We start from the raw sequence: 56,626 nt of genomic DNA, 5'->3' as shown, positions 1-56,626 counted from the left end.
ACGAGACCGCTCTCCAGGGTTTCGAGCGCACGGCCGACGCAATTCTCGCCGAAGTGCTCTCGAATTTTTCGAGCGGCGATGTGGATGCCAGCGGCCTCGCCGCCTATCGGCTGGCCATGGATCAGGTCGGGCGCGCCGTGGCCGAGCGCAGACAGACTCTGCTCGACGCCCAGGACGCGCCAGCGAAGTGATCGGGCGGTCGTGAGTGGGGGGACGGCGAACAGGGCACTTGCCTTTGATTTGGTAATTTCCTAAATAACAAAAATGAACCTGGTCTTCAAAGCGCTTTCCGACCCGACCCGCCGCGAAATCCTGCGGCTTCTGCGCGAACGGGACATGACGGCCGGAGAGATCGCCGCCCGTTTCAACCTCGCCAAACCCACCTTGTCCGGCCATTTCGCCGTCTTGCGCGAGGCGGACCTGATCCAGAGCGACAAGCTCGGCACCACCATCACCTACCGCCTGAACCTGTCCGTGCTCGAAGAGGCAATGTGCCTGTTCCTCGACCATTTCGGGCTCGCTCTCGAACCGAGGCCTCGCGCGGCCAAACCGAAGGACGCTCAATCATGATCCGCTCCACCATGACCCTGAGCCTTGCCGTCCTCGGCAGCATGCTGGTCGCTTCGACCTTTGCGTTGATGCACGTGTCGCCCGATGCCCGGATCGCCATTCATTTCGGGATCGATGGCCAGCCAGATGGCTTCGCCGGGCCTTGGGTGGCGTTCTTCAGCCTGCCCGCCATCGCGGCGGCCGTCACCGCACTGTTTGCTCTGCTTCCACGCCTGGAGCCCCGCGCCAGCAATCTTGTCCGCTCCGGCAAGGCCTATACCGCAACATGGAACGCCGCAGTGCTGATGCTTGCTGCGTGCCACGCGCTTCTGTTGGCCCACGCGCTCGGGTATGCGGCCGATGTTCCGCGCCTGGTGACCGCGATGCTCGGCCTCTTCCTTATCGCCACCGGCAATGTCGCAGCCAAGACCCGTTCGATGCTGCTATTTGGTGTCCGGACGCCGTGGACGCTTGCAGACGAACGGGTCTGGCAGAGGACCCACAGGCTCTATGGCTGGGGCTCCGTCTGCCTCGGCCTTGCGCTTGTCGGCCTCTCTCTTGGCGCCGCAGCGCCTCTCGTCCTGGCCACGGCGGCACTGCTCGGGCTTGCCATCCTGATGACCGGAACCTTGAGCTATTCCTATTGGGTCTGGCGGCAATTGCAGACCACCGCCCGCTGAGATTCACGCGTCAACGCTGCCCCTGTTGCCGGGCGGCTATCGATCAAGGTTGCCGAAACGCCCTCCAGCGTTTATGTGCAGCGCAACGAATTCCAGAACCCCATACGAAAGTGAACTGCGCCGGCCGGGCTTTCCGCGCCGGCTCGCGGTCCTGAAAAGGTACCCCACGCATGTCCATGCGCAATATCGCCATCATCGCCCACGTCGATCATGGCAAGACGACTCTGGTCGACAAGCTGCTCCAGCAGTCGGGTACCTATCGCGAAAACCAGCGCGTGATCGAGCGCGTGATGGATTCCAACGAGCTCGAGAAGGAACGCGGCATCACCATCCTGGCCAAGGCCACCTCGGTGGTCTGGAAGGATACGCGGATCAACATCGTCGACACTCCGGGCCACGCCGATTTCGGCGGCGAGGTCGAGCGCATCCTGAATATGGTCGACTCCGCCATCGTGCTGGTCGATGCGGCCGAAGGTCCGATGCCGCAGACCAAGTTCGTCGTCTCCAAGGCGCTGAAGCTCGGCCTGCGTCCGATCGTGGCGATCAACAAGGTCGATAAGCCAGACGCCCGCGTCCAGGAAGTCATCAACGAGGTCTTCGATCTCTTCGCCGCGCTCGACGCCAATGACGAGCAGCTCGATTTCCCGATCCTCTACGGTTCGGGCAAGCAGGGCTGGATGGCGCATGATCCGGCCGGTCCGCAGGACCAGGGCCTGGCCCCGATGTACGACCTGATCCTCAGCCATGTGCCCGAGCCGCGCATCGAGGAAGGTCCGTTCCGGATGCTCGGCACGCTGCTCGAGGCCAACCCCTATCTCGGCCGCATCATCACCGGCCGCGTCGTCTCCGGCACGGCCAAGCCGAACCAGACCATCAAGGTGCTGTCCGGCGACGGCTCCGTCGTCGAGACCGGCCGCATCAGCAAGATTCTGGCCTTCCGCGGCCTCGAGCGCACGCCGATCGAGGAAGCCATTCCCGGCGACATCGTCTCGATCGCCGGCCTGGTGAAGGGTTCTGTCGCCGACACCTTCTGCGACCCGTCGGTCGAGACCGCGATCAAGGCGCAGCCGATCGATCCGCCGACCGTGTCGATGACCTTCATGGTCAACGATTCCCCGCTGGCTGGTACCGAGGGCGACAAGGTCACAACCCGCGTCATCCGCGACCGGCTCCTGAAGGAAGCCGAGGGCAATGTCGCGCTCAAGGTCGAGGAAGCCGCCGACAAGGACAGCTACATCGTCTCCGGCCGCGGCGAATTGCAGCTTGCCATCCTGATCGAGCAGATGCGGCGCGAGGGCTTCGAGCTCGGCGTCTCGCGCCCCCGTGTTGTGCTGAAGCGCGGTGAGGACGGCCAGCTGCTCGAGCCGATCGAAGAGGTCGTGATCGACGTCGACGAGGAGCATTCCGGCGTCGTCGTGCAGAAGATGTCCGAGCGCAAGGCCGACATGCTGGAGATGCGGCCTTCGGGCGGCAACCGCCTGCGCCTGGTCTTCCATGCTCCGACCCGCGGCCTGATCGGCTACCAGGGCGAGCTGCTCACCGACACGCGCGGCACCGCCATCATGAACCGATTGTTTCATGCCTACCTGCCCTACAAGGGCGAGATCGGCGGGCGGCGCAATGGCGTGCTGATCGCGATGGAGACCGGCGAGGCCGTGGCCTATGCGCTCTGGAATCTCGAGGATCGCGGCCCGATGATGATCGAGCCCGGCTGGAAGGTTTATCAGGGCATGATCGTTGGCGAGCACACCCGCGAGAACGATCTCGAGGTGAACGTGCTCAAGGGCAAGAAGCTCACCAACATCCGCACCACCTCGAAGGACGAGGCCGTGCGCCTGACGCCGCCGATCCGGATGACGCTGGAGCGTTCGCTCGCCTGGATCGACGATGACGAGCTGGTCGAAGTGACGCCGAAGTCGATCCGCCTGCGCAAGGGCGTGCTCGACCCCAACGAGCGCAAGCGCTCGCAGAAGCAAAAGGAAGCGGTGGCGTAACGGCTACTGCAGGATGGCCGGGCCCCTCGCCCGGCCATTTTTCTTTGTGAACGACCCGACATTCGCGGGTATCCGCGAACCTGCGCCTCGCGCAGCCCGCGAATGACGATAGCGGCGATTGCCACGTCGCCTTGGCTCTGATCCTCTGCCGCCCTCTCTGGGAGGATCATATCATGCTTACCCGCAATCTCGGCCGTACCGGCCTGCGCGTTTCGCTCGTCGGCCTCGGCTGCAACAATTTCGGCGGCCGGATCGATCTCGAGGCGGCCCGCAAGGTCGTCGACAAGGCGATCGAGAGCGGCATCACCCTGTTCGACACCGCCGACATCTATGGCGCGCGCGGCGGCTCGGAGACGGCTCTCGGCGAACTCCTGGGCGCACGCCGCAAGGACATCGTGCTGGCGACCAAATTCGGCATGGACATGGACGCCGAGGGCATCAAGAAGGGCGGCTCGCGGCGCTATATCGTGGAGGCCGTCGAGGCTTCGCTGAAGCGGCTGAAGACGGACTGGATCGACCTCTACCAGATCCACCGGCCGGACCCGCTGACCCCCATCGAGGAAACGCTGCGCACGCTCGAGGACCTGATCCGGCAGGGCAAGGTGCGCTATATCGGCTGCTCGAACCTGCCGAGCTGGCAGGTCGCGGATGCCTACTGGACAGCGCGCAACCATGGCATCGAAGGCTTTGCCTCCTGCCAGGACGAGTACAGCCTGCTGGTGCGCGGCGCCGAAAAGGAGCTGATTCCGGCTGCCCGCCATTTTGGCATGGGACTTCTGCCGTATTTCCCGCTCGCGAACGGCCTGCTCACCGGCAAGTACAAGCGTAATCAGCCGATGCCGGACGGCGCGCGCATGACGCGTGAGGCCCAGCGCGCCAACGAGGTCCTGACCGAGGCGAACTGGCAGAAGACCGAGAAGCTCTCCGCCTTCTGCGAGAAGCACGGCAAGACGATGGTCGAGCTGGCCTTCTCCTGGCTGGCGGCTCAGCCGGTCGTCTCCAGCGTCATCGCGGGCGCCACCAGGCCCGAGCAGATCGAAGCCAATGTGAAGGCTGCAAGCTGGACGCTCAACGCCGATGAGCTGGCTGAGATCGACGCAATCACCGCGTAAGCCGGCGAGGCCCCTGAGCCCAGATAAGGTCCGTCATGGTCAGGTCCGCCCCGACCATGCGCGTCCTCGCCAGGCGAGGCTCGTCTTCAGGACCTCGATGCTCGCCGCAACGGCGAGCATCGAGGTCCGACGCCCTCAAAGGAAACTTGCGATCTCCTCCAGCGGCTTCTTGCCGATCGCGGGAACGACGCAATCCTCAGCGGGATAGCCGACGACGAGCAGGATCAGGGCCTTCTCGTTGTCCGGCCGCCCGCAGATCTCGTTCAGGAAATTCATCGGCGCCGGCGTATGGGTCAGGGTCGCGAGCCCGGCATCGTGCAGCACCGCAATCAGGAAGCCGGTCGCGATGCCGACCGATTCCGGCACGTAATAGTGCTTCACCTTGCGGCCCTGCGCATCATAACCCCAGCGTTGCGCAAAGATCGCGATCAGCCAGGGCGCCCTTTCGAGGAAGGGCTTATTGTCGTCGGTGCCGAGATGGGCAAGCGCACCGAGCCATTCCTCGCCGGCTCGACCGGCATAGAAGGCACGCTCCTCCTCTTCCGCCCCGTCACGGATCAGCTTCTTGCGCTCCGGATCGGAGATGCAGACGAAGGTCCATGGCTGTTGGTTCGCACCGGACGGAGCGGTTCCGGCGGCCCGAACCGCGGTCTCGATCAGTTCGCGCGGAACCGGCCGCTGCGAATAGTCGCGCACCGTGCGGCGCTTGCGCATGCGGGCAAGGAAGGCCTCCGCGCGCCCCTGCATCTGATCCTCGGGAACACCCTCGAAAACCAGAGGCATGGTGACGTAGGGACTCATGACGTGTCGCTCCTGACGAGTTTTGGCGCAGCTTGCTGCGAATCGCGCCCCGGATGCAATGGACCCGGCCGCGCCGCCCGCATAAGGTCCGCGCCATGAGCACGACCGCACCAGACCTCAAGCCCGGCGATCATCTCTTTCTCGTCGACGGCTCGAACTTCATCTTCCGCGCCTATTTCCAGTCGATCAATCAGGATCGAAAGTATCTTTCGCGCTCGGATGGGCTGCCCTCCGGCGCAGTCAGGCTGTTTGCGACCAAGCTCTTCCAGTTCGTGCGAGAAGGCGTACTCGGCGTGAAGCCGACCCACCTCGCCATCGTCTTCGACAAGACCGAGAACTCATTCCGCAAGGCGCTTTATCCGGCCTATAAGGGCAATCGCTCCGAGCCCCCGGCCGACCTGATTCCGCAGTTCCCGCTGATGCGCGAGGCGGTCCGTGCCTTCGGCCTGATTCCGGTGGAGCAGGATGTCTACGAGGCCGACGACCTGATCGCGACCTATGCCAGGCAGGCGCGCGAGGCTGGAGCCGACGTGCTGATCGTCTCGGCCGACAAGGACCTGATGCAACTCGTGCGACCGGGCGTCGCCATGTACGACCCTGCCTCCGGCGACGCATCGAAGGGCAAGGGCTTTCGCGCCGAGCGCAAGATCGGCGAGCCCGAGGTGGTCGAGTATTTCGGCGTGACGCCCGACAAGGTCGTCGATGTGCAGGCGCTTGCCGGCGACGCGACCGACAATGTGCCGGGCGCCCCCGGCATCGGCATCAAGACCGCCGCCCAGCTCATCGGCGAGTTCGGCGATCTGGAGACGCTGCTGGCGCGCGCCGGCGAGATCAAGCAGCCGAAGCGCCGGGAAACGCTGACCAACCCCGAGGTGGTCGAGAAGATCCGCATCTCGCACAAGCTCGTCACCCTGGTCGACGATGTCGCGGTCGAGACACCGCTTGCGGACCTGACCCTGAGCCCGCCCGATCCCGCCAGGCTCGTCGCCTTCCTCAAGGCGATGGAGTTCACCACCATCACCAAGCGCGTTGCCGAGGCCTACGAGGTCGATGTCGCAGCGGTCGACCCGGACCCGGCGCTCGCCCCCGGCGGATCGCGTGCAGCCGAGCTCAAGGCGCTCTACGCCGGCACGGACGTACTGGCCGGTGAGGCGATCGCCGCCACCGCCGGCGTGACAGTCGCTGCTCCGGGCTCGGCGCAGGCGCCCATTGCGGCAGCATCCGACAGAGATGGCTGGATGAAGCCGGCCGATCTCGTGGCGCAGCGGCGCGACGAGGTCGCGAAGCTGCCGATCGACCGCTCGACCTATGAATGCGTGCGCACGCTCGCCGATCTCCAGCGCTGGATCGCGTGGTCCTATGAGGCCGGCCAGGTCGCGCTCGATACCGAGACGAACTCGCTCGATGCAATGCAGGCCGATCTCGTCGGCATCTCGCTCGCCGTCGCGCCGGGCCGCGCCTGCTATGTCCCGTTGCAGCATCGCGGCGGTACCGACCTGTTCGGCGGCGGCATGCTGGAGGGTCAAATTCCCCTCACCGAGGCGGTCGCGGCACTGAAACCGCTGCTTGCCGATGCCGGCGTGCTGAAGATCGGTCAGAACCTGAAATACGACCTGCTCATCCTGCAGCGTCACGGGCTCACCGTGTCCCCGATCGAGGACACGATGCTGATCTCCTATGCGCTGGATGCCGGCAATAACAGCCACGGCATGGACAAGCTCTCGGAGCTGCATCTTGGCCACGAGACCATCCCCTATTCGCAGGTCGCGGGCACCGGCAAGGCACAGGTGACCTTCGACAAGATCGATCTGGAAAAGGCGACCGCCTATGCGGCGGAGGATGCCGACGTCACCTTGCGGCTCTGGCGCGCGCTGAAGCCCCGGCTGGCGGCCGAAAGCAAGACTACCGTCTATGAGACGCTCGAGCGGCCCCTGATCGCCGTTCTCGCGCGCATGGAAAGCCGCGGCATCGCCATCGACCGGCAGATCCTGTCGCGGCTCTCGGGCGACTTCGCGCAGGGGCTCGCGCGGCTCGAGGATGAGATCTACGAGATCGCCGGCGAGAAGTTCACGATCGGCAGTCCGAAGCAGCTCGGTGACATCCTGTTCGGCAAGATGGGACTCGCTGGCGCCAAGAAGACCGCGACCGGACAATGGGCGACGGGAGCCGGCGTGCTGGAAGATCTCGCAGAGCAGGGCCACCCGCTGCCGTCGAAGATCCTGGAATGGCGCCAGCTCGCCAAGCTGAAATCGACCTATACCGATTCACTGCCAGCCTATGTGAACGCGACCACCAACCGGGTGCACACCTCCTATGCCCTGGCCGCGACGACGACGGGGCGGCTCTCGTCCTCTGAGCCCAATCTCCAGAACATCCCGATCCGCACCGAGGCGGGCCGCAAGATCCGCACAGCCTTCATTCCGGAGAAGGGTCACAAACTGATCTCGGCCGACTACAGCCAGATCGAACTGCGCCTTCTCGCGCATATCGCGGACATACCGCAGCTCCGGCAGGCCTTTGCCGACGGTATCGACATCCACGCCATGACCGCGTCGGAAATGTTTGGCGTGCCGGTCGCGGGCATGCCGAGCGAGGTGCGCCGCCGTGCCAAGGCCATCAATTTCGGCATCATCTACGGGATCTCGGCCTTCGGGCTCGCCAATCAGCTCGGCATCGGGCGCGAGGAAGCGGGCGCCTATATCCGCAAGTATTTCGAGCGCTTCCCCGGCATCCGCGACTATATGGATCAGACCAAGACGGCTGTCAGGGCGAACGGCCATGTCACCACGATCTTCGGCAGAGTCTGCCATTTCCCGGCCGTCGCCTCGAAGAACCCGTCCGAGCGCGCCTTTGTCGAGCGGCAGGCGATCAACGCTCCGATCCAGGGCTCGGCTGCCGACATCATCCGCCGTGCCATGATCCGGATGGAGGGAGCGCTGACTGGGGCCAGGCTCGATGCCCGCATGCTGCTGCAGGTGCATGACGAACTCGTTTTCGAAGTGCCGGACGCCCAGGTCGAGGCGACGCTGCCGGTGATCACCAAGGTGATGGTCGAGGCACCGCACCCGGCGGTGCAGTTGCGGGTGCCGCTCCAGGTCGATGCACGCGCGGCCGGCAACTGGGACGAAGCACACTGAACGCGGGCAAGACCGGTCGGGAACCAGAGCGGCCGCACTGACGTTATCATTCCGTCGTGCCTCGGGGGCGCGCCGGGGGAAACGCACCATGCTCAGCACGTCGGCCTGGAGGCCTTTTCCGCGCTACATGGCTGAGCCTGAGGTCGTTGAGGAAGAGAGCGACAACACCGTCACGCCCTACGAGCATGACGTCATCCTGCGTTACGCCATCGTCGGCATCTTCGTGATCCTGGCCACCGCGGCACTCTCCATCACCAAGGTCATTGCCCTGCCTGTCACCGCGGGGGTGATCTTCGGCCTGGTGCTCGGCCCGGTCGTCGACTGGCTCGTCCGGCATGGGGTGCCGCAGCTCTTGGCTGCCTTCATCATGGTCCTTGTCGGCGTGGTGCTTCTGATCGGTTCTCTGACGGTGCTGGCGGTACCGATCGCAAGCTGGAGCGACCAGTTCCCGGCTATGCTGGCCGCGCTGCGCTCGAAACTGGCCGGCATCCTTGTCTTCATGGACGAATTCAAGAAGATGGCAGCCGGCCTCTCCGGCAAGAGCGGCGTGGAACTGAACGTCTCGCAAGGCAACCCGCTCTTCGATATCGCGCTCGGCTCCTCCACTGCCGCTGGCGGGCTGCTGATCTTCGTGGCGACGGTATATTTCTGGCTGGCGACCCGCCGAACGTTCAAGGCGCGCGTCCTCAGGCTCTGCCTCGGCCATGGCGCACGCCGGTCGGCGGGTTCCTTCTTCGAGGAAATCGAAGTGCGGGTCGCACGCTATTTCGGCCTCGTCACGCTGATCAATCTCGGCATGGGCCTGGCCGCGATGGCGATCGCCTGGCTCGCGGGACTTCCTTTCCCGGTGTTCTGGGGGGCACTCGCCTTCCTCCTCAACTATCTCGCCTTCATTGGCCCGATCATCGTCACGGTGATGTTGTTTGCCGGCGCCCTGCTCGATGCGCCTTCGCTCCTCAGTGCGGCCTGGCCGGCAGCTACCTATTTCACCCTCCATCTTCTCGAGGGGAACGCGATCACCCCGATCTTCGTTGGCCGCAAGCTGACGGTGTCGCCCTTCCTGGTCTTCATCGGCTTCATCTTCTGGCTCTGGCTCTGGGGGCCGGTCGGCGCGGTGCTCTCGACACCGATCCTCCTCGTTGCCATGGTGGCGCAAGAGGAGCTCGCGCGGTATCGCAAGACGCAGCTTGACGACGCTGGTGAGGAGACCAAACCGGCTTACCGACCGGGCTGATCACTGCGCCATTCGCGGAACCGGAGCGATGATGGCGCGTTACCACCATGACGCGCCGATTTCTCGACGGAACCGGCTTTCCAGACATAGGGAACGACAGACATGGCCAAGACCGCCACTTCCGCGAAGCGTCAGGCGGAGACCTCCGTCAAGAGCGCCGGGGACGAGATCGCAGCCGGCGCCGACGACATCGCCAAGCGCGCGGCGACCGCCGGGCGCCGCGTCCGCGGCGAAACCGAGAATGTCGAGGAGAGCCTGTCGCGCAGCGCCGAGGATCTTGCGGCAACGGTGAGCGACAAGCTCAAGGCCGTCGGGGTCGATACCGATAAGATGGTCGACGTCGCCAAGGAGCAGGCGACCGAATTGCAGCGCCTGATCGTCGCTGAAATTCAGGAGCGCCCGTTGCGCGCGCTTGGCGTGGCCGCAGCTGTCGGTCTGTTCGTCGGCTTCCTTTCGGCACGCTGAGACCATGATGGGGGGGCTGGGAGCACTTCTGGCGTCGGAAATCCGCGGCAGGGTGAAGCGCAATATCGTCGTCTACAGCCTGTACGGGTTGGCGGCTCTGCTGATGCTCTGCGCTGTCGGCTTCGCGCTCGGCGCCCTGCATGCGGTGCTGGAGCTGCATTACGGCAAAGTCCAGGCGAGCCTGATCATCGCTGGCGGACTGGTTATTGCCGGCCTGCTGGTCTTCGCGATCGCGGCCTTCATCAACAGCCGCCGCCGGCCGCCCCCGCCCTTCGCTGCAACCGCCCTGGCCGCCGCTCCGATCGCAGCCTCACTGCTGAGCTCTCGCAAGAAGTGGAGCACCGTGCTCGTCGGCGGCGTGGTGATCCTGGGCGCGATCCTCGGACGTCAGCTCTTCAAGGGGGATGGTGGCGCCGAGGGGGAGAGCTGAGGACCTCTCTGCGACGGCCGGTCGCGACGCCCTCCTAGGCTACGCCCCCCAGAGCATGGACGAATCCTGTCTTTTTACATAGGGATTGTGACTTCGGTCGGCTATCACGGTGCCCATGTCCGCCCAAGCAAGGCCGCAAGGCCCGATCTTTTTATCGCCATTGCCGACGCTGGCCCGGCGGCTGCGCTCCGCGACCACGACCATTGCTGCCATCACCGTCGTCGGCGTGGCGATCATCCTCGCCGCCTGGATCAATTCGCAAGCGATAGAAACCTCGCGCGAGGTGGCTCATTCGGTCGAGATTCGCGAACAGGCGGAGCGCCTTCTCGGGCACATGCGCGATGCTGAAACCGGGCAGCGCGGCTATCTGCTGACGGGTACGGCGGCCTACCTTGCCCCCTATACCTCGGGGCGCGCTGCCGCTCCGTCCGACCTTGAGGCGCTGGAGCGCCTGGTCGCCGACAACAAGCAGCAGAGTGAGCGAGTGGCCCTGGTGCGCGCCCAGATGGCCCGCAAATTCGAGGAACTCGAGGCATCGGTCGCGCTTGCACGCGAAGGCCGGCAGGCTGAAGCGCTGGCCCAAATTCGCGATGGGCATGGCATTGCGGCGATGGATGAGCTGCGTGGGACAATCCAGCAGATTCAGCTCGCCGAGAACATCAAGCTCGTTGCTTTGAGCAGCCGCGAGGAACGCCGCCGGCTCTGGGCCAGCGTCGGAATCGTGGTGGCGCTGGCGGGGCTCGCATTCGCGGCATGGCTGCAGGTCCGTACGCGCCAACGCCGCTCTGCAGCGCTCGCGATGACCAATGCGGAACTCGAACAGATCGTTGGTGAGCGCACGCAACAGCTCGAAGGGGAGCGATTGCGCATCGAGGCGCTGCTGCGCGACGTCAACCACCGGGTCGGCAATAACCTCGCCATGGTCTCCGCACTGCTCAACGTACAGAGCCGGCAGACGAGGGAACCAGCGGTCAAGACGGCCCTCGCCCAGGCGCAATCGCGCATCCAGGCGATCGCCGCCGGACAGCGCCGTTTGCGGCTCGACATCGAGACCGACGAGATCGACGCCCGCCCCTATATGGAAGACCTGCTGGATGAGATCGGCAAGGCGGCAGAGGGCCGACCGATCTCGATCGACCTCGATATGGATTCGATCCGCCTGCCCGGACGCGACGCAGTCTCCTTCGTGGTGATCGTCAACGAACTCGTCACCAACGCAATCAAACATGCTTTTCCCGGGAACATGACCGGCCGGGTCGTCATTCGCTTCGGCAGAGGTGATGACACCGAAGCCCCGACACTCGTTCTGACGATCGAAGATGACGGTGTCGGGATGCCGCCCCAGGCCGAAGCCAAGGGGTTGGGGCAAACGGTGATTGCGAGCCTGTTGCGCAGTATGCGGGCAACCATGGATGTCGCCGCCCGCGCCCCGGGCACAGAGCGCCCTGGAACACGGGTCACGCTGATATTCCCGAAGAGAGACTGAGCGCCGAGTGAACTGAGCCGGCCGCGGAAGCTGCCTTGGACGGAGCTGCAGGGCGCGGTCAGTTCGCCTTCAATGCCCGTGATACGAAGCTGGCGATCTCACGCGTCGAGAACGGCTTGCGCAGAAAGCGCACCTGGCGCAGCGCGTCCGGCACATCGCCCGGTGTCGCACCGGACACAAACGCGATCGGCGTCCCCTTGCTGAGCAAACTCTTGGCAACGTCGTATGTCTTGCCACCAACAACGTCGATGTCCAGCAACGCGCAGGAAACCGGCGAACCGATGGCGCGTCGAGCCTCCTCGACGGAACCGACAATGATGAGCTCGGCATCCTCCCCGAGCTTGTCCATCACGGCATACTCGATATCCATCGCGATGAACGGGTCGTCCTCGACGATAAGGATGCGGATCTGGCTCATCAATCCCGCGTCCTTTCTCGACCTGCCATGGAACTTTCGCCTATGTCCTAAAGAACGCGGCGAAGCATGGCGTTGTTCCGGCACGCGGGACGCACCGCGACGGGAAGCTCCAAATTGAGCTAAACATGCGGCAAGAAGGTTATCGAAGCGTAACCCTTTGCAGAAGCCTCTCCGTCTTGAGCACGTTGTGAGACGTCAGCGCCGCCCACGCGGCGACGAAGAAGACGACGGCGCGAGCGAAAGCTCGAGACCGGTAACACCGACAGCGACATTGAAGCCACGCTGGTATTGCAGCGCGCGAGGCTGCAGCATGACGTCCTTCTCGACGCCGCCGATGAGCATGTTCGTCGACCCCCCGGTTCCGGCCGAAGCGCTGGCACTCGCGCCGACATAGCTGCCCACCAAGGCTCCCAGAGGAGCTCGCGCATAAGGACCAAAGACGCGCCAGGCCATGCTGCTGCGCTTGAATGCCCCGACATCAAGCCCGAAACTGCGCACAACGCCCGAATAACGCTGCACCGGCCCGCGGCGCGGCGTGAAGCGGCACTCCATTGGCGTCTGCGATGTCACGATAAGGCTGAGCTTGCTGCCGACATGGCAACTCAGCCGACCTGCGGGAGCCCCGCTCTGTGCGTTTGCGGCCGTCGTTGAAAGAGCACTCAGGACGGCAACGCAGAACGCGGTTGCGGCGACAATTTTGGCAGGCCGATGGATCATGACGAATCTCCTGACAATATGGTTACCAAAAAATGCCGCAATAGCTCCACAGTTCCCGATCACTCTGGAACCTAGGCAGGAGCGTTGCGTTCCAATTCCGCCCCTGGACGGAAACGTAAGATGTTCACTCGTATTGGCCCTCCTCTGCAAGCGACGCTGATCCCGACAGGCAGCGAGCCGGACCGGCTCCCTCCCTTTTGGGAACTTGAGGATTTGATTGCGTCGGGGTTCGACCGGAGCACAGCGCTCGATATTCTTGCGCTCCGCCGCGCGCAGGCCGAGACCTGCCGCCTTCCGGTAGCTCTGTTTCGCCCGAGCGATCCTTGGCGGCACCCCCGTGTCGAGCGCGACGAAATCTCCGACCACGTCGCGTGAGCGACCCCGTACACTGTCACTGGCAGAAGCGGGACGCGGCTGAGCGGCGCGGCTGGATATCAACATGAAGATGATTGGCATGGGCCGTGTCAGAGCCAGGGCCTAGGCTCGTCGCGAAAGCCCCACAAGCCGATTGCCTCACCGACTTCAAGAATCGATCCTGAACCAATCCGGCCGGCTTCTCGACGACGACACGAGAACCGCCCGAACGCTCGTCGCCAACGACAAAGGCAAAGATATCGAGCGCCTGCCCTGTCGCATGCTCACTAACCGGGCCAGCCGTCGAGCGGTTGCGCCGACGACACTCATAGCCACCCCCGACCTGAAGACGTGAGAGTTCCCGCCCAAAATGCCCGCGGGCAAGGGGCTGGACGGTGTCATCAAGCCACTGCGAAACCGTCGTCGCCATGGCACAGCTGATCGTGACCGGCGGCGCGAAGACGACCACTCCCGGCCCGTCGCCCGCGCGGTAGGCAAGTGCCTCCACGACGACAGGCTCCTGCACCCGACAGGCCGGGTCCGTTGTCGGGTATTGCTTCGCGTCGGGCTGGCGAATGCGATTGCCCGCAATGGCTCCCAGTGACCGCATGCAGGCGCCTTCTCCCGGCGCAGTGGAGACGGGCGAATGTGATTCGATCGACTTCGCCGGCCGCTGCTCTGCGGGAGCCGGCACGGGCAGCGCAGGCGAAGGTGCAGCCAAATTCTGAGGGCGCGGTGGCGGCAAGCCGACTGGCGCAGGGCGCATCGCCGATCGCGCTCGTGGGGCCGCCTCGACCGTGGAAAGCGCGCCAAGGGAGACTATCGCGGCCACCGCGCCAATGCAGCACACCCGCACCATCGGCCTCATGCCCCTGGACGTCATCGCAGCATTCCCTCCTTCGTTCAGGGCCCCTCGTCTCGGTTTCAAAGGGGGCGAAAGTGGCGCATCGACGGAGGGATGGTCAGGGAGACCTACGCGCTGGTTTCCACGTAACTGCCAAATACATTGGGCGCGTCCGTCGCACTCGAAAGGCTACCGAGCAGCATCAATCTTGTCGTTCTCAGCGTTCTTCAATTTTCAGAACGCGCCTGGGACAACGCTTAGTATGTAAGACTTGTTCCCTTCAGCATACGTCTGTCCCGCACCTCCGAGTCGGAACTTTTGCAGCCGCAGAACCGTTGCTTCAACGATGCATGTTGATTTCTGAGGTTTCTCGATGTCCGGGTGGGCCGTGACATTCCTGGTCGCAGCGCTTGTTGCAGCAATGCTGGCTTTTGGCGGCGTGCCAGGGCTGGCGACGATGGCCGCAAGGATCGTTTTCTTCGCTTCGTTCGTGGCAGCAGTGGTCACCGGCCTGATTGCAATGTCCAAGGGGCGGCGGTCCTGAGCCGGCCACGCGCCAGGAGAGATGTCATGAAATGGATAGCGCCGATGATCGTCGCCTTGCCGTTTCCGGCACTTCTGATCGTCTATTTTCTGGGCTGGTAAGACGCACGAAAAGGGCCCGTTGCGCCACGGCGCCACGGGCCCGGTTGTCATACCGAACTCTATTAGGCGGCCTTGCGACCTGCGCGCCGATCAAAGAACAGCGCCTGACTGATGGCCGCCTTCACCGCTTCCGGCTGGAACGGCTTGGTAATCAGGAAGGCAGGTTCGGGTCGGTCCCCGGTCAGGAGGCGTTCCGGGTAGGCCGTGATGAAGATCACCGGGACGTCGATCGCACTCAGAATCTCATTGACGGCTTCGAGACCGGAACTGCCGTCAGCAAGCTGGATGTCGGCCAGCACCAGGCCCGGCCGCTTCTTCGCGACAGATGCGATCGCCTCGCGATGGGTCCGGGCGACGCCGGTCACGGTATGACCGAGCTCTTCGACCATCGTTTCGATATCGAGCGCGATGATCGGCTCGTCTTCGATGATCAGCACGTCAGTGGCGACCTGATCGGCAATTTCCTGCCCAGCGACCTGGACGAGATTTGCCACCTCCGCCGCGGAGACCTCCATGATCGCAGCGACCTCGTCGAGCGAAAAGCCCTCGACGGTGCGCAGCAGGAAAGCCTGCCTCGGACGCGGGGTCAGCGCGCTGAGATTGCGCTCGGCCGATGAGCGCTCCACACCACCCGACGACTGGTTGTTGATGCCGACCGAAGACCAGAGCTTCAGGAAGGTCCTGTACAGCCCGGTGCGGGCATCGACGTCGCGCGGAAAGGAATTCGGATCGACGACGAGCGCTTCGAGCATTTCAACGACATAGGCATCGCCACTCGCCTGAGTGCCGTTCAGAGCTCGCGCGAAGCGGCGCAGATAGGGCAGATGCGGGGCAATTTCCTTCGCAATCGACATTGATAGGTCCTTCTTCAACTTGCCGAAAGTGAGCACCCGCAACGTGTTTCTGACAAGCAATTTATTTTACGATTTGCCCGGAACTTTTCTGGAACTGGACCGTTATCTGGCAGCATACGTGTCAATGATATTCCCGGCGGATCATGATCGGCTGGGAATTGAAAGTCGGTTGAACAGGGCAATCCGGCCGCCCCTGCAGCAAGAGCGGAGCGGCGTCGGCGCGAGGGTATGATGAGTGGTATGAAGATCGAGATGCCAGAGCCGAACGGAGGCGACGAGACGGATTTCGAAGCCATTCTGGATCCCAGGGTTCAGGAATCGATTGGCCGTTCGCTGAAGGCCCATTACGACGATCTGATCAACGCACCCATCCCAGACAAATTCCTGGTTCTGCTGGCGCAGCTGGAAGCCAAGGAAAGCCGTTCATCCGCTGAGGAAGCAAGTGATGAGCGCCCCTGAGTTCAAGGACGGCCTGATCAAGGAAATCCCGAACCTGCGTGCCTTTGCAGCGTCGCTTTCGGGGTCGATGCAGCTCGCTGACGATCTGGTGCAAGATACTTTGCTCAAGGCCTGGGGCAATTCGGACAAGTTCGAACCAGGCACCAGCCTGCGCGCCTGGCTCTTTACCATCCTGCGCAACACCTACTACTCGCTCTATCGCAAGCGCGGTCGCGAGGTGCAGGATAGCGAAGGCACCTATGCCGAGCGCATGGCGGTGCATGGCAATCAAGAGAGCCATCTCGATCTCGCCGATTTCCGCAAGGCCTTGGCCAAGCTTCCGGAAGAGCAGCGAGAAGTGCTGATCATGGTCGGCGCGACAGGCCTTTCCTATGAGGAGGCTGCTGAAATCTGCGGCGTCGCGATTGGCACCATCAAGAGCCGCGTCAACAGGGCGCGCACCAAGCTTGCTGAGCTGCTGTCCATCAAAGGTCTCGATGATCTCGGGCCCGATCGTCAGAGCGCGGCGGCCGTTCACAGGACCAGCTCCGAACCCATCCGACCCTAATGCGACTGGCGCGGTTCAAGACCGTCCGCGGCAGGCTGCTTGCCCTGCTGGTCGCAATCGCATTGCCGATCGCCTGCTTGTCGGCGATCGCCGCGATCACGACTTATCGTACTGTCATCGCCTCAATTCAGACCTTCCAGATCCGCACGGCGGACGATTATGCCGTGCGAGCCCGCGTCTGGTATCGCGGTGCTCTGCGCTCGTTGCTGACGGCCGCCGCAGTCAAGGGCACGGCGGGCAATAGTGATTGCGATGCGGCAGCCCGGGAGATTCTGAGGCGGGTAACCGGCTTCAGCGCGTTGCACTTCAAGATGCGCAACGGCGAAATCTGCTCGGTCTCGCTCGCCCCCCAGATTACGCCAGCCAAACTTGCCGCGACCGCGGAGCGATTGAGCGCCCAACCACCGGTCCGCATCTGGGCGGGCACGGAACTGGCGAGCGTGCGCTATGATGACTTGACCCTCGACCAGCAGCGCTATCTCGCAGTCTATGCGCATAGCAATGACCCCGCACAGCCCGTTCAGGAATCTCTGCTGCTCGCCGACCCCGACCTTCTCAACAACGTCTTCGATCTCGGCGAGAGCGATGAGAACCTTGCGGTCGCACTGATCCATCGGGGCAGCGGAATCGTGACCAGCCGGGGCGCGGAGGAAGGCGACGAGTCCTGGCTGCCGGCTCAGGAAGTGGTGCCCGAGGTCAAGGTGCGCTGGGAGGCGGCAAGCAGGGCCGGCCCCAAGCGCGCCTATGCCGCGCGCATGGTCGCCGAGCCGGACCTCTATGTGATCGCGAGTTTCGACAACGCAGCCGAACGTGCGGCCCAGACGCAGTTCCTCATTCTGCTGCTGACCCCGCTCCTCACGCTCGCCTTGCTCTGCTTCGTCTACCTACGCGCGATCGACCGGCATTGCGTGCGCTGGCTGCGCGGCATCGAGGTCGCAGCCAGGACGCGTGCGAAATTGTCGAGTGCCCGGGCCCCGGTCGCGGAAGACATGCCGAGCGACATGCGCAGCGTGGCGGAGGCCTTCAACGCCATGGTCGAGGAGGAGGAGGTGCGACAACGCAAGCTCTCGAACGCCCTCGACGACAATCGCTTCCTGGTTCGCGAGCTGCATCACCGGGTGAAGAACAGCCTCCAGGTCGTGCAGAGCTATATCGGGCTGACCAAGCGCGATTCCCGCGGCGAAGCCAGGCTTGCGCTCGCCGACGCCGAATGTCGCGTCCACGTCCTCTCCGCAGCTTATCGCTTCACACTCGCCGACGGTGAAATGCAGCCTGTCCGCGTCGATCTGTTCCTCGACGACGTCATGACGATGATCTCGAACCTCATCCGCCGTCGGGACCAGGGCCTGGTGAGCCGGATCGAGACGATGTCATCCCTTTCCGTCGACCGGATCATTCCGCTCGGATTCCTGATCGTCGATGTGGTGGGGCGCGCCTTGCGGCATGGCCCCGGCCTCACGGTGACCGTCACAGCAGCCGATATCGATCCAGAGAACATCGAGATCAGCATCGCGGCGGATCGCGAAATCGACCATGCCGAACCACCCAAGCTCTTTGCCGGTCTGCTGACACAGATCGCCGCGACCGAGGTCTCCGCGCCGGGCGGGCGCTCACTGGGCTCGTGGCGTATCGTGCATCGTGACTGAGGCTGCTCAGCAGGAGCTCGTCTCGACGGGTTCGATGCTGACCCCAACGTTCAAGCCGAGAAAGGCGCCGGCGAGCCCGGTATAGCTGCCGGAGACTGGCGAGGCGTCCTCCGGAACGCGGGCGACAGCGATACGCAGCAATTGGCGATCGGCCACGAGATCATTGGTCGGATCGAACTCGACCCAGCCGTCGAAGGGGATGAAGACATCAGCCCAGGCATGCGTCAAGCCGACCGGTGAGACGAGGCCTCCGCTTTCCAGGGTGCGCTCGTGAATATAGCCGGTCACAAAACGGGCGGCGAAGCCTAGGCGGCGCGCCAGCTCGATGAAGAGCCACGCATAGTCGCGGCAGGAGCCGCAGCCCAGCTGAAGCGTGTCGAGTGGGTGTTGCGTGCCTTCGTCATAGCGAATGGCGTAGGTCAGGGTGTCATTGATGGCATGGGCGAGATCCCGCAAGAGGTGCCCGGTGCCGGCGCCGCTCCGCGCGCGAAAGCTAAGAAGCCATTGGTCGAGAGCACCATCCGGATCCGCACTTGCCAGAGCCAGATAGGGCTGTAGCGCCGCGCGTTCGGAGGGAGTGTAGACAACCCCCGTCATAGCCGCGTCCGACGCGAGCACCGGGCTTGGAAGAGCCGGTCCGAAGCGCTCGACCACCAGTTCGCTGACGATGTCGAGGCTATCGGCCAGCCCCTCGAAGCTCGCGATGGCAACCGAGTTACCATAGGCATCATGCATCCAGCGCAACTGCGCCGCCGGCGTGATGCTGAGCGCGGTTTCCACGACCCGCAGATCGAAACTGTCCCGCGGCCTCAGCATCAGGCGATGCGGTCCGAACTCAACCGGTTGGGCGTAGCAATAGGTCGTCGCATGACGGATACGCAGCTGCACAAAAACCCTCCAGGGCCAAAGCGATGCGCCTCACGGCAGTCAGTGCGACCACAGACAAAGCAAGCCGCCCGAAGGCGGCTTCACGCCTGACAAGCGCGCGCGGAGCGCCCGTCGCACCGCGACCGAGCGCCCCTGCTTCCGCTTCCCCGCAGAATGCTCCGGCTCAACGAACAACGCTGGCGACCGGCCCGACCACGCGAGCCTCCTGAGAGGTTGCGATGGCGCGCTTGGTCCTATCGGCGACCCTCTGGGCGGGATCCACCGATGCGAGCTGGGTATCTGTCGGGAAGTTGTTTCGAATCTTGGCCTCCGCGACGGAGGTCGAACTCTGATCGGTCGTGCTCTGGAGAGCCGAGCCGAAGGTCAGCGTGGCCACCACCGCGCCCATGATTCCAAAGAAGGCGAAGGCGCGTTTGATGGGGGCAAGGCTGTCATTCAACATCTGTCTCTCCCTACGCCACGACCGGTCACCATTGACCGGCTTACGTCGAAGAGAACGCGACGCCGCCCGTTCGGTTCCCGTTGTGGGGGTGGCGGCAATCACGAAACCGGGAGCGGCGGCTCAAACCACCTCGTCCTCGTTGGCGGGCTGACGGCTGCGAAACAGCCGCCAAAGCGACTTGCCGATCCGGCGCGAGCTCAGATGCGCGCCGGCGAGACGCTTCTCCAGGGTGATCTTGCGGTCGTGGAAATCCTCGAGCCCCGGACGGTGACCGACACTGATGACCGTCGCGTGTGCGAGTTCGCCCTCGAACAGTCCAAGAAGCGAGTTCTGGCTGTCCTCATCAAGGGCCGAGGTCGCTTCGTCCATGATGATGATATCGGGCTTCTGGATCAGCAATCGCACGAAGGCGACACGCTGACGCTCGCCGCCGGACAGGACGCGATCCCAATTGTCCTCCTCGTTGAGGCGCTTGGCCATATAGGCCAGGCCGCAGCGCCGAAGGGCGGCAATGATGGTCTCGTCGCTGACGGGGATATCGGAATCGGGATAGAGGAGGACCGTCCTGAAATCGCCGAGGGGCAAGTAGGGCTTCTGCGGCACGAAGGCGATGCTCTTGCCGCGAGGCACCTGGATCGAGCCTGAACCCCATGGCCAGAGGCCGGCCAGCGACCGGATCAGCGTGCTCTTGCCGGAACCGCTCTCGCCCACAATCAGGACCTTCTCGCCGAGTTCGATCACAACCGTCGCGTCTGCGATGACGACGCGCCCATTGCTGTGCGCGAGTGAGAGCTCCTTGATATGAATCGCGCCGTCATTGCTCTCACCGAGCGAGATCTGGGTCTCGCCGACCATGATCGTGCCGACATCGAGCGCTTCAAGCTCTTCGACAAGCTCGTCGACGCGGGTGACGGAGGCAAACCACTCGGCCAGCCTGACGAAATTGTCGACGAACCAGATCAGCGCGGCCTGAACGGCGCTGAACGCGGCGACGACCTGCATCACGGCGCCGAGCGTAACCTCGCCGGAGAGATATTTCGGCGCGATCAGCAGCAGCGGCACGATCGGAAACAAGGCTCCATTGGTATTCAGCACCAATGCGATCACGCCTTGCTGACGAATGACGCGAAGCCAGGCGGCCAGGACGCGGCCATAGTTCTCGCCAACCGATGCGCGCTCGTCGGCATCGCCCTTGATCAGGGCGATGCTCTCGGCATTCTCACGCAATCGCGTCATTTCTGCGCGGAACTGGGCCTCGGCTTCGTTCTTGGCCGCAATGCGAGCGACGAGCGGTCGCCCGGTGAGATAGGCCGCCAGCGACGCGACCGCCGCATAGACGATCGCGGCCAGCGCCATGTAGCTAGGGATCACGACCGGCACCCCACCGAGCGTGAAGTGAGCTGAGCCTGCGACCTGCCAGAGGATGGCGGCAAAGGTCGCGGCCGTCACCGCAGCGCTGATCAAGCCGATCGCGAATTCGGCAAGCGGCTCGATCGCCAGCCGGACATCATCTGCGATCCGGTATTCGGGTGCCGTCTGTCTCTTGGTGAGAAAGCCGAGCCGATAATAGCGCTGATCGGCGATCCACCAGCCGGCAAGGCGCCTGGTGAGGTCCTCCCGCCATCGCGCCTGGAGCAGCATGCGGCTGATCACAAGGGCGGAGAGCGACAGGCTGAATGCGACGACGAGCGCCGGCAGCCAGGCGATCACCGACCAGACGGCGCCGGTATCGCGCTTTTCCAGCGCGTCGAAGAAGAACCGGTTCCAGCTATTGATGCCGACGGCGGTCGCCGTCTGCGCAGCGACGAAAACCAGCACCGCTATCGTCAGAACCCAGGCGCGCACCCGGGTCTCACCGCTCCAGAACCGCAGCGCGATGCGGAAAAACTGCCGCATGCGCGACCGCCTGGATGGTTGCGGCGTCTCAGCCATGGCCTTGCAACTCCCGCCCGAGATGTCGTTGACCGGAGCATCATCGCGAGGTGTCGCAATCATAACCCGGAGGCTGGAGATCGGCACGCTCCACGGCGCTAGAACGCCGCGAAGCTTCTGCCAGTTCCGTCAATCGCCAAGGATATGTTGCACCGCACGAGACATGCGATTCGACATTGAGCTGTGCCGGCTCCCCCGCGCATAATAGGGCCATGAAGACCATGCCAGACCATGCCAGCATCGCCCGGCTCGGAGTACCGTGCCTCGCCTGCCCTTTGCGGCTGAAGCCGGCATTCAAGGACAAGAGCGATGAGGAAGTCCGCTTCATTCAGGGGATGAAGATCGATCATCGGTCCATTCCAGCCGGATCGGAGGTCATTCACCCCGGCCAGGAAGATGCCGAACTCTTTACGTTGTTCTCCGGCTGGGCCTTTCGCTACAAATCGCTCTCCGACGGGCGGCGTCAGATTCTGAACTTCCTGCTGCCGGGCGATCTGGTCGGCCTGCAAGCGTCCCTCCTGAGCGCGGCCCAGCACGGCATCGAGGCGCTGACTGATGTCGAGCTCTGCACCTTTCCGCGCAAGCGCATCTGGGACCTCTTCGTGCACATGCCGTCGCTTTCCTACGAGATCGCCTGGCTCGGCTCCCGTGAGGAAAGCCTGATCGACGAGAACCTGACCTCGGTCGGCCAACGCAACGCCGGCGAACGCATCGCCGCACTGGTGATCTCGCTCTATCGCCGGGCCGAGGCGCTCGATCTCGTCAGTGACAATGGTTTCCAGTTCCCCCTGTCGCAACAGCACCTCGCAGATGCGCTCGGCCTGTCACTTGTCCACACCAGCAAGACCTGGTCCCGCCTGCGCCGGGCCGGCCTTTTCTCGCTTGCCGGAGGACGGCTCACATTGCTCAACCCGCGGCTGACCGCGCGCATGGCCCTGCTTTTCGAACGGGAACGCCATCCCAGACCGTTGATCTGAAACAGCTCAACCGCTACGCGGCACTCTTGACCCGAACTTCTTGACGGTTAACGTCAATTCTGCTCGCTAGCGGCATCTGTTCGTTCTGATGCTTCGGCTAACGGGGCGGGGCCTGAGGTTTCATGACGCGTTCTTCCACCACCCGGGATTCTCGCAGCGCGCTCGCCGGCCGGCTCGGCAAATCGAGCGTTGCCGCTCGCATCGAGGGCGAAATGCGCGTCACGGCCGCAGAGTTGGCCGATAGCGTGGCCGAGGCCAGGCTGAAGGTCGCCGCCGTGCGCTACAAGGTCGAGGGCGAGGTCCGCAACACGGCCGGGAAGCTGAAGACGCGGGTCAATGAAGCCAAGGCGAAGTTCGGCGACGATGCCCGCTTCCTGAAATCCTGGATCGACGACCCGCTGCGCACCGGCTCGGTGACACCGTCGAGCCCGTTCCTGGCGCGCCGCATGGCCTCATTCGTCGATCCGAGCGTGCCTGGTCCGGTGATCGAGATCGGCCCCGGGACCGGGCCGGTGACCGAGGCGCTGATCGAGCGCGGCATCGACGAGTCCAGGTTGATCCTGGTCGAGTACAGCCCCGAATTCTGCAAGCTGCTGCGCGAGCGCTTTCCGCGCGCCACCGTGGTGGAAGGCGACGCCTATGCACTGTCGACGACACTGGCCGGGCATCTGAATGAGAAGGCCGTGGCCGTCGTCTCCAGCCTGCCGCTGTTCACGCGCCCGCCGGCCACGCGCACGGCCCTCGTCAAGGACGCCTTTACGCTGCTCGTCCAGGATGCACCCTTTATCCAGTTCACCTACTCCGTGATTTCGCCAGTGCCGCGGAAGGGTTCGGGCCTCAAGGCCATGGTGTCCGACTGGGTCTTGCGGAATATCCCGCCAGCGCGCGTCTGGGTCTATCGTCGCGCGGCATAGGACTGCGACGGTTCCCTGGCGATGGTCCCACCCGCCCTATCGTGCATGGTGTCGATACCCCAGCCCGGGTTTTCAGGCCGCCGGCAAGAGTGCAGGCTTTCCTGATCGCGGTCAGGCTGGAACTTCCCGGCTACGCCATGGGGACGTCGCATGCCAGCACCTAGGATTCTCGTCTTCGCCGGTTCCTGGCGCGAGGGCTCACTCAACACCAAGCTCGCGGTGCTGGCGGCAAAAAGGCTACGCGCAGCCGGCGCCCAGGTGAAACAGATCTCGCTCGGCGACTATCCGCTGCCCCTGGTCGATGCCACGGGCTTCGGCAACGCGCCGCCGCCAGCCCATGAGCTGCGCGCTCTGATCGACGCGCATGACGGCCTCTACATCGCGAGCCCGGAATACAATGCAGGCTACGCCCCTGCCTTGAAGAACGCGCTCGATTGGGCATCGACCGCCAAGCCCGGCGCCCCCGCCAGCGGCCTTGCCGGCAAGGTCGTGGCGCTTGGCGGCGCCTCGACCGGCGCGCTCGGAGCCTATCGCGGGCTGACCCAGCTGCGGACCTCGCTCGAGCTCGGCTTCGGCGCGCTGATGGTGCCCGAGATGGTCGCCGTCAGTTTCGCCGACAAGGTGTTTGATGCCGATGGCAACCTCACCGATGCGCGCAGCAGCGGTTTCCTGGATGCCCAGGTGGCCCGGCTGATCAAACTTTCCGGCAAGAGCCTGTAATCGCGGCGGCGTGACGGTCGGACGCTAGGGAATGTGCAGAAGTCATTGCGCCTTCCACACGGAATCGTAACGCCTCGGCCCTATGAGCCGAGGAGCGCCGGTCTCGAACCGGCCTCTTTCAGAACCTCACGGCCAGGGAGTCGCAGCACGCGCATGAGCGGCGAGGCATCGAGCTACAGTTTGCCGCGCTGGCGCCTGACGCGTTGGCTGACCGATGCTGGTCCGGATGTGCCGGCCGACATCCGGGTCGCCCTGATTGGCAGCCTCTATGGCACCTTGCCGATCTTCGCCGGCGGCGTGATCAACACCATCGCCGTGTCGTTTCTGATCGCGATGCGAATTCCGACGCTGCCCTTCGTGCTCTGGTGCGCCTTCGAGCTCATCTGCTGCGTGACGCGGCTCTTCGTGCTGCTCCTCGCCCAGAAGCGGGCGAGGCAGGGCAAGGAGACGCCAACGGATCTCTACATCCTGCTCGGCGTCGGCTGGGCCGGCGGTGTCGGCTACGGCACATTCATCAGCCTGAGCAGCGGCGACTGGGTCGTGGCCACACTTGCCTGCCTGTCGGCCGCCGCGATGATCGGCGGCATCTGCTTCCGCAATTACGGGGCGCCACGTCTCGCAGGAGTGATGATCTTCCTCACGCTCGGGGCCTGCTGTTTTGCCGCGCCCTTCCTCGGCGAACCGATCATGCTGATCGTCTTCATGCAGATCCCATTCTACCTGTTCAGCATGAGCCGGGCGACCCATACGCTCAACAAGATGCTGGTCACGACGATGCGCGCCGAGCGTGAGAACGAGTTCCATGCCCGCCACGACATGCTGACCGGGCTGTCGAACCGCTCGGGCCTGACGAAGGCGCTCGACGCGCATTTCGCCCGCGATGCCGGGCAGAAGCGGCTCGCACTGATCTATCTCGATCTCGACGGCTTCAAGGCCGTCAACGACAGCTACGGCCATATGGCCGGAGACCGGCTGTTGCAGCTCGTCGCCGAGCGGTTGCGCGGCATGATCCGCAATGGTGATCTCGCCGCCCGGATGGGTGGAGACGAATTCATCGTCTTGTCCGAGCAAACCGAGGCCACACAACTCCTCGGCTTCGGCGAAAGGCTGATCCGCGAGATCTCGCGGCCCTACGAGCTCGACAACAAGCATGAGGTCACGGTGGGAGCCTCGGTCGGGATTGCGCTTGCTCCGGAGCACGGCACCGACATGATGACCCTGCTCGCCGCGGCAGACAGCGCACTCTATCAGGCCAAGTCGCGCGGCAAGTCGCGCTGCATGATCGCGTCCGCGTCGCGGAGCGAACTCGACCGGCCTTTCCCCGGCGCGCCGCCGCTGCTCAGCTCGGGCCGCCAACTGCACTGAGCCCGAGATCCGCGGCTTGCTGCAGATCGCAGCGCTCCTCCCCAGGGACGATTCGCCAAGGCGATCCTGGCCAGTCAATGCCGCGCGCCCACTGCGTCGGGCGGGAGCGAAGCATCGTCGCCTGGAGCACCGCAACGACCGCCTTGCAGGGTCGATCTGGCGCGCCGCAATCTTGACCCCCTCGCCGCCCTCGGGCTTCCTGCCGTGCGGGAAAGCGGAGAGCGGCCGTGGCAGATATCGGACGGATCGTCCACGAGGTGGCCCAGGAGATGGCCGCCCATCCCGAGCGGGGCGAGGTCGCGAGCTATATTCCGCCGCTCGCCCATGTCGATCCCGGACAGTTCGGCCTGTGCATCGTCACCTCCGACGGCGTAACGCATGCTGCCGGGGATGCCGAAGAACCCTTCTCGATCCAGAGCGTCTCGAAGGTCTTCGCGTTGACCCAGGCGCTCGGCAAGGTCGGCGACACACTCTGGCGCCGTGTCGGGCGCGAGCCTTCCGGAACCCCCTTCAACTCGATCGTCCAGCTCGAGCGCGAACAGGGCATTCCGCGCAATCCGTTCATCAATGCCGGTGCGCTTGTCGTCAGCGACGTCAATCTCGCCGGGCATGAACCACGCGTCGCGATCGGCGAACTTCTGCGCTTCATCCGCTATCTCGCCGAGGACGAGACGATCGTCATCGACGAGACCGTGGCCCGTGCCGAGCAAGAGACCGGTTTCCGCAATATTGCGCTGGCCAATTACATGAAGGCCTTCGGCAATCTGACGCATGCGGCGCCGCTGACGCTTGGCGTCTATTTCCACCAATGCGCCATCGCCATGAGCTGCCGGCAACTCGCCATGGCTGGGCGCTACCTGATGCTGGGCGGCCTGCACTCGCCAGGCGGAGCACGGGTGATCTCGGCGCAGCGAGCCCGCCGGATCAACGCCCTGATGCTGACCTGCGGGCATTACGATGCTTCCGGCGACTTCGCCTTCCGCGTCGGCCTGCCCGGAAAATCCGGGGTCGGCGGCGGCATCCTGGCGATCGCGCCGGGCAAGGCCGCAATCGCCGTCTGGTCGCCCGGACTGAACGAATGCGGCAATTCCCGCCTCGGCACCCTCGCGCTGGAGCGCATTGCCGAAGCGACGGGGTGGTCGGTGTTCAGCCCATCAGGAAGCGGCCGTTCATGAGCGGTCCGGAGCGCGCAGACGGCCATCACCGGCCAGCGTCTCCGCCTGGCTCGGGCCACGCTCAACCCCGTGGCAATCGGGCAAGAGCGTTCTGTGGGAAGGGCATCGCCGGACGTCCTTGAGGGCCTGCAAGCGTTTCCAGCAGGTCCCAGACCATCCAAAGCTCTCCGCGTTCCTGCCGCTCAGATTCCGCGTGAGATGCCACCATCGACGCGAATGTTCTGCCCGGTGATGTAGCCGGCATCGTCGGAGGCAAGGAAGGCGATCGTGCCTGCGATTTCATCGCTCTTGCCATAACGCTGCAGCGGCACGCGCTGCCGCCGTTCATCGGTGGCCGGCAGGCTGTCGATCCAGCCGGGGAGCACGTTGTTCATGCGGATATTGTCTGCTGCGTACTTGTCGGCGAAAATCTTGGTGAAGGACGCGAGCCCGGCCCTGAACACGGCCGATGTCGGGAACATGGCGTCGGGCTCGAAAGCCCATGCCGTCGAGATGTTGATGATCGATCCGGAGCGTTGAGCCTGCATGACCGGCGTCACCAGCCTGGCTGGCCGCACGGCGCTCAGGAAATAGACCTCCATGCCGCGATGCCAGTCCTCGTCCGGAATCTCCAGGATCGGCGCGCGCGGGCCGTGGCCTGCACTGTTGACCAGAACGTCGATGCGCCCCCAGCGGGAGACAGTTGCATCGACGAGGCGCTTGATATCGTCGTTGGACTGGTTCGAACCGGTGACTCCGATGCCGCCGAGTTCATGAGCCAGGGCCTCGCCCTTGCCGGATGAGGACAGGATGGCAACTGCGAAACCGTCCTTGGCGAGCCGGCGCGCGGTGGCGGCCCCCATCCCGCTGCCGCCGGCTGTGATGATCGCGACTTTCTGAGTCATGGACTTTCCCCTGGTTGCCTGCTGCAATTGGTCGTAGGCGACGAGGCCGCCCCGAGCCATGGATTTTCCGTGCGGTGTCCCTGTAGCGTTGCTACACCCTCCTCATGTCACGAATGCCCCCTCTCGCGACCTTGCGCGCATTCGATGCGGCCGCGCGCCATCTCAATCTTCGCCTTGCGGCGGAAGAGTTGAACGTGACGCATGGCGCGGTCGCTCAACAGGTCCGCGCTCTGGAGGCAGGCCTCGGGGTTGCCCTGTTCGAGCGCGAGCCGCGCGGCCTCGCGCTCACCGCGGCCGGGCGGGCCTTTCATCCGCAGATCAGGCGGGCCTTCGCACTCATCGCGGGCGCCATGGCCGCAATCGAACCCACGCAGGAACGGGAACGACGCGGCGTGACGGTGACTGTCACCCCCTCCTTCGCGGCACGATGGCTCATTCCCCGGCTCGGGAAATTCTCCGTGATTGCGCCGGATGTCGAGGTGCGCGTCCTGGCGTCGGAATCGACCGAGCGCCTCGGAGGACATGGCCTGCCGGATCTCGCAGTGCGCTTGTCGGCTCCGCCGTTTGAGCGCTCGCTCGATGCCCGGCGCCTGCTTGCGGACGACCTCTTTCCGGTCTGCAGCCCCTCCATGGCCCAGACACTATCGAGCCTGGACGACCTCGCGGGAGCGACGCTCCTTCACGACGCCCATGACGCATGGCCACTCTGGCTCGAACTTGCAAACGCCTCGACCCCACATACGGTCGGGCGCCGCTTCAATCAGACCGCACTGGCACTGGCTGCCGCGCTCGACGGCCAGGGCGTGGCGCTTGCGCCATCTGCCCTCGTCGCGGACGATCTTGCCGGGCAACGCCTGGCGGCACCGTTCGGCACGACTCTGCGACTCGCCTCGGAGCGAGCCTTCTATCTTCTCACGCCAAAGCTCTCCCGAATGCGGGCGGAGGTTTCGACCTTTCGCTCCTGGCTGATCGACGAATGCGATGCGGGCCTGGATGTCGAGTGACGTTCCCGCCGGGCTGCCCGGACTTGACGTCCTGCCCGCCCGGTTGAGGCGGCCGGACCGCCCTGAGCTCCCATGATGAGAGTGCTCCCAAGACGGTTTTGCCGAAGCGCATGATCGCAGCCGCCGGGCCGTAGCCGCTTTGGCCAACGGTGCCCGACCTGCTCAGGCGCGAGGATCGCGGCGCAAAGCGCGGTCGAGGTTCACCACAACTTGCCCGGTTTCGCGCTTGCACGCATGTGCAAAATTGCGATTGACAGGCCTGCCGTTTGCGTTGAGCTTGATACGTAACGGATCGGGTCAAGCTGCGTGCAGCCCCACGATCAGAGCTAAATAAGAGCTGCCCCACAGCAGAGCGTTGTTTGCAAGGCTGTGCGGGGAGAGGGAGGGTACGATGGCCAAGACGTGTCCCGCTTCAGCGGGCGCCCGCCTTTGCGCGGAATAGGGCGCCTCGATGACCACCGGTAACGCCGTCGCGCCACGCCGCGAGAGTGGCCGGCAAGTGGCTCGGGCGAATGCCATCCCTTCGCCGGCCTGGACATGTCGGCTGCGCTACCGGCTCCGCGTAGCGCTGCGCGAGCCGACGACCATCATCGGCCTCTTCGCCGCACTTCTGTTTGCCTATCTCATCGTCGTGCCGGTGGTCTCCATTCTGCGCGATGCGGTGACTGTGCAGTTCGGCGACGAGCGCCGCACCGCCGCCGAGGTCGGCAGCCTCACAACCTATTATCTCAGCCGTGCCTTCACATCGCCGGTGGCAGCGAACCTGTTCTGGCAACCGCTGCGCAACACCTTGATGGTGGCTGCCGGCGCCATTGGCATCGCCGTCGTCGTCGGCACGGCGATCGCCTGGCTGATCTGCCGCACGGACATGTTCGCGCGGCAGTGGTTCGCAACGGCCCTTATCGTGCCCTACATGCTGCCGGCCTGGACCTTTGCACTCGCCTGGACGACGCTGTTCAAGAACCGCACGGTCGGTGGCCAGGCCGGCTGGATGGAGAGCCTCGGCTTCAGCCCGCCGGACTGGCTCGCCTACGGCCAGGTGCCGATCACACTCATCCTGGCGCTGCACTACACGCCGTTCGTCATTCTGCTCTTCGGCTCGGCGCTGCGCCGCTTCGACAGTCAACTCGAGGATTCGGCCCGCGTCCTCGGTGCGGGACGCGGCGCCATCGCGCTGAAGATCATCCTGCCCCTGATGCGCCCGGCGCTGATGTCGGCCGTGGTGCTGATCTTCGCCAAGTGCCTCGGCGAGTTCGGCGTCGCGTATGTGCTCGGACTGCCGGTGAAGTACGACGTGCTCGCGACCTCGCTGTACCGCTCGATCGGCTCGCGCCAGACCGGCGTGGCCGGGGTGATTGCCGGCGCCATCATGCTGATCGGCATCATCACGATCCTGATCGACGCCTATCTGGTGCGCGAGGCGCAGCGCTTCGTCACAGTCGGCGGCAAGGGCGCCATGAACCGGCCGGCGCGGCTCGGCATCTGGCGCTGGCCGGCCACCGGCTTCGCCGCGGGCGTCTACGCCGCCAGCGTCGGCGTGCCACTGCTGACCCTGTTCCTGTCGACGGTCATGCGTGTACCGGCGGATTTTTCATGGTCGAACTTCACGCTCGACTATTGGATCGGCTGGAATCTGCCGACGGTCGCCATGCGCACCGGCATCCTGCTCAGCCCGGACCTGTGGCAGGCGGCGTTCAACACATTGTGGATCGTCGGGCTGGCCTCGACCTGCTCGGGCCTGCTCGGCATCATCACCGGGTATGTCGTGGTGCGCACGCCGGTCCGGCCACTCGCAGCCGTCCTGCGCCAGGTGACGTTCATGCCCTATCTCGTGCCGGGCATCGCCTTCGCAGCCGCCTATCTCTCGTTGTTTGCGGTGCCGCGCGGGCCGATTCCGGCGCTCTATGGCACCTCGCTCATCCTGATTCTGGCGCTCATCGCCGACCAGATGCCCTATGCCTCGCGCGCCGGCATCTCCGCCATGATGCAACTCGGCAGGGATCCGGAGGAGGCGGCGCAGGTCGTCGGCGCAGGCTGGCTGGCGCGCATGCGGCTTGTCGTCGTGCCGATCCAGAAGGGTTCGCTGATGACCGGCATCCTCCTGCCATTCATCTCCGGCATCAAGGGGCTCAGCCTGTTCGTCATGCTCGCCGTGCCCAGCACCGACGTGCTGACCACCTTCTCGATGCGCCTCGTCGATTATCACTACACGCAGGCGGCCAACGCGGTCGTCCTGATCATCGCGGCCATCGCCTATTTCGGCACTCTGGCGGCGCAGAAGCTCACTAAGACGAACCTGGCGGAAGGACTAGGCAGCTGATGCCCGCGATCATCCTGGAAAACGCCAACAAGAGCTACGGCGCCGGTTCGCCCAACGCAGTGTCGAATCTCGACCTCGAGATCGCCAATGGCGAGTTCATGTGCCTGCTCGGCCCATCCGGCTGCGGCAAGACGACGACCTTGCGGATGATCGCGGGATTGGAGAACCTCTCCGGCGGCGAGATCCGCATCGGCGAGCGCGTCGTCGACAGCATTTCCAAGGGCCTGTTCGTCGGGCCGGAAAAGCGCGAGCTCGGCCTCGTATTCCAGAGCTACGCGCTCTGGCCGCACTTGACCATCGAGCGCAATACCGATTTTGGCCTGCGCCTGCGCAAGGTGCCGAAGGCCGAGCGCGAGGCGCTCGTCACCCGCGTCATGAAGGCCCTCGACATCGAAAAATACCGGGGCCGGTATCCGTCGCAGCTCTCCGGCGGCCAGCAGCAGCGCGTGGCGCTCGCCCGCATGCTGGTGGTCAATCCGGGCGTATTGCTGCTCGACGAGCCGCTGTCGAATCTCGACGCCCGGCTGAGGCTGGAAATGCGCGCCGAATTGAAGCGCATTCACGCCGAGTTCGGCACCACCATCGTCTTCGTCACGCATGATCAATGGGAGGCGATGACGCTCGCGACCACGATTGCAGTGATGAACGAGGGCACGCTGCAGCAGATGGGGACGCCGAACGACATCTATGACCGGCCAGCCAACCGTTTCGTCGCCGAGTTCGTCGGTAGCCCGCCGATCAACATTTTCGAGATCGGCGATGCCTCGCACGACGTCGTTGGGCGGCACGCGGTCACCTTTCTCACCGCCCGGCTAGGCCCTGACGCCGATATCGGATCGCTCGGGCTCCGGCCCGAAACCATTCAGATCGCCGGCTCGGCCGACGCGGTGCCTGGCGGCAGTTTCGCCGATGAGGCGGTCGTCACCGGCATCCTTCCGACCGGTGGCAGTTGGATCGTCGAGCTGACTTCGGGCGGCAAGAAGACATTCGCGACAGCCAACGAGGCGCCCCGCCAGAAGGTCGGCGACACCGTATGGTTCCACGTCCGACCGGCGGCGCTGCATGTGTTTTCGCGTGACGGCCAGCGTCTCGAGCGCGCCGACGACGTCCTCGCGCAGGCAGCGGTCCAATGAACGACCTCAACGACAGGAAACGGGAGGGATCCATGCTTGTCATGACCAAGGCTGCGCTCCGGACCGGCCTTGCGGTCGCCGCGTCATTCGCCGCAATGGCTGCCACAGCCGAGGATCTGAAGCTGCTCGCCGAGCGTGCGAAGGCCGAGCCGCCGATGACGGTTTACGCCGTTACCGGCAAGATCGTCGATACGGCCAACGCCTTCAACAAGATCTATGGACTCGGTGTCACCGGCAAGAAGGTCAGCGAGGCCGGGCAGGTGGAACTGCTCATCCGCGAACATCGCGCCGGCGCCGCACTCGCCTCCATCTCGCTCGCGGCCGACACGGCGTCGGTCGCCGCCGAGCTGCTGCCGAAGAAGGTCGTCACCTCCTACGTGCCCGACGATGCGGCGAACCTGTTGCCGAAGAACGCAAGGGATCCGCTGGTCTTCGTCACCGACCCGCATGTCTGGAGCTATAACGGCGCCGCGTCCCAATCCTGCCCGGTCAAGAACGTCTGGGAACTGACCGAACCGACATGGTCGCGTCTGGTGACCCTGATGGACCCCCTGGAGAGGCCGGCCTATGCCGACTGGTTCAACCAGTTGGAGACGCATCACGACGCCGCGATGGCGGCTGCGTATGCGACGCATTTCGGCAAGCCTTTCGACAAGAGACAGGGCTCGGCGACCGCCGCCTGGGTGAAGGCACTGGCGGCCAACGGGCCGCTCGTCGCCGATTCGACCGCCGTCGCCGCCGCCGTCGGCGCACCCGGGCAAAAGCAGCCGTTCTTCGGCATGGTGCCGGTCGCCAAGTTCCGCGACAACTTCGACAAGAAGTTCAGCCTGACGATCTGCCGCGACATGCAGCCCTTCGCCGGCATGCTCTATCCCAGCATGGCCGTCATTGCGGCCGGCACGAAGAGCCCCAACACGGCGAAGCTGTTCATCAGCTATCTGCTGACCGAACCGGGACTGGCACCACAACTCGTCGACGGGAAGGTGCCGACGCACCCGAAGATCGCCTTGCCCGATGACGAGCCCTCGGGCATCGGCCGTTCCCTCGACCGGATGATGGCGTGGGATCTGGCGTCGTCGGTCAGCGACCTGGAGCGCCGCCAGGATTGGCAGGACCTGTGGCGCGTCAATCTCAGGCGCTGACAGCGCCATACACGCGGATCAAGCGGCGCGGGAGCAACCACTCGCAAGCCGCACAAGGGAGGAACGACCATGAGCGCCTACTGGAGAGCACCGCTCCTCGCCGTTGCATTGGCAGCCGCCGCCACTCCGGCCATCGCCGTCGAGCCGTTCGACCTCAACGGCCTGATCGCCGCGGCCAGGAAAGAGCCGCCGATCACCATCTATGACAGCACCGGCAAGATCGTCGACATGGCCAAGGCGTTCTCGGCCAAGTACGGCCTCAGCGCCACAGGGCAGAAGGTGTCGGCCAACAGCCAGCTCGAAATGCTGCTGCGTGAGAGCCAGAGTCGCAACGTCAAGGGAGACGTGGCCCTGTTGACCGACACGCCAGCCGTCATCGGCCAGATGCTGCCGGCCAAGGTGCTCGAAAGCCATCTGCCTGCCGACCTCGCGAGCGAGATCCCGGCCGGCTATCGCGACCCTCTTGCCATTTCAGTCAACGCCAATGTCTGGGCCTACAACACCGAAATCCACGGCGCGTCCTGCCCGATTTCCAATGTCTGGCAGTTGACCGAGCCGGAATGGAGGGGCCGCGTGGCCTTCATCGATCCGCTGACCAAGGGAACCTATACCGACTGGTTCAACCAATTGGCCCAGCACGGCAACGAAGCGCTCACCGCCGCCTACAAGGCGCGCTACGGCAAGACGCTGGTCCCGCAGCAGAAGACAGCTGCCGCAGAATGGCTTGCGGCATTGGCAAAGAACGCGCCGCTCGTGTCCGAGAACGACGATCGCATCTCGGACGCCGTCGGCGCGCCCGGGCAGAAGGCGCCTTTCATGGGGCTGTTGAGCTCGGCCAAGTTCCGCGACAATGCCGACAAGGGCTACAAGCTTGGCCTTTGCAAGACGCTCGAGCCCTGGGTCGGTTGGACCTACACGAAGCTTGCGCTCATCGCCAAAGGCACCAAAAGCCCAAACGCGGCCAAACTCTTCGTCCGCTACATTCTGACGGAGGAAGGGCTGATGCCGCAGATGCAGGATGGCAAGCTGCCGACCAGCCAGGCGATCCCGGTTCCCAAGGACGAGCCGTCGGGCGTCGCTGCCGTGCTCGATCGCCTCTTTCCCTACGACGCCAAGACCGGCCTCGACGATTGGGACAAGCGCCAGGATTGGCAGGATTTTTGGCAAATTCATTACAAGCGCTAAGCCGCCGCGCCCTTTGAGCCGGAAATCCAGACAATGCTGCAGACGACGATCACCGACATTGCCCGCAAGGCCGTTCTCGCCGTTCAGGAGCCGCTCACGGCGGCGTTTCGCGCCGGAATGGTGGTCGACTTCAAGCGCGACCGGCACGATCCCGTCACCGAGCATGATCGCCGAGCCGAGGCGGTGATCCGCGATCTCGTATTCCGGGAAGTGCCCGACTCGACCTTCGTCGGCGAGGAAGGCGGCTCGGTCGGGAGCGGCGCGGTGCACTGGTATGTCGATCCGATCGACGGTACAGCCAACTTCGCCAGCGGGATGGCGTTCTGGTGCACATCGGTGGCAGCAGTGGTCGATGGCGAGACCGTCGCCGGTGCCATCCTCGATCCGATCGGTGGCAACCTGTTCCTCGCCGATCGAGACGGGGCCTGGCTCAATGGACAACCGCTTGCCTGCCGTGCGGCACCCGACGAAGCAAACGCCGTGCTGATCACCGGCTATCCGGTGCCGCGCGACTTCCGCAACGACGGCGAAGCGGTCGCACTTGGCCGGTTCGGCGAACTGACACGCACGTTTGCGACCCTGCGACGACCGGGTAGCGCCGCGCTCAGCATCGCCCATGTGGCTGCCGGCTGGGTCGACGCCGCCGCCGGTTTCGGCGTCAACGCCTGGGATGTCACCGCCGCTATCCTGATCCTCGAGAAGGCAGGCGGACGCTACACCCCCCACGACCTCGGCAAGGTGGCGCAGGCTGCGCCGGCGTTCCTCCATCCCGGCTATGTCGCTGTCGGAGCAGGGGCGAATTATCCGACGCTGGATCGCATCGCGCGCGAGATCTCCGAGGGGCGAAGGCGATGCGTCGCTTAGAATTGCCGCGCAACTGCGGCAGCGCGGTCACCGCAGGAGTGGACTGCGTCATTGCATCTCCACGCGCGGCTGCGAGCGAGCCATAGTGAACAGCTGTGCAAACTCATTCGATCTGGAATTAGCGAGTACCCCTTATGCCTCCGACAAGAGACATCGCTGCACCCGAAATGCCCACGCCCCGCTATGACCGGCCGCACATCTCGCGCGTCTACGAGAACCTGCCCGGCTATGGCATCGATCTCTATGTCGGCGGGCGGGAAGGTGCGTCCGACATCCCGCTGCTGAAGCGGCACGGCATCACCACGGTGCTCAACTGTGCCGTCAATCTCGACTTCAACTATGTCGCCGAGCCGGCGCCAGACGCGCTGAACGACGTCGATTTCGGTCATGCCCCGATCCGCTACTACAAGCTTGGCATCGTTGACGGACCGGGCAACCCGCAAACCATGATGCTGGCCGGCTATTTTCAGCTGAAGGGGGCAATCGACCAGATTCTGCCGGAGAAGCCATCCTATTCCGTGCGCGAGCGCGGCAATGTGCTGGTCAGCTGCCGGGCCGGGCGGTCGCGTTCTGTCATCCTGGTGGCGCTGTTTCTGCATCTGCGTCTCCCAGCGGAGTTTCCCACCCTGGAGGACGCCATCAATTACGTTCGCGGCAAGCGCGAACTTCGTCCCGACGAGTGGCATGAGACGCCCAAGCCCATGCTGATCGCGGCCGCCGCACGGACTGCTCGCTGGGCGCGCATGATCGAGGACGACATCACCGCGCATCCCGAAGAGCACGGCCCTCTGCCGGAGTCGACTGATTGAACCCAACATACCGCATCGCCGTCATCGCCGACCCGCATGTGCATGACGTTGCCTGGCAACCAGCGGGGGCGGGGCTTGCTGGCGCAGTGCGCAGCTGGGCCGATACCACCGCGTCCACCCGCGTATTCAACGAGAGCCTGCCTGCCTTCCGCGCCGCGCTCGATCGCGCCACCGCGGAAGGCGCGAGGATCGTCATCGTTCCCGGCGATCTCACCGACGATGGTCAGCGGCACAATATCGAAGTCGCCGTGGCGCTCATCGCCGAGTACGAGCGTCGCCATGGCCTGCGCGTGTTCATGACACCCGGCAATCACGATTTCTGGGCGCTGAAGGGCCGGCCGCAGCGCAAGGAGTTCGTCGGGCGCGACGGCAGCCGGGTCATCGTCGGGAGCCACGCCGCACCTGGTGGCGCGGTCTCATCGCCGGAGACTGCGATGCTCGGCGCGCCCGAGGCGCTGACGCTCATGGCCGATCTCGGCTTCCAGCCTCGCACCGACGACCTGCATTTTGAAACGCCGTTTGGCAGCGATGCCCGTTGGAGCTCGCGAACGGTCCGCGCCGCCAGCCCTGACGGGACCACGGGCTTCGACATGATCGACGCATCGTATCTGATCGAGCCCGTTGTGGGGTTGTGGCTGCTCTCCATCGACGCCAACATCGTCGCGCCGCGCGACGGGGCAACTGATCTCGATGATCCCACGCAGATGCTCGATCCGTCGGATGGCGGGTGGCCTGCGGTGCTGCGGACGCGGCCCTATCTGTTCCCCTGGATGTGCGACGTCGCCGAACGAGCGCGGCGTAGCGGCAAGGCTCTCGTTGCGTTCTCGCACTACCCGGTACTGGACGCGCTCGCCGGTGCCTCGGCATTGGAGTGCGCACTTTTCCCAAGTTCTGGCCTCGCCCGACGTGCGCCGACCGTGGAGGTGGCGCGGCGCTTCGCCGAGACCGGCGTGCGTCTTCACCTCTCCGGCCATCTGCACGTGAACGATACCGCAGTGTTCCGGGACGAATGGGGGGGGTTCTTCAACATCGCCGTGCCATCGCCGGTCGGCTTCGCTCCGGCGATGAAGCTGCTCGATGTCGCCACCGACCACGTGCGGTTACGCACCATCCGTCTCGACGACGTGCCCGGTCACGATGCCGCGTTCGATGACTACAGCCGCGAGGCGGGAGCCGCGGGCGATCCGTCACCGAAGGCTGTCAGCGCCGGCGGCCATCTTGGCTTTCTCGACCATCATCTGTGCGCCCTCGTCGGCGCCCGTTACATGGTACGCGAATGGCCGCGCGATATGGCGGAGTTCGTACGCGCGCACCGCTTCGCCGATCTGGAGAGGCTGCTCTGGCCACAGGCAACGCCGGCTGCCAGCACGGGTAACGTGGCGCTGACCGTCCTCGCCGAGGACTGGTACCGCTTGCGCAAGGCAGCAGACCTCGCGCTCGATCTGGTGCCCGAAGCGCGCCTTGCCGTCTATCGCCGCTGGATCGGCGAACTGCATCACGCCGAAGCGGCGGATCTGGCCGGGCGGTTCATCGCCTTCATCAGCCTGCTCGGGCGCTATCTCGACCGCATTCCGACGCTTGATGTGGCGCTGGACCTTGAGGCGCTCGTCGCGGCGCCGTCTCAGGGGCGGACACTGCGTCGCCAGACCGTCTGAGCCGGGAGGTTGATGGGGCCAGCGACCAGGCCTCCGCTCTCCAGGATTGTTGCGATATGGTCGGCCATGGTGTCGAGCGGCTGGCGGAAGGTCGTGAGTTCGTAAGAGGCCCAGCCAGCCTGAGCTATGTCGTCGAAGCCGATGACGCAGAGATCGTCGGGGACGCGACGGTCAAACTCCTTGCGCGCCGCATCCATGAAGCCCAATGCCAGCAGGTCGGTGACGCAGAAGACGCCGTCCGGCCGCGCCGCCGAGGCGAAGAGCTGGCGCGCCGTCTCTGCGCCCGTCGCGTAACCGGTCGGGCCGAAACGGCACAGCTGCACGTCGACCCCGGCCTGGGCGGCGGCGACCGAAAAACTGACTTCGCGCGCAACGATGCTCGGCGTACCGGCGGTCGAGCTGACGACAGCGATCCGATCGCAGCCAGCGCGCCGCAGCATCATCAACGCCTCGGCAGCGGCGCCAGCACTGTCAACGAGGATCTGCTGAGTGCCTTCGAGCAGATCATCACGATTGATCAGGATAACGCGCTGGCCGTTGGCGACACAGGTCTCGACGAGGGAGGATCGCGGGCTGCCGGACACGACCACCGTGGCGTCGGCGCGGTAGTTGAGCGTCTGGCGTAGCGCGGCCTCTGTCGCCTCCGCCTGCCCCGCCGTGTTCAAGACCATCACGACCTTGCCCATGGCCTGCAGTCGCCGGGTGACCACGTCGAGGAGGGCCGACTGATAAGGCGTGGCGATTTCGCCGATCAACAGACAGACGATGCCGGATTGCTGGCTGGTCAAGCCGCGAGCCAGATGGTTGACGTGATAGCCCAGTTCGGCGGCTGCCCTGAGCACCTTGGCGCGTGTCGCCTCCGACACGCTGGCGCCCTCGGTGAAGGTCCGCGACACCGCTGAACGCGACACGCCGGCGCGATCTGCGACTTGCTGGGCGTTGATCGGCGTACGAATCGGCTTGTTCATGGGGAACCCTTTGGCGCTCACCTGTGCAAATTTGCACAGCATTCCAAAAGATGGAACAGAGCGAGGTCTCTATCTATCTGAATTATCGTTATATTGTAATAATTTCGGCCGCGCGCAAGCCTGTGCAGGCGGACATACTCCCTCACATACCGAGCGCCTTCTGCTAACGCATCATTCCCGGAACCGGACATTCGTTGGGAGTTATCCGCACGAAGAAAGGCCGACAAAACCGGCGAATTTCATTCGCCGGCTTGCGCGTGCTGTGCGACAGCCGTCCCCCCAAAGACCGTGACCGATTCTCCAGCGATGCTCGCACTCGATACCGAACTGTTCCTCGCCCTCAACGCCGGGGCGAGCCCAAACTCATATGTCGCTCTTTTCGCGATAGCGGTCACTCGCTTCGTGATCTTTCTGGTTCCCTGCTACATCGTCGTCTTGTGGATCCGTGGCACTCGACGGCGGCGGCTTCTGGCCTTTGCGCTCGCTCTTGCCCTTGCAATCGCGATGGTCATCAGTTTCGCGATCGGGTTCATCGCCTTCCGGCCTCGTCCCTTCATGGTCAGCCTCGGACACAGCCTGGTAGACCATCGCCCCAACGCCTCCTTGCCGAGCAATCACGCCCTCGCCTTCGCGGTGGGCGCGGCTGTGCTTGCTTTGGTGCGGCAATACGGGATGGCCTGCCTGGCTATTGTGATTGGCGCGCTCGTAGGCTGGTCGCGCGTCTATGTCGGCGTCCACTACCCATCCGACCTCTTCGGAGCGATCATCGTGGCTATTCCAGCGGCCTTGATTTCGCTCGCGGTGACGGCGAGACACGGCGCGTCAATCGTCGCAGCGGTCGAGACCTTGCAGCGGAAGGTGCAAATCCGCCTGGCGAGACCCGGTCGACGCTGAAAGGGAATGTCCACGGGCATCGTCGCGATGCCCTACCGGCATTTCGGTTTGCGTCCATTCGGTGACACCGCCGCCTGATAGAATACCTTCTGGCATTGACCAGAAAGCCACATTCCCGTTTGCGGGCTGATACTCTAGGTTTTCGGATGGCGCTGACCGAGGTGATGCATGTTCGAAGCCGTGAAACAGAAAATCGAAGCGGAGATCATCACGCTGGTGAGCCAGAACCAGCATCTCATCACGGACTTCGTGGGGCAGAAGGCCTCCGGCCTTGTCAACGACGACGCCGCAATGACCAATTTCGCCAGCAAGCTCTACGCTATGTTGCCGCTCATGCTGAGGTCGGTCGTCAGTCAAGACACCTTCACGTCCTTCGTGCTCGACAATCGCCAGCGATTGATCGCGGCAATCACTGCAGCAACGCAGGCACCCAACGAAAAGAAACCCTGATCCCTTTCCCCAGGCGTCAGCGACTGTCCGTGTAGCCGCGGGAGCCCGCCATGCGATTCTGTCCGAGCGCATCCCGCTACGCTTTTGCTCTATTCCCTAAGCTGCCCGTCGAGCAGATTTGATATCAGCCGATCTCATGCGCATCCCAGGAAGCCGTTTCTTTCAATGCAATGCGGAAAAGGGCATAGAATGAGATCGGCAGCGTTCATAGCTCTACTTGCTCTTTGCGGAGCAACCGGGGACGCCTCAGCAGCGGCTGCGACACAAACGATCGTGCTGATCCGGCACGGCGAAAAGCCACAAGGTGGTTTGGGCCGACTCGATTGCCGTGGATTGAACCGCGCGAACGCCCTCCCAGCCGTGCTCGCAAGGCAGTTCGGCCGCTTCGATGCGATCTTCGCTCCTGACCCCGAACATGCGAAGACGGACGAGGGAATCAAGTATCCCTATCTGCGCCCGCTGCAGACAGTCATTCCCCTGTCGAAGGCGACTGGGGTGCCGGTCGATACGCATTTTGGTTACAAGCAGATCGGAAAGCTCGAGGCAGCGCTGCAATCTCCCGACTATAGAGAAGCGACTCTCCTCATCGCATGGGAACACAAGCAGCTTGTCAAACTGGCCCGCAACCTTCTCGACCACCATGGTGGCGATGTTCGCCAGGTTGGGAAATGGGCAGGCAGCGATTTCGATAGCCTCTACATCGTCCGAGTTGTCCGTGACGGTGTCGCGACGCGGGCGTCTTTCGAGCAGGGCAGCCAGGGCTTGAACGACAAGGTCGGGCCCTGCACTGGCGGGTGAGGATTGCTTGACGGCGAGATTGGGCTCTCAGGAGTGTGAGCCTGCGGCCCATGCCCTGCGCTGGCATCGCGCAAGCTCGCAAGCAAACCCAAAAGGAGTGCCGTAGCTGACATGGCAGCAATTCTGGCGGAGCTTCGAGATCTTTCCGCCGCGCTGCTGGCGTTCGTCCAAGAGCATCGTCAATGGACAGTGCCGCTCGCATTCATGCTTGCTTTCGTCAAGTCGCTTCCCTTCTTTCCGCTCATCGTTCCGGGTACCGCGCTGTTGCTGGCCATCGGATCGTTGATTGGCGCCAGCGGTATCGGTTTCATCCCGGTCTGGATTGCGATCAGTGTGGGAGCAGCGCTGGGCGATTGGGTTTCTTACTGGCTAGGCCGCAACTTCGCTTCTGCCGTCAGAAGTTCTCGCTTCGTCGCCCGACACCCCGGGCTGCTTCCGCGGGGCGAAGCCTTCTTCAACCGTTGGGGCGCGCTGAGTATCGTGCTCTGCCGTTTTTTCGGCCCGTTGCGCGCCACAGTACCGTTCGTCGCCGGTGTCTGTGCCATGCCCAGAACGATCTTCCAGATCGCCAACTGGGCGTCGGCCTTCCTGTGGGCAGGGATGCTGCTACTACCTGGCGCCCTCGCCATGACCTTTCTTATCGGCCGCTGATAGCTCCAGCCACGCGAGTGGAGCGCCGCGCCGGTCGCATTGCACTCTCGGGATGCTCTGCCCCATGCCATCTCCCGGCATGAGGTTGGAGTGAGCGCCCGTGACTGCATCTGCGGACCAGAGTGGCGCTGTTGGCACACCGTTCAAGGGAGGCGTCTGTGGAGCAGGCTCGCACCATGGCTCCGCTTTACGGCCCACAGAGGCCGCGCCGTCATGTATCGACGGTCGCGTTCAGGGCGTTGCTTTGGATGAAGTCGCGGCGGGGTTCGACGACGTCGCCCATCAGCTTGACGAAGAGATCGTCGGCCTCGTCGTTCTGGTCGTTCTTGACCCTGAGCAGCGAGCGCACATCGCGATCGAGCGTCGTCTCCCAGAGCTGCTCGGGGTTCATTTCGCCGAGACCTTTGTAGCGCTGGAGCGAGACCCCCTTCTTGCCGATGGCGCTGACCGCGTCGAAAAGATCGCTCGGGCCATTGACGATATGATCATCGCCCTTGCGGCTGAGCACGCCGGGCTGGGCATAAGCTTCCTGCAGCGAGACGGCTGCTGCTGCGAGCTTGCGCGCTTCGGCGCTCGCGAGCAGGCCGGCATCAAGCACTGCGACCTGCTTCACGCCGCGCACAAGCCGCGAGAAGGTGAAGCCGCCATCCTCCACCCGGCCTTCCCAGCCGCGTTCGAGATCGTCGGAGATCGCATCCAGCCGGCGCGCGACAGAGGCAGCGGCCTCGGTGGCCTGCGCGTCGCTCTCGTTGGTCAGCGGATGGAGCGCGCCCGAGATCGCCATCTGCTCGACGATGCGCCGGTCATAGCGCGAATGGAGCTGCGACAGCGTATGGCGTACGCCGCGCGCCTCGTCGATCAGACTGCGCAGGTCGGGACCGGCGCGCTCGATGCCGTCCCCTGTCCGGAAAACAGCACCGTCCAAGGTCGAGTCGACGAGGTATTCCTCAAGCGCGCGCTCGTCCTTGAGATAGGTCTGGGACTTGCCGCGCGCGGCCTTGTAGAGCGGCGGCTGAGCGATGAAGAGATGCCCGCGCTCGATCACCTCCGGCATCTGCCGGAAGAAGAAGGTCAGCAGCAGGGTGCGGATATGGGCGCCGTCCACGTCCGCGTCGGTCATGATGATGATCTTGTGGTAGCGCAGCTTCTCGATGTTGAATTCCTCGCGGATGCCGGCCCCGAGCGCGATGATCAGCGTACCGACCTGCTCGGAGGAGAGCATCTTGTCGACGCGCGCGCGTTCGACATTCAGGATCTTGCCGCGCAGCGGCAGCACCGCCTGGTATTCACGGGCGCGGCCCTGCTTGGCGGAGCCGCCGGCCGAGTCACCCTCGACGATGAAGAGTTCTGATTTGGCGGGGTCGCGCTCCTGGCAATCCGCGAGCTTGCCGGGCAGCGAGGCGATGTCGAGTGCGCCCTTGCGCCGCGTCAGGTCGCGTGCCTTGCGCGCGGCTTCGCGCGCCGCGGCAGCTTCCGCCACCTTGCCGACGATCGTCTTGGCTTCGTTCGGGTGTTCTTCGAGCCAGGTCGAAAGCGCCTGATTCACGACGTTCTCGACGACGGGACGCACCTCGGACGAAACCAGCTTGTCCTTGGTCTGCGAGGAGAATTTCGGGTCCGGAACCTTCACCGAAACGATCGCGGTCAATCCTTCGCGGCAATCGTCGCCGGTGAGCGAGACCTTTTCCTTCTTCATCATGCCGGAACTCTCGGCATAGCCGGTGATCTGGCGGGTCAGCGCAGCGCGGAAGCCGGCTAAGTGAGTGCCGCCGTCCCGCTGCGGGATGTTGTTGGTGAAGCAGAGGACGTTCTCGTGGTAGCTGTCGTTCCACCACAAGGCGACATCGACGGTGATGCCGTCCTTCTCGGCGCCGAGCACCACCGGCTTGTCGACGACGGGGGTCTTGGCGCGGTCGAGATAGCGCACGAAGGCCTCGACGCCGCCCTCATACATCAGCTCCTCGCGAACGACCTCGGCATGGCGGGCATCGGTGAGGACGATGCGGACGCCCGAATTCAGGAAGGCGAGTTCGCGCAGACGATGCTCGAGCGTCTTGTAGTCGAACTCGACCATCGTGAAGGTCTTGGTCGAGGGCAGGAAGGTGACTTCGGTGCCGCGCTTGTCGCCGGCCGGGCCGACAATGGCGAGCGGCGCGACCGCGTCGCCATGGTGGAACTCCATGAAATGCTCGTTACCGCCACGCCAGACGCGCAGCTTGAGCGAGACCGAGAGCGCATTGACGACAGAGACACCGACGCCGTGCAAGCCGCCCGAAACCTTGTAGGAATTCTGGTCGAATTTTCCGCCAGCATGGAGCTGGGTCATGATGACCTCGGCGGCGGAAATGCCCTCCTCGCTGTGGATATCGGTCGGGATGCCGCGACCATTATCGGTGACCGTGACCGAACCATCGGCGTTCAGCGTGACGGTGACGAGGTCTGCATGCCCTGCCAGAGCCTCGTCGATGGCGTTGTCGACCACCTCATAGACCATGTGGTGCAGACCCGAGCCGTCATCGGTGTCGCCGATATACATGCCAGGGCGCTTGCGCACCGCATCCAGGCCTTTGAGAACCTTGATGGAATCGGCGCCATAGGCAGCGTCTTCAAGGTCGCGGGCAGCATCACTCATGTCGGGGTCCTTCAGCGGGCGAGGCTATGCCCGCGATCGTCTTGATTCGTATCATGAATATAGGCGGGAACGGTGGCTTTTTCACGCGCACGCGTACGTGCGCGCAGGAGCTCCCCCCGCGCTCCATGACGGGACAGAATCGCTACCCTCGAAAGCCCGCGATCGCATCGGCGAAGACCGCGCCATACTGGGCGAGCTTGCGTTCGCCGACGCCCTCGATCCCGCGCATCTGATCGAGCCCGAGCGGCCGCTCGCGCGCCATCGCAATCAGCGTGCGGTCGGTGAAGATGATATAGGCCGCAACGCCTTCCTCGCGGGCAATCGTCAGCCGGAGCTGGCGCAAATGCTCGAACAGGGCGGCGGTGCCCTCATCGAGGCCGTCGGCCCGCGCGCCACGCTCGGCAGCGCGAGCGCGCCGTACGGGGAGGGCATCGGCCCTGAGCGCGATCGGTTCGCGCCCGTACAGGATGTCCTCACCCTTCTCCGTCAGGCAGAAACCGCCATGCTCGGTGCTGGCTTCCGCGAGTGCGCCGGCGGCGAAGAGCTTGCGGGTCAGCGCCGCCCAGGCTGCCTTGGGCTTGTCGTTGCCGACGCCGAAGGTCTTCAGCCCGTCATGGTTCTGGCGGCGAATCGCCTCGCTCATCGTTCCGGTCAGAATATCGGCGAGATGTCCGGCGCCATAGCGCTGTCCCGAGCGCACCACCGCCGAGAGCAGCTTTCGGGCATCAAGCGTGGCATCCTGGAGCGTCGCCTCTCCACCACAGAGATCGCAGCGGAACTGCGCCTCCCGATGCCGGCATGGCGGCGTTTCCTCGCCGAAATAGGCGAGGAGGGAGGAACGTCGGCAGAGCGCCGACTCGCACAGGTCGGTCATCGCGCTGAGGCGCTTATGCTCGATGCGCCGGCGCTCGTCGTCGATCGCCTTCTCCTCGATCTGGCGGCGGCGGAGCGCCATGTCCTCGACGCCATAGAGCGTGAGCGTATCGGCCGGCAGTCCGTCGCGGCCGGCGCGGCCGATCTCCTGATAGTAGCCCTCGATCGAGCCCGGCATGTCGGCATGGACGACGAAGCGGACATCGGGCTTGTTGATGCCCATGCCGAAGGCAATGGTGGCGCAGATCACCACACCATCCTCCTGCAGGAAGAGGTCCTGGTTGCGGTTGCGCTCCTGCTGCTCCATCCCGGCATGATAGGCAAAAGCCTTGTAGCCCTGCTCGCGCAGACCTTCGGCAAGTCGCTCGGTCCGGCCGCGCGACGAACAATAGACGATTCCGCTGCCGCCGCGATGCCGCTTCAGGAAATCGGCGATCTGGCGTCGCGGCTGGTCCTTCGGTGCGAAGGCGAGCTTCAGATTTGGCCGATCGAAGGAATGAATGACCGTGACAGGCGGCTTCGGGAACAGCTGCTGGGCGATGTCATCGCGCGTCTGCCGATCCGCAGTGGCCGTCAGCGCGGTGACCGGGACGCCGCCAAGCGCTTCGCGAGCCTTGGCGAGCAAGCGGTATTCCGGCCGAAAATCATGCCCCCATTGCGAGACGCAATGCGCCTCGTCGATCGCAAGCCGGGCAACGCCAAGCCGGCGCAGCCGGGCGACCAGTCCCTCCCCCGCCAATCGCTCCGGTGAGACGAAAAGCAGACGCAGGTCGCCGGCGTTGAGCTTCGCCCAGGCGTCCGCCGCCTCGCTCTCGCTGTTCATCGAGTTGAGCGACGCGGCCGCGACGCCGGCCCGCGTCAACTGCCCGACCTGATCGCGCATCAGCGCGATCAGCGGCGAAACCACCAGCGTCAGCCCGCCGGTAACCAGTGCCGGCAGCTGATAGCACATCGACTTGCCGGAGCCGGTCGGCATCACCGCGAAGACGTCGTTTCCCGCCAGCGCGGCCGCGATGACCTCCCATTGTCCGGGGCGGAAATCGTCATAGCCGAAGACCGATTTCAGCGTCGCGCGCGCCTGTGATTCGCGAGATTGCGGCATGCCGAAGGGTTTGCCCGAGGCCGGCTGCAATGGCCAGCCCCAAGCCGCGACCTTCTGGGTGCGACGAAACTCGTTTTCAGCCCCTAACGGCGATAGCAGCCGCCGCACCGGCCATGACGCCGCCGGTCAGGCGATTGATCCGACGCATTGCCGTCGGGCTCGCCACCAGCCGCCGGGCCCGATCGGCGGCATAGGCATAGGCGAGCATCGTCGAGCCGATGATCAGGGTCAGCAGCAGCGCAACCTCGATGAAGGCGAACATCGTCATCCGGCCGAGATCGACGACGAGAGGCAGGATCGACAGGAAGAACACCATGACCTTGGGATTGCCGAGCGTCAGCGCAATGCCGCCGAAAAACAGCCGCAAGCCCTCGCCGCGGGCGCTCGGCGGCTGACGCGGCGCCTCCGCCGGAGCGGTCCAGAGCTTCCAGGCGAGATAGAGCAAATAGGCACAACCGGCATATTTGATCGCGACGAAGAGGCCATGAAAGCTCTGCATCAGCACGGCAAGGCCGAGCGCCGTGCAGGAGAACCAGATCAGATCGCCGGCGACGATTCCCGCCGCAAACGGAAGCGAACGGCGAATGCCGGTGCCGAGCGAACGCGCGAGCAGGGCAGCGACCGCAGGACCAGGCGAAGCGACCGCCAGAAAATAGACGCCGGCAAAAACCAGAAGGCCTGTGAGTTCCATGGGAGCAGCCTCTTCAGTGCAGCGGCAACGCTAGACCATCTGTGATGGCATCGGCTTTGCCGAAAACCGCAATCCACTTTTCGGGCCGATGCTTTAGCAGAATGCACCCGAGGCGTCTCATTGTGACGCGTGATCTGACCGATCAGCCCGACTTGAGCACGTCAGTCGATGGGCTCGACCTGCCCGGATGTCACTGTAAAACACTGCGCCCCTGCCGGCAGATCGGTGAACAGCGCCGGATCGGCCCCCGTCATCCAGACCTGCGAGCCCAGCTCGGCAAGCTCGGCATAGAGCGCAGCGCGTCGACGCGGGTCGAGATGGGCAGCAACTTCGTCGAGCAAGACCAGCGGCGGAAGCCCGCTCATGCTCCGGACCAGCCTCGCATGCGCAAGCACGAGCCCGATCAGCAGAGCCTTCTGCTCGCCGGTCGAGCCCTGCTCGGCCGGGATATCCTTGGCGGCATGACGAACGAGGAGGTCCGACGCTTGCGGGCCGACGAGGGTGCGCCCAGCCGCGCGGTCGCGCTGGCGACCCTGCCTCAGGAGGTCGCGATAGCGATCCTCGGCATCGAGTGCCGGCAGCCCCGCCACAAGCCGATCGATCTCGCCCTCTAGGCCGAGCGCGGCACGGGGAAACGGAGATGCGTCGTCGCCATTGGCTGCGATGATCGTCGCCAGTCGGCCAACCGTCTCGGCCCTCGCCGCAGCGACGGCCACGCCGAGTTCGGCGATTTCCCGCTCGATCGCATCAAGCCAGGACACCTCATGCGGCGTCTCCTCGAGGATCCGGTTGCGCGAGCGCAGAGCCCGTTCGAGCGCGTTCGATCGTGTCGCGTGGCCAGGATCGACCGCGAGCACGAGCCGGTCGAGGAAGCGGCGGCGATCCCCGGCCGCGCCACGAAACAACCCGTCGAGATCCGGCGTCAGCCAGACCACGCGGAGATAGTCGCTGAAAGCCAGCGCCGAGCCGACCTGAACCCCGTCGATGCGGGCAAGTCTTGCACGCCGCCCGTCGCTTTCGCTGCCGAGCCCGATGCCAAGGCGCGCGCCATCCTCCGCAAGCGCAATCGATACGGCGAAGGAGCCCGGGCCCCCCTGGCGCGCCATCTCTGAGAGATCGGCGCGGCGCAGCCCCCGCCCTGGCGCGAACAGCGACAGGGCTTCGAGCAGATTGGTCTTGCCGGCGCCGTTCTCGCCGACAAGCGCAACGATTTGGCCCCCGATCGTGAGATCGAGGGCCTCATAGGAGCGGAAATCCTGAAGGATCAGGCGCGCGACCGTGGTCAAGATGCGAGCGCGGCCTAAACCCGCATCGGCATCAGCACATAGAGTGCCGACGCACCCTCGCGATCCTGAATCACGGTCGGCGAGCCGGGATCGGCAAGCTTGAGAAGCGCCGTGTCTCCGTCGAGCTGCGCCGCGATATCCATCAAGTAACGGGCGTTGAAACCGATATCGAGCGGGCTCGCGTCGTAGTCGACCTCGACCTCCTCGGTTGCCGACCCGGAATCGGGATTGGTGACCGACAGGGTCAGGCGACCATCGGCGATGGACAGCTTTACCGCGCGGCCACGCTCGGAGGAGATTGTCGAGACACGATCGACCGAGGCGGCAAAATCGCCCTTGTCGACCGTCAGGCGTTTGTCGTTTCCGCTTGGAATCACTCGCTGATAATCCGGGAAGGTGCCGTCGATCAGCTTGGACGTCAGCACCACGGCCTGCGTCGCGATACGGATCTTGGTGGCGGAGAGCTCGACCGAGACCTCGGTATCGCCATCCTCCAGCAGCTTCTGGATTTCCGCCACGGCCTTGCGCGGCACGATCACGCCGGGCATGCCGGCGGCCCCGCTCGGCGCTGCGGTATCGACACGCGCAAGCCTGTGCCCATCCGTCGCGACGGCGCGCAGCAGGCTGCGGCCTTCGACTTCGATGGTGTGGAGATAGATGCCGTTCAGATAGTAACGCGTCTCCTCGGTGGAGATCGCGAACTGGGTCTTGTCGATCAGGCGCTTGAGCTCACCCGCGGCGAGCGTGAAGCGATGCGCCATCTCGCCCGCGGTGATGTCGGGGAAATCGCCCTCGGGCAGAGTCTGCAGCATGAAGCGCGAGCGGCCAGAGCGGAGCGTCAGCCCCGCTTCGCCCGTCGTCTCGAGCGAGACCTGGGCGCCGTCGGGCAGCTTGCGCACGATATCGTAGAGCGTATGTGCCGGCACGGTCGTCGCGCCCGGCTCAGGAACATCGGCTGGCACCGTCTCGACGACCTCGATGTCGAGATCGGTTGCCTTCAGCTTGAGGCCGGCACCGTCCGCGCTCAGCAAAAGGTTCGACAGGATCGGGATCGTGTTGCGGCGTTCCACCACGCGGTGGACATGACCCAGCGACTTCAACAGCGTAGAACGTTCGACCGTGACCTTCATCGTCTGTCTTCTGGCGTGCTAGCGCCCGAGCAGCGGCTGCGCGGGCGACGGAATGGCCCGCGACATTGCAGGACGCGCGCCGGTGGCGCAAGGGCGCTCTCACAACCGGCCACAGCCAAAGCCGCGCTCGCCTCCAGGGCATAGCGCGGCAGGCAGCTCACTCCTGCAGCATCCGCTTCAGGAGATCGACCTCGTCATGCAGCAGACGATCTTCGGCGATCGCCTTTTCGATCTTGCGCACGGCGTGCAGCACGGTCGTGTGATCGCGGCCACCGAAGCGGCGCCCGATCTCCGGCAGCGAGCGCGGAGTCAGCGCCTTGGACAGATACATCGCGATCTGGCGCGGCTTGACGACTGCCGCGGTGCGGCGCTCGGAGAGAATGTCCGCCCGGCTGACATTGTAGCGGGTGGCGACCAGCTTCTGGATGTCCTCGATCTTGACGCGGCGCGGCTCGCGGGTCCGGACGAGGTCGCGGATCGCCGCCTCGGCCGTTTCCAGCGTCACCGCATTGCCGGACAAGGTGGCATGGGCCAGCAGCCGATTGGCGGCACCGTCGAGATCGCGGCCATTGGCGGTGATGACGCGGGCGACATAGGCGATCACGTCGGAATTGACGTGGAAGCTCGAATGCGCCGCTTGCAGCGACTCCAGCCGGCTTCCGAGAATCTTCACGCGCAGCGCCTCGTCAAGCTCGCCGACCTCGACGACGAGCCCACCGGCCAGCCGCGAGCGGATGCGTTCGTCGAGCGCCTCGAGATCATTCGCGAGCCGATCGGCAGCGACCACGATCTGCTTGCCGGCATCGATCAAGGCGTTGATCGTGTGGCCGAACTCCTGCTGGATCGAGCGCCCCTGGATGAACTGCACGTCGTCGACGATCAGCAGGTCGATACCGCGCAGCTTTTCCTTGAAGGCGAGCGCCGTCTGCGACTTCAGGGCCGCGACGAAACCGTACATGAAGCGATCGGCCGTGAAATAGGCCACGCGTTTGCCATGATTGCGCGCATCCTGAGCAATCGCCTGCAGCAGATGTGTCTTGCCGAGCCCGACCCCAGCATGAAGGTAGAGCGGATTATAGGGGGTCGTTCCGGCGGGGGCCGCGGCAATCCGCTCGGCCGCGGCAAAGGCGAGCTGGTTCGACTTGCCGACGATGAAGCTCTGGAAGTTCAGGCGGCGGTCGAGCATCGTGCCGCAGGCGTCGACGAGTTCCTGCTCGCAGGGCCGGGCCCCGGCCTCCGCCGAACGAACGGCAATGACGGGTTCAGGCGCCGCCGCGCGCGGAGCGGCCATGGCAGCTTCGCGGACCGCGGCCGGAATGGCATCACGGGCGGCCTGGCGCACCGAGAGCAGGATGCCATTGGCTGCGGGCAACTCGGCGAGGCAATGCGCCCGCAGGCGCTCGGCATAATGCGCCTCCAGCCAGCTCTTCAGGAAACGGGTCGGCACTGTGAGATAGGCCACACCATCGACAAGGCCGCCGATCTCGACACGCGCGAACCAGCTGGAGAAAACATCCTCGCCGAGCTCGGCACGCAGGCGGCGGCGCACACGGTCCCAGGCTTCAGTCAGGGAAAGCGCTGCCCCCTCACCCTGGATGCTCGCAGTCGTGGTCGCGATCACAGACGCCGGCACAGCCTTCGCATCGGTAATCTCGTCCATGGCTTGCCGCTCGAACATTTCGTGCCCCATTTCAATATCAAGAGATGCGCCATCGGCGGCGGCTCTTAGTGGACCGCCGGCCGGAGCTGTTGTTTGGACAAAGAGAATGACGCCCACTCGACGGCATGCGCCGGCGGGTGACAGGCTCTCGGTCGATTTCTGATTACGCTTAGAAGGCTCGCCGAAGGACGGAGCCGCTACTTCATCTCAACTCAAACAGACAAAGAGCCGCATCCTCTCCCCTCTGGGGCGTGAGCCAAAAACGCCGTTAATCTCTGGAAACCCCCGGAGGTCATTGCTGTCCGCCCGGCGATGAAGGGACCTTACAGGGGCGCCTCGAACGGGGGCAATATCCCTGTCAGCCGGCTTCGGAGACTCAAGCCCTTTCAGGGGCCCTATGACCTATGGGCAAGGCAGGCCCAATAGGTTGGGGAACTTAACGTTTTTTTTACGGCGGAGGCTGCGCGCGGAGGGCGAATCTTTTTTTCAGGAAGCGGCAGAGACGCAGGCAGAAGGTCCGACGATTCCCGACAACAGATTCCTTTGCCCGCTAAGATCATGAAAAATATGGGATTTATTTGCGCGACCAAAAGGCAAAAAAAGGACCTTTTCGCGCCCTGAAACCACAACCGAAGTCAACCCCATAACGCAGCGGAAAGATTACGGAATCGGCCTCGCGGGTGAAATTTTTCACGTCTGCGGCAGTCAGGTTTGCCTAACGGTCGATTAACACAGCAAACAAAAAGCCCGACCTGACGGCCGGGCTTTTTTAGTCTGAAACTGCTCTGCAGAACGCCGCTCAGGAAGCGAGAGCGCCGATCCGATGCGCCAGGCGCGAGACCCTGCGCGAAGCGGTGTTCTTGTGAACGACGCCCTTCTGAGCGGCGCGCATGATCTCGGGCTGAGCGGCCTTGAGCGCCTCCGCAGCGGCACCCTTGTCGCCCGAGGCGATTGCCTCCTCGACCTTGCGCAGGAAGGTGCGCATACGGCTGCGGCGCGCCTTGTTCACCTCGGTGCGCCGCGCGATCTTGCGCGTGGCCTTCTTGGCCGACGTCGTATTGGCCATCGATCGTCCTCGTCTTCATTGCGACCGAACACCCGGCGGATTTGCCTGGCGGGCTCGGGCCGCTACCTTGATTGAAATGCATGTGCGGCGGCGGTTGCTTGCGCTAGCCGTCGCGAGACGCTGGCCTATAGTATCTTGTACGGGCCGCGTCAACGCCGGAATGGCTGTATCACGCCAGGAGTGCCAGATCAGCCCCTTCGAACCGCCACAGCCTCGATCTCGATCAGGTAGCCATGATGCAGCTCGGGCACCGGCACGACCGAGCGCGCAGGGCGATGATCGCCGAAGACCTCGGCGTAGATCCGGTTGAATTCGGGCCAGTTGCCGACCCCGACCAGATAGGCCGTGACCTTGACGACATCGGTCGGCGCACAACCCGCCGCCGTGAGGATGGCGAACATGTTCGCCAGCGCCTGCTGCGCCTGGACGGCGAAGGGCTCAGCGGAGGTATGACTGCCATCAGGGCGGGGTGCGAGCTGGCCGGAGACGAAGACGAGGTCCTTATACGCCACGGCATGCGCATAATGCCCCGCCGGGGCCGGCACCTCAGGCGAGGCGATGGTCTCGATCCGGCTCATGCGGAAGGCCCGACAAAACGTGCAAAGGCAGCAAGATCGACATTGCCGCCGCTGATGATGATGCCGACGCGCTTGCCCGCAACCGGGACTGTCCCGGTGAAGGCAGCGGCGGCAGCAAGGCAGCCGGTCGGCTCGACCACAAGCTTCATGCGCTCGGCGAAGAAGCGCATCGTCTCGATCAGCGCCGCATCGGACACCGTGACGATATCCTCCACCAGGCTCTGGATGATCGGGAAGGTGTAATGGCCGAGGAAGGCGGTCTGTGCGCCATCGGCAATGGTCTTGGGCACGTCGATCTTGACGATCTTGCCGCTGCGCAGGGATTGCTGGCCGTCATTGCCGGCCTCCGGTTCGACGCCGAAGACGCGGATACCGGGGTTGAGCGCCTTGGCCGCCAGAGCGGCGCCTGAGATCAAACCGCCGCCACCGAGGGGGACCAGCAGGATGTCGAGCGGGCCAGCCTCCTCGATCAATTCCTTGGTCGCCGTGCCCTGGCCGGCAATGACATCGGGGTGATCATAAGGCGGGATCAGGGCGAGCCCACGCGTCTCGGCCAGCTCGCGGCCGAGCGCGTCACGATCCTGGCTGTAGCGGTCGAAGAGCACGACCTCGGCGCCATAGCCACGGGTCGCCGCAACCTTCGCGGCAGGCGCATCCTGCGGCATCAGGATGACGGTCGGCACGCCAAGCAACTTGCCCGACAGGGCGATCGCCTGAGCGTGATTGCCCGAGGAGAAGGTGACGACCCCGGCGCGCTTCTGTTCGGCGCTCAGCGCTGAAATCGCGTTGAAGGCGCCACGGAACTTGAAGGCGCCCATGCGCTGCAGGTTCTCGGCCTTGAAGACCAGCGAGGCTTCGGTGCGGGCATTGGCAGTCCGCGAGGTCAATGCCGGCGTCCGGTGTGCGATGCCCTGGAGACGGCCCGCCGCCGTCACGACATCCTCATAGGTCGGCAGGACGAGCCCGCCGGTGGCGGAAGGAGCGGCAGCGGTCATCTGGTATCCCTAAGCTTCGAAGAGAACCCGCATCGTGTCAGCAAGCGGGGCCGAGCCGCAAATCAAAGATCGTCGGTCCCGGCATTCGTCCCGTTCATGGCCGCGCTCAGCGGTTCTTGAAATCCGGCGGCCGCTTCTCGGAGAAGGCGGCCATCCCTTCCTTCTGATCCTGCGTAGCGAAAAGCGAGGAGAACACCCGCCGCTCGAAGCGCAGGCCTTCGTTCAGGGTGACCTCGAAGGCCCGGTTGACGGATTCCTTGACCATCATCACCGAGGGCAGCGATTTCGCCGCAATCGCCTCGGCCGCCTTGAGCGCTTCCTTCATCAGGTCGGCCAGCGGAACGATACGGGCGACGAGGCCGGAGCGCTCCGCCTCGTTCACGTCCATCATGCGGCCGGTGAGGCAGAGATCCATGGCTTTGGCCTTGCCGATCGCCCTGGTCAGGCGCTGCGTGCCGCCGGCGCCGGGAATGACACCCAGATTGATCTCCGGCTGGCCGAAGCGGGCATTGTCCGCGGCGATGATGAAATCGCACATCATGGCAAGTTCACAGCCGCCGCCGAGCGCAAAGCCCGCGACCGCCGCGATGATCGGCTTCCGGCGCTGGCCAATGCGGTCCCACGGCTCGAATTTGTCGTCGAGATAGGTCTCGGGGAAGGTGCGCGCCTGCATCTCCTTAATGTCGGCGCCGGCGGCAAAGGCCTTCTCCGAGCCGGTGATGATGATGCAGCCGATGCCGGCATCCCTCTCGAAACCATCGATCGCGGCGTTGACTTCGCCGATCAGCTGGCCGTTGAGCGCATTCAGCGCCTGCGGGCGGTTCAGCGTGATGACGCCCACCTTGCCCTTCACCTCGACGAGAATGGTCTCATAAGCCATGGCGGCCTCCCGGATGATGCTTCGGCTGAAGCATTAGCGGGGGCAGCGGGCGCGGTCCATGCGCGGCCGCGCAAAGGCGGCTTTCGGACCTGCGGCGGTTGTGCCTGCCGACGCCGCTCCGCACGAAATGACGTTGGCTCAGCGTTTCGGTTGGCAACGCTCGCAATAGAAGGTCGAGCGACCGGACTGGACGAGCCGCTTCACCAGGCCGCCGCAGCCGGGCGTGACACATGGGTCGTCCTCGCGGTCATAGACCTTGAAGCGGTGTTGGAAATAACCGAGCGAGCCGTCGGCATGGGCGAAATCGCGCAAGGTCGAGCCGCCAGCGGCCACCGCCTCCTCGAGAACCTCGCGAATGATCTGTGCGAGCGCATGAGCTGCCTCGCGGGGCCGACCGGTTGGCGTCGCGATCGTACCGGCCGCCGCTTCCGGGTGAAGCCCCGCCCGGAACAGCGCCTCGCAGACATAGATATTGCCGAGGCCAGCCACGAGCCGCTGGTCGAGCAGCGCAGCCTTCAACGGCGCGAGCTTGCCGGCAAAGAGCTTGGCCAGGACTTCGCCGGAGAGCTCGTTGCCCAACGGTTCGATTCCCATTCCCGCGAAATGCTTCGAGGTCTCCAGCTCGGCCCGCGGCAGGAGGTCCATGAAGCCGAAGCGACGGACATCGTTATAGGTGACGCGCGCTCCCGAACCGAGATGGAAGACGACATGGTCGTGCTGCAGGTGCCGGCCGATCTCGTTGTAATAGGCGCCAGGTTCGGTGGGTGGCGTACCCGGCGCCTCGACCACGAAACGGCCGCTCATGCCGAGATGCATGATCAGCGCCTCGCCATCATCGAGATCGGCGATCAGGTATTTGGCGCGGCGCGACAGACCTTCGACCCGCCGCCCGGTCAGGCGCTCGACGAAATGCTCCGGCAGTGGAAAGCGCAGATCAGGCCGGCGCTGCTCGACCCGGGTGAGCACCTGGCCGAGCATGGCGGGCTCCAGCCCACGGCGGACGGTTTCGACCTCGGGAAGCTCGGGCATTGCACTTCGCTCTTCAGCATGCGTCGAGACGGGCCGCGACAAGGCCCGCTCGTTTCGCTATTCATCCGGCTCTAGTTACCGCCTCACCAGAACACAAGCTCCGGGCCAAGCCGTGACAGCAGCCTCCGATACCACCCATTTCGGCTTCGAGACCGTGCCGCTCGCCGAGAAGCAGGCCAAGGTCGACGACGTCTTCCACAAGGTCGCCGGCCGCTACGACCTGATGAACGACCTGATGTCGGCTGGCCTGCACCGGCTCTGGAAGGATGCCCTGATCTCGACGCTGAAGCCGCCGCGCGACCGGGCTTTCCGCCATCTCGACGTGGCCGGCGGCACAGGCGATGTGGCCTTCCAGGTCCTGGAAGCCGGCGGCCCCGCAACCGAGGTGACGGTGCTCGATATCAATGGCGAGATGCTAAGCGTCGGACGCGAACGCGCTCAGAAGCGCTTTCCCGACGATGGCCGCATCCGCTTCGTCCAGGGCAATGCCGAGGAGCTCGGCCTGCCGGACAACAGTTTCGACGCCTATACGATCGCCTTCGGCATTCGCAACGTGCCGCGCATCGACAAGGCGCTGGCCGAAGCGCACCGCGTCCTGAAGCGCGGCGGCCGCTTCCTTTGCCTCGAATTCAGCCATGTCGACGTGCCGGTGCTCGACAAGATCTACGAGACCTATTCCTTCAACCTGATCCCACCGATGGGCAGGCTCGTGACGGGAGATGCCGAGCCCTATCGCTATCTCGTCGAATCAATCCGCAAATTCCCGAAGCCGCAGGTTTTCGCCGACATGATCGCCGCAGCTGGCTTCCGGCGCGCGCGCTTCACGCCCATGACCGGTGGGGTCGTGGCGCTGCATTCCGGCTGGAAGCTGTGACGGCCCGCCTTCCAGCATGATCTCCTCAATCGCCCATTTCACCCGCATGGCGCGGGTTGGTTTCGTTCTGGCTCGCGAAGGCGCGCTCGCGCTCGTGGATCCGTCGGTTCTGCCGCCCGCAGCGCGCGCGCTGATCAGGGTCGGCCGGCTAATCGAGCGCCGGGGCGCCGGCTCCTCGGCCACGCGCCTTGCCGCTGCGATGACCCGGCTCGGCCCGTCCTATGTCAAGTTCGGCCAGTTTCTGGCGACGCGGCCAGATGTGGTCGGGATGAAGATCGCCGAAGATCT

54 protein-coding genes (2 of these 54 only partly in view) are annotated in these 56,626 nt (G+C 64.5%); 32 read left to right on the top strand and 22 right to left on the bottom strand.

The annotated features are described in order from the left end of the window. The 5 genes from AB4099_RS14815 to AB4099_RS14795 all read left to right on the top strand — a co-directional run. Window positions 1–191: the end of a TAXI family TRAP transporter solute-binding subunit gene (locus AB4099_RS14815; RefSeq protein WP_441478617.1), read on the top strand. It extends 1,114 nt beyond the left edge of the window; only the last 191 of its 1,305 coding nucleotides appear in the window; its start codon lies beyond the left edge, outside the window; it ends in the stop codon at window positions 189–191. A 73-nt stretch (window positions 192–264) separates the two neighbouring features. After that, window positions 265–570, top strand: a complete 306-nt coding sequence (locus AB4099_RS14810; protein WP_441478616.1) for an autorepressor SdpR family transcription factor — start codon at window positions 265–267, stop codon at window positions 568–570. Beyond that, window positions 567–1,229, top strand: coding sequence for an SdpI family protein (locus tag AB4099_RS14805; protein ID WP_441478615.1), 663 nt, complete (start codon window positions 567–569; stop codon window positions 1,227–1,229). Before AB4099_RS14810 ends, AB4099_RS14805 begins: the two co-directional genes overlap by 4 nt. A 170-nt stretch (window positions 1,230–1,399) precedes the next feature. After that, complete coding sequence (gene typA, locus AB4099_RS14800; RefSeq protein WP_113516889.1) at window positions 1,400–3,223, top strand: translational GTPase TypA; 1,824 nt, start codon at window positions 1,400–1,402, stop codon at window positions 3,221–3,223. Between the two features lie 173 nt (window positions 3,224–3,396). Then, window positions 3,397–4,335: an aldo/keto reductase gene (locus AB4099_RS14795; protein WP_113516888.1), complete on the top strand. Its 939-nt coding sequence runs from the start codon at window positions 3,397–3,399 to the stop codon at window positions 4,333–4,335. A 135-nt stretch (window positions 4,336–4,470) separates the two neighbouring features. Here the strand turns inward: AB4099_RS14795 and AB4099_RS14790 are convergent, their stop codons facing one another. Then, on the bottom strand, window positions 4,471–5,136 hold the full coding sequence (locus AB4099_RS14790; protein ID WP_441478614.1) for a nitroreductase family protein: 666 nt from the start codon (window positions 5,134–5,136) through the stop codon (window positions 4,471–4,473). Window positions 5,137–5,231: 95 nt separating this feature from the next. On the opposite strand from AB4099_RS14790, the gene polA reads away from it, so the two are divergent. From polA to AB4099_RS14765, 5 genes are all read left to right on the top strand, one after another. Continuing rightward, window positions 5,232–8,273 carry a DNA polymerase I gene (gene polA, locus AB4099_RS14785; RefSeq protein ID WP_113516886.1) on the top strand — a complete coding sequence of 1,014 codons (3,042 nt, stop codon included), beginning with the start codon at window positions 5,232–5,234 and terminating at the stop codon, window positions 8,271–8,273. Between the two features lie 88 nt (window positions 8,274–8,361). Continuing rightward, window positions 8,362–9,507: an AI-2E family transporter gene (locus AB4099_RS14780; protein WP_441478613.1), complete on the top strand. Its 1,146-nt coding sequence runs from the start codon at window positions 8,362–8,364 to the stop codon at window positions 9,505–9,507. A 102-nt stretch (window positions 9,508–9,609) separates the two neighbouring features. Continuing rightward, window positions 9,610–9,972 (top strand): glycine zipper domain-containing protein, encoded by a 363-nt coding sequence (locus AB4099_RS14775; protein WP_113516884.1) that lies wholly within the window; start codon window positions 9,610–9,612, stop codon window positions 9,970–9,972. Window positions 9,973–9,979: 7 nt separating this feature from the next. Beyond that, on the top strand, window positions 9,980–10,402 hold the full coding sequence (locus tag AB4099_RS14770) for a hypothetical protein (RefSeq protein WP_113516883.1): 423 nt from the start codon (window positions 9,980–9,982) through the stop codon (window positions 10,400–10,402). Between the two features lie 115 nt (window positions 10,403–10,517). Further along, window positions 10,518–11,888: a sensor histidine kinase gene (locus AB4099_RS14765; RefSeq protein WP_441478612.1), complete on the top strand. Its 1,371-nt coding sequence runs from the start codon at window positions 10,518–10,520 to the stop codon at window positions 11,886–11,888. A 58-nt stretch (window positions 11,889–11,946) separates the two neighbouring features. On the opposite strand, the gene AB4099_RS14760 is transcribed toward AB4099_RS14765, so the two are convergent. The 5 genes from AB4099_RS14760 to AB4099_RS14740 form a co-directional block, all read right to left on the bottom strand. After that, complete coding sequence (locus AB4099_RS14760; protein ID WP_113516881.1) at window positions 11,947–12,306, bottom strand: response regulator; 360 nt, start codon at window positions 12,304–12,306, stop codon at window positions 11,947–11,949. 195 nt (window positions 12,307–12,501) lie between these two features. Further along, window positions 12,502–13,479 (bottom strand): DUF992 domain-containing protein, encoded by a 978-nt coding sequence (locus tag AB4099_RS14755; protein WP_441478611.1) that lies wholly within the window; start codon window positions 13,477–13,479, stop codon window positions 12,502–12,504. After that, on the bottom strand, window positions 13,415–13,885 hold the full coding sequence (locus tag AB4099_RS14750) for an extensin-like domain-containing protein (protein ID WP_441478610.1): 471 nt from the start codon (window positions 13,883–13,885) through the stop codon (window positions 13,415–13,417). Before AB4099_RS14750 ends, AB4099_RS14755 begins: the two co-directional genes overlap by 65 nt. Before the next feature lie 570 nt (window positions 13,886–14,455). Beyond that, window positions 14,456–14,749 carry a hypothetical protein gene (locus tag AB4099_RS14745; protein WP_441478609.1) on the bottom strand — a complete coding sequence of 98 codons (294 nt, stop codon included), beginning with the start codon at window positions 14,747–14,749 and terminating at the stop codon, window positions 14,456–14,458. Between the two features lie 179 nt (window positions 14,750–14,928). Further along, the gene (locus tag AB4099_RS14740) at window positions 14,929–15,720 is read right to left on the bottom strand and encodes a response regulator (protein WP_113516876.1); all 792 of its coding nucleotides are present in this window, start codon (window positions 15,718–15,720) and stop codon (window positions 14,929–14,931) included. Between the two features lie 240 nt (window positions 15,721–15,960). Between AB4099_RS14740 and AB4099_RS14735 the strand changes: the two genes are divergently transcribed. The 3 genes from AB4099_RS14735 to AB4099_RS14725 are packed head-to-tail and all read left to right on the top strand — an operon-like array spanning window position 15,961 to window position 18,372. After that, window positions 15,961–16,179, top strand: coding sequence for a NepR family anti-sigma factor (locus AB4099_RS14735; RefSeq protein ID WP_162768292.1), 219 nt, complete (start codon window positions 15,961–15,963; stop codon window positions 16,177–16,179). Then, window positions 16,166–16,726, top strand: coding sequence for a sigma-70 family RNA polymerase sigma factor (locus AB4099_RS14730; protein WP_043234959.1), 561 nt, complete (start codon window positions 16,166–16,168; stop codon window positions 16,724–16,726). Before AB4099_RS14735 ends, AB4099_RS14730 begins: the two co-directional genes overlap by 14 nt. Next, window positions 16,726–18,372 (top strand): sensor histidine kinase, encoded by a 1,647-nt coding sequence (locus AB4099_RS14725; RefSeq protein WP_441478608.1) that lies wholly within the window; start codon window positions 16,726–16,728, stop codon window positions 18,370–18,372. The genes AB4099_RS14730 and AB4099_RS14725 overlap by 1 nt, the downstream gene beginning before the upstream one ends. 6 nt (window positions 18,373–18,378) lie before the next feature. Here the strand turns inward: AB4099_RS14725 and AB4099_RS14720 are convergent, their stop codons facing one another. The 3 genes from AB4099_RS14720 to AB4099_RS14710 all read right to left on the bottom strand — a co-directional run bounded on the left by AB4099_RS14720 (window position 18,379) and on the right by AB4099_RS14710 (window position 21,598). Further along, complete coding sequence (locus AB4099_RS14720; protein ID WP_441478607.1) at window positions 18,379–19,260, bottom strand: transglutaminase family protein; 882 nt, start codon at window positions 19,258–19,260, stop codon at window positions 18,379–18,381. Window positions 19,261–19,423: 163 nt separating this feature from the next. After that, the gene (locus tag AB4099_RS14715; RefSeq protein ID WP_441478606.1) at window positions 19,424–19,702 is read right to left on the bottom strand and encodes a hypothetical protein; all 279 of its coding nucleotides are present in this window, start codon (window positions 19,700–19,702) and stop codon (window positions 19,424–19,426) included. A gap of 120 nt (window positions 19,703–19,822) precedes the next feature. Beyond that, the gene (locus AB4099_RS14710; protein ID WP_441478605.1) at window positions 19,823–21,598 is read right to left on the bottom strand and encodes an ABC transporter ATP-binding protein/permease; all 1,776 of its coding nucleotides are present in this window, start codon (window positions 21,596–21,598) and stop codon (window positions 19,823–19,825) included. Window positions 21,599–21,846: 248 nt separating this feature from the next. Between AB4099_RS14710 and AB4099_RS14705 the strand changes: the two genes are divergently transcribed. The 5 genes from AB4099_RS14705 to AB4099_RS14685 all read left to right on the top strand — a co-directional run bounded on the left by AB4099_RS14705 (window position 21,847) and on the right by AB4099_RS14685 (window position 26,785). Continuing rightward, window positions 21,847–22,611: a Crp/Fnr family transcriptional regulator gene (locus tag AB4099_RS14705; protein ID WP_441478604.1), complete on the top strand. Its 765-nt coding sequence runs from the start codon at window positions 21,847–21,849 to the stop codon at window positions 22,609–22,611. A gap of 122 nt (window positions 22,612–22,733) precedes the next feature. After that, the gene (locus AB4099_RS14700) at window positions 22,734–23,525 is read left to right on the top strand and encodes a class I SAM-dependent methyltransferase (RefSeq protein WP_441478603.1); all 792 of its coding nucleotides are present in this window, start codon (window positions 22,734–22,736) and stop codon (window positions 23,523–23,525) included. Window positions 23,526–23,675: 150 nt separating this feature from the next. Beyond that, window positions 23,676–24,245 (top strand): NADPH-dependent FMN reductase, encoded by a 570-nt coding sequence (locus tag AB4099_RS14695; RefSeq protein ID WP_113516871.1) that lies wholly within the window; start codon window positions 23,676–23,678, stop codon window positions 24,243–24,245. A 153-nt stretch (window positions 24,246–24,398) separates the two neighbouring features. Then, on the top strand, window positions 24,399–25,610 hold the full coding sequence (locus AB4099_RS14690) for a diguanylate cyclase domain-containing protein (RefSeq protein WP_113516870.1): 1,212 nt from the start codon (window positions 24,399–24,401) through the stop codon (window positions 25,608–25,610). Between the two features lie 227 nt (window positions 25,611–25,837). Further along, window positions 25,838–26,785 carry a glutaminase gene (locus AB4099_RS14685; RefSeq protein ID WP_441478602.1) on the top strand — a complete coding sequence of 316 codons (948 nt, stop codon included), beginning with the start codon at window positions 25,838–25,840 and terminating at the stop codon, window positions 26,783–26,785. 182 nt (window positions 26,786–26,967) lie between these two features. Here AB4099_RS14685 and AB4099_RS14680 read toward each other — a convergent pair whose 3' ends face one another. Further along, window positions 26,968–27,669 (bottom strand): SDR family oxidoreductase, encoded by a 702-nt coding sequence (locus AB4099_RS14680; protein WP_441478601.1) that lies wholly within the window; start codon window positions 27,667–27,669, stop codon window positions 26,968–26,970. A 113-nt stretch (window positions 27,670–27,782) separates the two neighbouring features. On the opposite strand from AB4099_RS14680, the gene AB4099_RS14675 reads away from it, so the two are divergent. The 8 genes from AB4099_RS14675 to AB4099_RS14640 all read left to right on the top strand — a co-directional run bounded on the left by AB4099_RS14675 (window position 27,783) and on the right by AB4099_RS14640 (window position 37,781). Beyond that, a complete protein-coding gene (locus AB4099_RS14675) occupies window positions 27,783–28,673 on the top strand; it encodes a LysR substrate-binding domain-containing protein (protein WP_441478600.1) in 891 nt (296 codons plus the stop codon). A gap of 451 nt (window positions 28,674–29,124) precedes the next feature. Continuing rightward, complete coding sequence (locus AB4099_RS14670; protein WP_441478599.1) at window positions 29,125–30,993, top strand: ABC transporter permease; 1,869 nt, start codon at window positions 29,125–29,127, stop codon at window positions 30,991–30,993. Further along, complete coding sequence (locus tag AB4099_RS14665; protein WP_113516867.1) at window positions 30,993–32,126, top strand: ABC transporter ATP-binding protein; 1,134 nt, start codon at window positions 30,993–30,995, stop codon at window positions 32,124–32,126. The genes AB4099_RS14670 and AB4099_RS14665 overlap by 1 nt, the downstream gene beginning before the upstream one ends. A 32-nt stretch (window positions 32,127–32,158) precedes the next feature. Then, complete coding sequence (locus tag AB4099_RS14660; RefSeq protein ID WP_441478598.1) at window positions 32,159–33,268, top strand: ABC transporter substrate-binding protein; 1,110 nt, start codon at window positions 32,159–32,161, stop codon at window positions 33,266–33,268. Window positions 33,269–33,337: 69 nt separating this feature from the next. Next, window positions 33,338–34,453 (top strand): ABC transporter substrate-binding protein, encoded by a 1,116-nt coding sequence (locus AB4099_RS14655; protein ID WP_113516866.1) that lies wholly within the window; start codon window positions 33,338–33,340, stop codon window positions 34,451–34,453. Between the two features lie 33 nt (window positions 34,454–34,486). Continuing rightward, entirely contained in the window at window positions 34,487–35,317 is an 831-nt protein-coding gene (locus AB4099_RS14650) for an inositol monophosphatase family protein (RefSeq protein ID WP_113516865.1), read from the top strand. Between the two features lie 167 nt (window positions 35,318–35,484). Then, window positions 35,485–36,126, top strand: a complete 642-nt coding sequence (locus AB4099_RS14645) for a dual specificity protein phosphatase family protein (protein WP_441478597.1) — start codon at window positions 35,485–35,487, stop codon at window positions 36,124–36,126. Continuing rightward, complete coding sequence (locus AB4099_RS14640; protein WP_441478596.1) at window positions 36,123–37,781, top strand: metallophosphoesterase family protein; 1,659 nt, start codon at window positions 36,123–36,125, stop codon at window positions 37,779–37,781. Before AB4099_RS14645 ends, AB4099_RS14640 begins: the two co-directional genes overlap by 4 nt. Here the strand turns inward: AB4099_RS14640 and AB4099_RS14635 are convergent. Beyond that, complete coding sequence (locus tag AB4099_RS14635; RefSeq protein WP_113516862.1) at window positions 37,748–38,749, bottom strand: LacI family DNA-binding transcriptional regulator; 1,002 nt, start codon at window positions 38,747–38,749, stop codon at window positions 37,748–37,750. The two genes, AB4099_RS14640 and AB4099_RS14635, sit on opposite strands and share 34 nt — an antisense overlap. Window positions 38,750–39,055: 306 nt before the next feature. Here AB4099_RS14635 and AB4099_RS14630 point away from each other — a divergent pair, with 306 nt between their 5' ends. The 4 genes from AB4099_RS14630 (at window position 39,056) to AB4099_RS14615 (ending at window position 41,542) form a co-directional block, all read left to right on the top strand. Next, entirely contained in the window at window positions 39,056–39,643 is a 588-nt protein-coding gene (locus tag AB4099_RS14630) for a phosphatase PAP2 family protein (protein ID WP_113516861.1), read from the top strand. Between the two features lie 168 nt (window positions 39,644–39,811). Next, on the top strand, window positions 39,812–40,093 hold the full coding sequence (locus AB4099_RS14625; RefSeq protein WP_441478595.1) for a hypothetical protein: 282 nt from the start codon (window positions 39,812–39,814) through the stop codon (window positions 40,091–40,093). A 273-nt stretch (window positions 40,094–40,366) separates the two neighbouring features. After that, on the top strand, window positions 40,367–40,891 hold the full coding sequence (locus AB4099_RS14620) for a histidine phosphatase family protein (protein WP_441478594.1): 525 nt from the start codon (window positions 40,367–40,369) through the stop codon (window positions 40,889–40,891). A gap of 111 nt (window positions 40,892–41,002) precedes the next feature. After that, the gene (locus tag AB4099_RS14615; protein ID WP_113516858.1) at window positions 41,003–41,542 is read left to right on the top strand and encodes a DedA family protein; all 540 of its coding nucleotides are present in this window, start codon (window positions 41,003–41,005) and stop codon (window positions 41,540–41,542) included. 211 nt (window positions 41,543–41,753) lie between these two features. Here the strand turns inward: AB4099_RS14615 and gyrB are convergent, their stop codons facing one another. The 11 genes from gyrB to mutM all read right to left on the bottom strand — a co-directional run bounded on the left by gyrB (window position 41,754) and on the right by mutM (window position 55,464). After that, the gene (gene gyrB / locus AB4099_RS14610; protein ID WP_113516857.1) at window positions 41,754–44,174 is read right to left on the bottom strand and encodes a DNA topoisomerase (ATP-hydrolyzing) subunit B; all 2,421 of its coding nucleotides are present in this window, start codon (window positions 44,172–44,174) and stop codon (window positions 41,754–41,756) included. Between the two features lie 142 nt (window positions 44,175–44,316). Beyond that, on the bottom strand, window positions 44,317–46,149 hold the full coding sequence (gene recQ, locus AB4099_RS14605) for a DNA helicase RecQ (RefSeq protein WP_113517057.1): 1,833 nt from the start codon (window positions 46,147–46,149) through the stop codon (window positions 44,317–44,319). A 76-nt stretch (window positions 46,150–46,225) separates the two neighbouring features. Beyond that, window positions 46,226–46,840, bottom strand: a complete 615-nt coding sequence (locus AB4099_RS14600) for a LysE family translocator (RefSeq protein ID WP_441478593.1) — start codon at window positions 46,838–46,840, stop codon at window positions 46,226–46,228. A 161-nt stretch (window positions 46,841–47,001) separates the two neighbouring features. Next, entirely contained in the window at window positions 47,002–48,126 is a 1,125-nt protein-coding gene (recF, locus tag AB4099_RS14595) for a DNA replication/repair protein RecF (RefSeq protein WP_441478592.1), read from the bottom strand. 14 nt (window positions 48,127–48,140) lie between these two features. Further along, window positions 48,141–49,256: a DNA polymerase III subunit beta gene (gene dnaN, locus AB4099_RS14590; RefSeq protein ID WP_069878403.1), complete on the bottom strand. Its 1,116-nt coding sequence runs from the start codon at window positions 49,254–49,256 to the stop codon at window positions 48,141–48,143. Window positions 49,257–49,413: 157 nt separating this feature from the next. Beyond that, a complete protein-coding gene (gene dnaA, locus AB4099_RS14585; protein ID WP_441478591.1) occupies window positions 49,414–50,934 on the bottom strand; it encodes a chromosomal replication initiator protein DnaA in 1,521 nt (506 codons plus the stop codon). A 781-nt stretch (window positions 50,935–51,715) separates the two neighbouring features. Next, window positions 51,716–51,982 (bottom strand): 30S ribosomal protein S20, encoded by a 267-nt coding sequence (rpsT, locus tag AB4099_RS14580; protein WP_043234934.1) that lies wholly within the window; start codon window positions 51,980–51,982, stop codon window positions 51,716–51,718. Between the two features lie 188 nt (window positions 51,983–52,170). Beyond that, the gene (locus AB4099_RS14575) at window positions 52,171–52,560 is read right to left on the bottom strand and encodes a RidA family protein (RefSeq protein WP_113516853.1); all 390 of its coding nucleotides are present in this window, start codon (window positions 52,558–52,560) and stop codon (window positions 52,171–52,173) included. Beyond that, entirely contained in the window at window positions 52,557–53,555 is a 999-nt protein-coding gene (locus AB4099_RS14570) for a threo-3-hydroxy-L-aspartate ammonia-lyase (RefSeq protein WP_113516852.1), read from the bottom strand. Before AB4099_RS14570 ends, AB4099_RS14575 begins: the two co-directional genes overlap by 4 nt. A gap of 106 nt (window positions 53,556–53,661) precedes the next feature. After that, a complete protein-coding gene (locus tag AB4099_RS14565; protein WP_113516851.1) occupies window positions 53,662–54,435 on the bottom strand; it encodes an enoyl-CoA hydratase in 774 nt (257 codons plus the stop codon). A gap of 138 nt (window positions 54,436–54,573) precedes the next feature. Beyond that, complete coding sequence (gene mutM / locus AB4099_RS14560; protein WP_441478590.1) at window positions 54,574–55,464, bottom strand: bifunctional DNA-formamidopyrimidine glycosylase/DNA-(apurinic or apyrimidinic site) lyase; 891 nt, start codon at window positions 55,462–55,464, stop codon at window positions 54,574–54,576. 112 nt (window positions 55,465–55,576) lie between these two features. Here mutM and ubiE point away from each other — a divergent pair, with 112 nt between their 5' ends. Beyond that, the gene (gene ubiE / locus AB4099_RS14555) at window positions 55,577–56,338 is read left to right on the top strand and encodes a bifunctional demethylmenaquinone methyltransferase/2-methoxy-6-polyprenyl-1,4-benzoquinol methylase UbiE (RefSeq protein ID WP_441478589.1); all 762 of its coding nucleotides are present in this window, start codon (window positions 55,577–55,579) and stop codon (window positions 56,336–56,338) included. A gap of 16 nt (window positions 56,339–56,354) precedes the next feature. Then, window positions 56,355–56,626 carry the beginning of a 2-polyprenylphenol 6-hydroxylase gene (ubiB, locus tag AB4099_RS14550; protein WP_441478588.1) on the top strand. It continues 1,285 nt past the right edge of the window, so 272 of the gene's 1,557 nt are visible here — the first part of the coding sequence; it begins with the start codon at window positions 56,355–56,357; its stop codon lies beyond the right edge, outside the window.

Origin of the sequence: Allobosea sp. 2KB_26, from assembly GCF_052115715.1 — a bacterium.
Taxonomy (GTDB): Bacteria; Pseudomonadota; Alphaproteobacteria; order Rhizobiales; family Beijerinckiaceae; genus Allobosea.
This window is presented reverse-complemented; position numbering and strand designations above follow the sequence as displayed.

Excerpts from the sequence above, each read along its gene's own strand:
- AB4099_RS14670 (WP_441478599.1), top strand. The coding sequence starts at position 29,125 with ATGACCACCGGTAACGCCGTCGCGCCACGCCGCGAGAGTGGCCGGCAA.
- AB4099_RS14735 (WP_162768292.1), top strand. The coding sequence starts at position 15,961 with ATGAAGATCGAGATGCCAGAGCCGAACGGAGGCGACGAGACGGATTTC.
- AB4099_RS14775 (WP_113516884.1), top strand. The coding sequence starts at position 9,610 with ATGGCCAAGACCGCCACTTCCGCGAAGCGTCAGGCGGAGACCTCCGTC.
- AB4099_RS14770 (WP_113516883.1), top strand. The coding sequence starts at position 9,980 with ATGGGGGGGCTGGGAGCACTTCTGGCGTCGGAAATCCGCGGCAGGGTG.
- gyrB (WP_113516857.1), bottom strand. The coding sequence starts at position 44,174 with ATGAGTGATGCTGCCCGCGACCTTGAAGACGCTGCCTATGGCGCCGAT.
- AB4099_RS14655 (WP_113516866.1), top strand. The coding sequence starts at position 33,338 with ATGAGCGCCTACTGGAGAGCACCGCTCCTCGCCGTTGCATTGGCAGCC.
- AB4099_RS14740 (WP_113516876.1), bottom strand. The coding sequence starts at position 15,720 with ATGTCGATTGCGAAGGAAATTGCCCCGCATCTGCCCTATCTGCGCCGC.
- AB4099_RS14705 (WP_441478604.1), top strand. The coding sequence starts at position 21,847 with ATGAAGACCATGCCAGACCATGCCAGCATCGCCCGGCTCGGAGTACCG.
- AB4099_RS14795 (WP_113516888.1), top strand. The coding sequence starts at position 3,397 with ATGCTTACCCGCAATCTCGGCCGTACCGGCCTGCGCGTTTCGCTCGTC.
- dnaA (WP_441478591.1), bottom strand. The coding sequence starts at position 50,934 with ATGTTCGAGCGGCAAGCCATGGACGAGATTACCGATGCGAAGGCTGTG.
- AB4099_RS14710 (WP_441478605.1), bottom strand. The coding sequence starts at position 21,598 with ATGCGGCAGTTTTTCCGCATCGCGCTGCGGTTCTGGAGCGGTGAGACC.
- AB4099_RS14780 (WP_441478613.1), top strand. The coding sequence starts at position 8,362 with ATGCTCAGCACGTCGGCCTGGAGGCCTTTTCCGCGCTACATGGCTGAG.
- AB4099_RS14630 (WP_113516861.1), top strand. The coding sequence starts at position 39,056 with ATGCTCGCACTCGATACCGAACTGTTCCTCGCCCTCAACGCCGGGGCG.
- recQ (WP_113517057.1), bottom strand. The coding sequence starts at position 46,149 with ATGCCGCAATCTCGCGAATCACAGGCGCGCGCGACGCTGAAATCGGTC.
- AB4099_RS14760 (WP_113516881.1), bottom strand. The coding sequence starts at position 12,306 with ATGAGCCAGATCCGCATCCTTATCGTCGAGGACGACCCGTTCATCGCG.
- AB4099_RS14715 (WP_441478606.1), bottom strand. The coding sequence starts at position 19,702 with ATGTTGAATGACAGCCTTGCCCCCATCAAACGCGCCTTCGCCTTCTTT.
- AB4099_RS14810 (WP_441478616.1), top strand. The coding sequence starts at position 265 with ATGAACCTGGTCTTCAAAGCGCTTTCCGACCCGACCCGCCGCGAAATC.
- AB4099_RS14635 (WP_113516862.1), bottom strand. The coding sequence starts at position 38,749 with ATGAACAAGCCGATTCGTACGCCGATCAACGCCCAGCAAGTCGCAGAT.
- rpsT (WP_043234934.1), bottom strand. The coding sequence starts at position 51,982 with ATGGCCAATACGACGTCGGCCAAGAAGGCCACGCGCAAGATCGCGCGG.
- AB4099_RS14700 (WP_441478603.1), top strand. The coding sequence starts at position 22,734 with ATGACGCGTTCTTCCACCACCCGGGATTCTCGCAGCGCGCTCGCCGGC.
- typA (WP_113516889.1), top strand. The coding sequence starts at position 1,400 with ATGTCCATGCGCAATATCGCCATCATCGCCCACGTCGATCATGGCAAG.
- AB4099_RS14765 (WP_441478612.1), top strand. The coding sequence starts at position 10,518 with ATGTCCGCCCAAGCAAGGCCGCAAGGCCCGATCTTTTTATCGCCATTG.
- AB4099_RS14645 (WP_441478597.1), top strand. The coding sequence starts at position 35,485 with ATGCCCACGCCCCGCTATGACCGGCCGCACATCTCGCGCGTCTACGAG.
- AB4099_RS14625 (WP_441478595.1), top strand. The coding sequence starts at position 39,812 with ATGTTCGAAGCCGTGAAACAGAAAATCGAAGCGGAGATCATCACGCTG.
- AB4099_RS14805 (WP_441478615.1), top strand. The coding sequence starts at position 567 with ATGATCCGCTCCACCATGACCCTGAGCCTTGCCGTCCTCGGCAGCATG.
- AB4099_RS14690 (WP_113516870.1), top strand. The coding sequence starts at position 24,399 with ATGAGCGGCGAGGCATCGAGCTACAGTTTGCCGCGCTGGCGCCTGACG.
- AB4099_RS14730 (WP_043234959.1), top strand. The coding sequence starts at position 16,166 with ATGAGCGCCCCTGAGTTCAAGGACGGCCTGATCAAGGAAATCCCGAAC.
- AB4099_RS14600 (WP_441478593.1), bottom strand. The coding sequence starts at position 46,840 with ATGGAACTCACAGGCCTTCTGGTTTTTGCCGGCGTCTATTTTCTGGCG.
- AB4099_RS14565 (WP_113516851.1), bottom strand. The coding sequence starts at position 54,435 with ATGGCTTATGAGACCATTCTCGTCGAGGTGAAGGGCAAGGTGGGCGTC.
- AB4099_RS14575 (WP_113516853.1), bottom strand. The coding sequence starts at position 52,560 with ATGAGCCGGATCGAGACCATCGCCTCGCCTGAGGTGCCGGCCCCGGCG.
- AB4099_RS14680 (WP_441478601.1), bottom strand. The coding sequence starts at position 27,669 with ATGACTCAGAAAGTCGCGATCATCACAGCCGGCGGCAGCGGGATGGGG.
- AB4099_RS14695 (WP_113516871.1), top strand. The coding sequence starts at position 23,676 with ATGCCAGCACCTAGGATTCTCGTCTTCGCCGGTTCCTGGCGCGAGGGC.
- AB4099_RS14615 (WP_113516858.1), top strand. The coding sequence starts at position 41,003 with ATGGCAGCAATTCTGGCGGAGCTTCGAGATCTTTCCGCCGCGCTGCTG.
- AB4099_RS14755 (WP_441478611.1), bottom strand. The coding sequence starts at position 13,479 with ATGCCAATCATCTTCATGTTGATATCCAGCCGCGCCGCTCAGCCGCGT.
- mutM (WP_441478590.1), bottom strand. The coding sequence starts at position 55,464 with ATGCCCGAGCTTCCCGAGGTCGAAACCGTCCGCCGTGGGCTGGAGCCC.
- AB4099_RS14675 (WP_441478600.1), top strand. The coding sequence starts at position 27,783 with ATGCCCCCTCTCGCGACCTTGCGCGCATTCGATGCGGCCGCGCGCCAT.
- AB4099_RS14725 (WP_441478608.1), top strand. The coding sequence starts at position 16,726 with ATGCGACTGGCGCGGTTCAAGACCGTCCGCGGCAGGCTGCTTGCCCTG.
- AB4099_RS14790 (WP_441478614.1), bottom strand. The coding sequence starts at position 5,136 with ATGAGTCCCTACGTCACCATGCCTCTGGTTTTCGAGGGTGTTCCCGAG.
- AB4099_RS14570 (WP_113516852.1), bottom strand. The coding sequence starts at position 53,555 with ATGACCGCTGCCGCTCCTTCCGCCACCGGCGGGCTCGTCCTGCCGACC.
- dnaN (WP_069878403.1), bottom strand. The coding sequence starts at position 49,256 with ATGAAGGTCACGGTCGAACGTTCTACGCTGTTGAAGTCGCTGGGTCAT.
- AB4099_RS14660 (WP_441478598.1), top strand. The coding sequence starts at position 32,159 with ATGCTTGTCATGACCAAGGCTGCGCTCCGGACCGGCCTTGCGGTCGCC.
- AB4099_RS14665 (WP_113516867.1), top strand. The coding sequence starts at position 30,993 with ATGCCCGCGATCATCCTGGAAAACGCCAACAAGAGCTACGGCGCCGGT.
- polA (WP_113516886.1), top strand. The coding sequence starts at position 5,232 with ATGAGCACGACCGCACCAGACCTCAAGCCCGGCGATCATCTCTTTCTC.
- AB4099_RS14650 (WP_113516865.1), top strand. The coding sequence starts at position 34,487 with ATGCTGCAGACGACGATCACCGACATTGCCCGCAAGGCCGTTCTCGCC.